This is a genomic window from Pseudomonas sp. 05N36 (genome assembly GCF_056397385.1).
In genome coordinates this window covers 1-56,764 of sequence record NZ_JBFTNH010000004.1, presented here as the reverse complement: position 1 = coordinate 56,764, position 56,764 = coordinate 1, and the positions used below count along the sequence as shown (strand labels likewise).

Genomic DNA, 56,764 nt, shown 5'->3' with positions numbered 1-56,764 from the left:
GCTACCAGCATGAAGGTAATGGCGATGCTGATCTTGATGTCCGAAACGCCGAGGATGCCGTAACGGAAAGCGTTGACCATGTGCAGCACCGGGTTGGCCAGCGACACGGTCTGCCAGAACGGTGGCAGCAGGCTGATCGAGTAGAACACCCCGCCCAGGTAGGTCAACGGCGTCAGCACGAACGTCGGGATAATCGAAATGTCATCGAAGTTGCGCGCAAACACCGCGTTGATGAAACCCAGTAGCGAAAAGATCGTTGCCGTCAGCAGCACCACCAGCAGGGTAATCCCCAAATGGTGCACTTGCAGGTGAGTGAAGAACAGCGAAAGCAGCGTCACGATCACCCCCACCGCCAGGCCACGCAGCACCCCGCCCACGGTGTAGCCGATCAGAATGGTGTGTGGCGAAACCGGTGAAACCATCAGTTCTTCGATGGAACGCTGGAATTTGCTGCCGAAGAAGCTCGAGACCACGTTGCCGTAGGCGTTGGTGATCACCGACATCATGATCAAGCCCGGCACGATGTATTCCATATAGGTGAAGCCACCCATATCACCGATTTGCCGGCCAATCAGATTACCGAAGATCACAAAGTACAGAACCATGGTGATGGCTGGCGGCAGCAGGGTCTGCGGCCAGATCCGGGTAAAACGCCGGACCTCACGGTAAACAATGGTATTGAGCGCAACGAGGTTGGGTTTCAGTTCGGAACTCATACGGCCACCTTCGCCAGATTTTTCTCCACCAGAGACACGAACAACTCCTCGAGGCGATTGGTTTTGTTGCGCAGGCTCAGCACTTCGATGTTCTGCATGGCCAACTGACCGAACAACGCGGTGATCCCAACGGACTTGTCGACCTGGACTTCCAGGGTGTGACTGTCGACCAGACGAGTCGGATAGCCGTTCAACTGCGGCGCGACCATCAAGGCGTTCTTCAGGTCCAGCAGGAACGTCTCGACATGCAGMTGGCTGAGCAGGTTACGCATGCTGGTGTTTTCGACGATGGTGCCGTGGTCGATGATGCCGATGTTGCGGCACAGCTGCTCAGCCTCTTCCAGGTAATGTGTGGTGAGGATGATGGTGATGCCTTTCTGGTTCAGCTCGGTGAGGAAGGTCCACATCGAGCGACGCAGTTCGATATCCACGCCGGCAGTCGGTTCGTCGAGAATCAGCAGGCGCGGTTCATGCACCAATGCGCGCGCAATCATCAGTCGCCGCTTCATGCCGCCCGACAGTGAGCGTGACGGCACATCGCGCTTGTCCCACAGGCCGAGCTGAGTCAGGTATTGCTCAGCGCGTTCCTTGGCGACTTTGGGCGGGATACCGTAGTAACCGGCCTGGGTCACGACAATGTCGAAGGTCTTTTCGAACTGGTTGAAATTGAATTCCTGCGGCACCACACCGATGCAGCGCTTAAGCGCAGCCGGTTCGCGGTCCAGGTCGTGGCCAAAGATATTCACCGTTCCGCTGGTCTTGTTCACCAGGGTCGAGAGAATGCCGATGGTCGTGGATTTGCCGGCGCCGTTGGGGCCGAGCAAGGCGAAAAAGTCACCTTCGGCGACATCCAGATCGATACCACTCAAGGCCTGGAAACCGTTGCCGTAGGTTTTGGTTAGCTGCCGGATGGACAGAGCAGAACTCATATCGGATTTACGCACCAAGAAGGGAAGTCAGGAATAAATAAGAGCGGGCGGCGACCCATGCAACCGCGGCGCATAAACGCAATGGTGCTTGGCGACGCCGCACAAGTACAGTCAAGTGTGTTGATAGTCAGTATTAAGTCAACGCGGTCATGACGGCTTTTTGATAAGCCGGACGTTGCTTCAGGCGCGCATACCAGGCTTGCAGATGGGGCATTGGCGCTCGCTCGATGGGCATCTCGAACCAGGCATAGATAAAGCTGCCCAACGGAATATCGCCCGCGCCGATCTCGTCGCCGGACAAATAAGGCTTCTGCGCCAATGCCTGGTCGACCATCGACAGCAATTGCTCGCAGGTTTTCTGCGCCGCGTTGATCGCGACCCAATCCTGCTGATCGGCCGGGGTGCGCAATACGCCCCAGAACACCTGGCGAAAAGGTTCGGCAAAGGACGAAGTGGTCCAGTCCATCCACTTTTCTGCGCTCGCCCGGGCCTGCACATCGGCCGGGAACCAGTTCGAACCCGCCGCGTGACGGGCAGCCAGGTAACGCACGATGGCGTTGGATTCCCACAACACAAAACCGTCGTCTTCAATCACCGGTATGCGGCCATTGGGGTTCATCGCGCGATATTCCGGTGTGTCGACCACACCAAAAGCCCCGCCCGCATCCTGCGTTTCGTAGGTCAGCCCAAGTTCCTCGGCGCACCACAGTGCCTTTCTGACATTCGACGAATTTTTCCGACCCCAGATCTTCAGCATGACCGCTCCTCAATGGATTCATTGGATGAATGCCGGGGCAGTCTACGCCCCGGATCAGCCGCGACTCAAATCGCTCTGCATGTCACCCAGCAGGGCTGGCGACTGCTCGCCGAACAAATGCGGGTAGAGCTTTTCCAGGTACTCGAAGAAGAATGCTTCGGGCACATCGGCGAACTGGCCATGGTCGACCAGGTACTCCATCGACTGCTGCCCCTGGCGATTGAACGGATGGAAGATGCTGTCATTGATCCCGTCGAATTCCAGCGCTGGTACATCGAACAGCTCACAGAGCTTCTGGTTGAACGCCGGTGTGGCCTTGACCCAGCGGCCCTGCAAATACAACTCGGTGTAACCGTGCATGGCGAACACGTCGCTCTTGAGCAACTCGATCAAGCGCGGGGTCGACAGGTGATTGCGCACATCTGCCAGACCAATCCGCGCCGCTATTCCACAGTGCCGCGCGCAACCGGCCAGCAAGGTGGCTTTGGGCACGCAGTAGCTCTCGCCGGCGGCCAGTGCATAACTGCCGCACAAGGTCGCGGGATCACGGCTGAAGGTGTAGGGGTTGTAGCGCACCGCTTCACGCACGGCGTAATACAGGTTCATCGCCTGCTCGACCGGGTCACGGCTGTTGCCGCGATACCGTTCAGCGAACTCCACCACCGCGGGGTGGTCACTATCGATGAAGCGGCCGGGGCTCAGGTACTCGTGCATGAGAACAATCTCCTGGAGAAGCCATGAGTCTATCGGCAGACCTGGCACAGAGATAACGACGTTTCGGCCAAATACGCGAGCTTGTCGTACGTGCAACAAAGCTTTTTTTGCAGCGTCCGCTAGCGCTGTCGCTCACGAAATTCACCGCTGTTTCCCACGATTTCAAACACATCGCTCTGACCACCCCGTTTTGCAGATGCCGTCTAAGCTCTGAAGGTGGTTTTGACCCTGGCTTCACGGAGGATTGAATATGCTGTTGTTGTGGATACTGGTTCTGGTGGTCGGGATTGCCTGGCTGGCTCACCGCCGCATCGCGCCCCTGCCCGCCCTGTGTATCGTGGCGGTCTATCTGCTGGCGATGGGAATCTTCAGCCACACTCGAGGCTGGCTGCTGCTGATTTTCTGGATCGTGCTGGCCGTCGTCGCGGCGCCCCTGCTGCTGCCCGACCTGCGGCGCAAATATTTCAGTGCCCCATTGTTCAACTGGTTCCAGAAAACCCTGCCGCCGATGTCGCAAACCGAACGCGACGCCATCGATGCCGGCACCGTCTGGTGGGATGGCGAGCTGTTCAGCGGGCGTCCGGACTGGAACAAACTGCTGTCCTATCCCAAAGCGCAGTTGAGCGAAGAAGAACAGGCGTTCATCGATGGCCCGACCGAAGAGCTCTGCGCCATGGTCAGCGACTGGCAGATCGGCCAGACGATGGACCTGCCGGCCGAGGCCTGGGCGCACATCAAGCAGAATGGTTTTTTTGCCCTGATCATCCCCAAGGAATTCGGTGGCAAGGGATTCTCCGCCTACGCCCACTCGCAAGTGGCGATGAAACTGGCCACCCGCAGCGGCGACCTGGCATCGACAGTGATGGTGCCCAACTCCCTCGGCCCGGCCGAACTGTTGCTGCATTACGGCACCGATGAACAACGCAACCATTACCTGCCTCGCCTGGCGCGTGGCGACGACATCCCGTGTTTCGCGTTGACCGGCCCACTGGCCGGCTCCGATGCGGGCGCCATGCCTGACACCGGGGTGATCTGCAAAGGTGAATGGGAAGGCCAGGAAGTCCTGGGTCTGCGGCTGAACTGGGAAAAACGCTACATCACCCTCGGCCCGGTCGCCACCCTGCTCGGCCTGGCGTTCAAGGCCTATGACCCCGACCATCTGCTGGGTGACGAGGAAGACCTTGGCATCAGCCTCGCGTTGATCCCGACCGACACCGCCGGTGTGGACATCGGTCGACGCCACCTGCCCCTCGGCGCCGCGTTCATGAACGGCCCGAACTCCGGCAAGGATGTATTCGTGCCGTTGGACTTCCTCATCGGCGGCCAGGAGATGCTCGGCAAAGGCTGGATGATGCTGATGAATTGCCTGTCGGTCGGGCGTTCCATTTCGCTGCCGGCAGTCGGCACCGGGGCGGCCAAGTTCACCAGCCTGGTGACCGGTCAATACGCTCAGGTTCGCGAGCAGTTCAACGTGCCGCTGTCGGCCTTCGAAGGAATTCAGGAAGCGCTGGCACGTATCGGCGGCAACGCCTGGATGATGGACGCCGCGCGGATGCTCACCGCCAACGCGGTGGATCTCGGCGAGAAACCTTCGGTGCTCTCGGCGATTCTCAAGTATCACCTCACCGAACGTGGTCGCGAATGCATCAGTCACGCCATGGACGTGCATGGCGGCAAGGCGATCATCATGGGGCCCAATAATTACCTCGGGCGCAGCTGGCAAGGCGCGCCGATCTTCATCACGGTGGAAGGCGCGAACATCCTTTCGCGCAACCTGATGATCTTTGGTCAAGGCGCGATCCGCTGCCATCCGTTCGTGCTCAAGGAAATGGCCCTCGCCAGCCGTGAAGACAAGGACCAGGCACTGAAGGAGTTCGACGGCCTGCTGCTCAAGCACATCGGGTTCGCCGTGAGCAACGCCGCCAGCACGTTGGTACTGAACCTCGGCTTCGGGCATTTCGAACAGGTACCTGGAGACAAACTCAGCCAGGGTTACTTCCGCGCCCTCAACCGTCAGGCCGCGGCATTCGCCCTGCTCGCTGACCTGAGCATGATGCTGCTGGGCGGAGAACTGAAACGTCGCGAGCGCCTGTCGGCCCGGCTCGGTGATGTACTGAGCAACCTGTACCTGGCCTCCGCCGCCCTCAAGCGTTACCACGACCTTGATTCACCTGAACACATGGCGCCGCTGTTTACCTGGGCCATGGAAGAGAGTCTCGGCCAGTCGGAACGGGCGCTGGATGAACTGCTGAGCAACTTCCCGAGCAAGGTGCTGGGTTGCCTGTTGCGAGTCATCGTGTTCCCGTTCGGCCGTTGTCACAAAGGGCCGTCAGACACACTCGGTGCCGAAGTGGCTGCAGTGATTGGCCGGGCCAAGGGCGACCCGACACTCGAAGAGTTGCTGGGAGGGTGTTACCGGCCACAGTCGGTCGAGGACCCGGTCGGTGCCCTGCAACATGCCTGCAACTTGCTGAGCGCCGCCCAACCGCTGCAGAAAAAAATGCACTTTGCGCTCAAGAGCGGGCAGTTCAAACCGGGTGCCGGGGAGCATGTCATCGACGCCGCCCTGGAGGCTGGTGTGCTGCAAGCCGCAGAAGCGCATACCCTGCATGAAGCCGAGGCGGCACGGCGCAAAGTGATCGACGTCGATGACTTTTCCAAGGAGCAACTTGAGCTGGCGAAGGGCAAGACCCGCTGACGCGGTGGCTCGTCCGGCGGGTCAATGATGAAAAGCGGGCGCTGGGGCTATATACTCCGGCGCCCGTTTTGCTTTTGATCTAGAGGACTCCCGTTATGCTCGACCAAATTCTCGTCCAGCTCGACCTCCTGCGCAGTATCCTGGTCGCTGTCGGTGAAGCCGAGCAGGTTCCAGACGAAAGTCATGCCTTGTTCCTGGAGCGCTTTGACGAACTGCGTGCGTCGCTGCCAATCGATCCGATCGAAAGCCAATACCTGGGTCAGGACATTATTTGTCAGGTCATCACCCGTTATCCGCAAATTGCCCACATGGTCCCTCGCGACCTGTTGTGGTATTTCGCCGGCGACTGCCTGCACTACATGCCTGATGATGAAATCGCCCTGTATCAGGCGCTGGAAGAACGTCGTTACGAAGCCGAACAGAACGACGAACCGTTCGACTGGAATCAGGAAAAACAACTGCTGGCCCTGTCGAACCAGGACAGCAAGCACTGATCCCAATCCACAAAGTAACTACACAACTTTGAAATACGGCCCCGGGCTGCACTCGTAGCAGCTGTCGAGCCTGCGAGGCTGCGTTCGAGGACGAAGTCCTCGCAAACTCGACAACGGAGGCAGTGCTTACTTCAGGTTGCCGCTGAGGAACTGCTTCAGCCGTTCGCTCTTCGGATTGCCCAGCACGTCTTCAGGCGCGCCCTCTTCCTCTACCCGCCCCTGGTGCAAGAACAGCACCTGATTCGAGACTTTGCGGGCGAAGCTCATTTCGTGAGTCACCATGATCATGGTCCGGCCTTCTTCGGCCAGGCCCTGGATCACCTTGAGCACTTCGCCCACCAGTTCCGGGTCCAGCGCCGAGGTCGGCTCGTCGAACAGCATGACTTCCGGCTCCATCGCCAGTGCGCGGGCAATCGCTACCCGCTGCTGCTGACCACCCGAGAGGAACGCCGGGTACTGCTCCGCCACGCGGGCCGGCAGGCCGACCTTGTCCAGATAACGACGGGCGCGATCTTCGGCGTCTTTCTTGCTGACACCCAGCACCCGGCGCGGAGCCATGGTGATGTTTTCCAGCACGGTCATGTGGCCCCACAGGTTGAAGTGCTGGAACACCATCGCCAGCCGGGTGCGCAGTCGTTGCAGCTCGGCATCGTCGGCCACATGCATGCCATGGTGGTCTTTGACCATCCGGATCTGCTTGCCGTCCAGGCTCATCGCGCCGTCGTTGGGCGTTTCGAGAAAGTTGATGCAGCGCAAAAAGGTGCTTTTGCCCGAGCCGCTGGCGCCGATCAGGCTGATCACGTCACCGGTCTTGGCTTTCAGGGAAACGCCCTTGAGCACTTCGTGGCTACCGTAGCTCTTGTGTAGTTCTTCAACAGTCAATTTGTACATGTGCGCAAGCATCCTCTAAGGGAAAATGGGTCGCCGCTGCGTAGACGTCGCAAGCGGCGACAAAGCCCGTGGCCTGATGAGCGGCCGTACAGAGCGCTAAGTCCTAGTGAGCCGGGCCCAGAAAAGCCAGCCAGCGACGTTCGGCAATGCGGAACAGTCCGACCAGCGCAAAGGTCACCAACAGGTAGATCAGCGCGGTAATGCCGAACGATTGAAAGGTCAAAAAGGTCGCCGAGTTGGCGTCGCGAGCCACTTTCAAAATGTCCGGGACGGTGGCAGTGAAGGCCACGGTGGTCGAGTGCAGCATCAGGATCACTTCGTTGCTGTAGTACGGCAACGAGCGACGCAGGGCCGACGGCATGATCACGTAGGCATACAACTTCCAGCCCGTCAGACCGTAGGCTTTGGCGGCTTCGACTTCGCCGTGGTTCATGCTGCGAATCGCCCCGGCGAAAATCTCCGTGGTGTAGGCGCAGGTGTTCAGGGCAAAGGCGAGGATGGTGCAGTTCATCGCATCGCGAAAGAACGCATCGAGCAGCGGTTGCGCGCGGACTGCGGCCAGGCTGTAGATCCCGGTGTAGCAAATCAGCAACTGGATATACAGCGGCGTACCGCGAAACAGGTAGGTGTAGAACTGCACCGGCCAGCGCACGTAGAGCTTGTTGGAAACCCGGGCAATCGACAGTGGAACCGACACCAGGAAACCGATGAAGATCGAGGCGCTGAGCAGCCACAGGGTCATGGCCAGGCCGGTGATGTGGTAACCGTCGCTGTAGAGGAAAGGCTTCCAGTAGTCCTGCAGTAATTCGATCATCGTACCGCCTCCCGGGAACCTGCCGCGTAATGCCGTTCGAGCCAGCGCAGGACATAGTTCGATGCGCTAGTGATCACCAGGTAGATCAGCGCCGCCAACACCAGAAAAAAGAACAGTTGATAGGAGCTTTTACCGGCGTCCTGAGCGGCCTTGACCAGGTCCGCCAGGCCGATGATCGACACCAGTGCGGTGGCCTTGAGGATCACCATCCAGTTATTGCCGATGCCCGGCAGGGCGAAGCGCATCATTTGCGGGAACACCACGAAGCGAAAGCGCTGGGCACGGCTCAAGCCGTAGGCCGTGGCGGCTTCCATCTGTCCGCGGGGCACAGCGAGGATCGCGCCGCGAAAGGTTTCGGTGAAGTACGCGCCGTAGATGAAACCCAGGGTGATGATCCCGGCGGCGAACGGATTGATTTCGATGTATTCCCAGCCCAGCACCTCGGTGAAACTGGTCAACCAGGTTTGCAGGCTGTAGAAAATCAGCAGCATCAGCACCAGGTCCGGCACGCCGCGAATCAGCGTGGTGTAGAGCTGGGCGGGAATCCGCAACAGTTTGACGCTGGACAGTTTGGCACTGGCGCCGATCAGGCCGAGCAAAACGCTCAACAGCAGCGACAGTATCGATAGCTTGACGGTCATCCAGGAGCCTTCCAGCAACAGAGGGCCGAACCCCTTCAAGCTGAATCCGGAGAGCCCGAGTGTCTGCAAAAGTGCTTCGAACATAATTCAGGACCTATAGCGATAAAAAAGCGCCCGTCCCGAGGACGGGCACCGGGGCCTTACTTGCCGCTGTAGAGACTCAGATCACCGAAGTGTTTCTTCTGGATCGAGTCGTAGGTGCCGTCATCGTGGATCGCCTTGATGCCTTTATCGAGAAGGGCCTTGAGTTCGGTGTTGCCTTTGGCGATACCCACCGCTGTTTTAGCGGGTAACAACTCGCTGTCGATCGGCTGGCTGACCTCGTAATCAGCCCCTTGCGGCGACTTCAAAAAGCTCAGCTTGGCTTGCAGCATGTCCTGGATCGTGGCGTCGAGGCGACCGGACATCAAGTCCGCGTAAACCTGGTCCTGGTTGGCGTAGGCTTTGGTTTCTACCCCGGCTTTGTCCAGTACGGCCTTGGCGTAGGCTTCCTGAATCGTGCCTTGTTCGTAGCCGACTTTTTTACCCTTGAGCGAGGCTACGTCAGAAACGCTGGAGCCTTTCTTGTAGACCAGAGCAGTCGGGCCGGAGAACAGCTCGCTGGAGAAGTCGATGACTTTCTCACGGGCCGGGGTCACGGTCATGGAAGAGATCACGCCGTCGAACTTGTTGGCTTTCAGGCCTGGAATCGTGCCGTCGAAATCGCTCTCGACCCATTTGCACTTGACCTTCAGCTCGGCGCAGATCGCGTTACCCAGATCGATGTCGAAGCCCACCAGGCTGCCGTCAGCCGCTTTGGACTCGAACGGTGCGTAGGAAGGATCAACGCCAAAACGCAGCTCTTTGTACTCTTTGGCCGTGGCTACGCCGGCGGCCATGCACAGTGTCAAAGCAGAAAGGGTCAGCAATGTTCTTTTCATTATTATCAATTCCTAAAACCACTACGGGCGCTTGTGGCGCATGGGTGCTGTTACTGGAATGCGGGTGACGCTGTGAACCTGAACCTCAAGTACGTGCTTTAAAGCCATCTTGTGCGTCAGCACCTTCAGGTGCCTCTTATACACACACACTTACTTGTACATACAAGCATATGCAATCAACCAGCCAACTCGCTGAACGGCAGTTGAAGAAAGCTTTTAATGCAGCAGGAAGGTGTCTGGAACGGGGCTTTTGGAATGATCAAAAAAATCTTGAGGGTGACCGAGCTGCTTTCGCGGATGTTACCGGAGCCACGTTTTTGCGCCGTGTTGGTGCATCCGGTAACAATTTGAAAGGACACATTACGTGTGGAAATACCCCGTCGCGGGGCCAGTTCGCGGGTGAACGCACAGCTCGAAAAACAGCAGCGCACCCACATTTGCACAGAAGTTTTTCTTCTAAACAATGGCGCTTTGCCTCGGTTGAACTACCTTCAAGCAAAGAGCAAATCATAGGGTTTTGAGTTGTCCACGTTTTGTTCAGCGATCAGATAGCGAATTGGCAGAAGGAGATACCTCACTATGATCCTGGCTGGCGTTTTTCTGTTTTGTGGCCTGATTGCCAGTTGTTTTTTGGGGGAACCACATCGGCTGACAGCACTGTTTATAGCCACTGTTGCTGTCGAGCCTGTGCATATCACTCCGGTCGGTAGCCTGTGCGAACCAAACAAGGTTGGCAAAAAACCTCGTGTGCCCCGAGACCAGGTATCTGGATCACTAACGACAGTTTTAGCGCAGGTCGCTCGCAGGTCAGTCAGACCCGCGTATTGCACCTGCTAGCACGCAGCACCCAGCAATATTGCCAGGACCACTAATGGTTAGTGGTCTGGTGAAGTGGAGGGCCGGCCCGGGCGCCTTGAAGCGATCCAGGGTAACCAGGTTAGCCCGCAGATGGCCTATTCAGCGAGGATGCACTTAATGAGCTATCGTACCGTGCCCGCTTTCAAACAGATTATCCATGGCCTGTTGTGGATGGGCCTTGGTGTGGATGCGGCTCAGGCCGCGGCGAACAATTGCTCGCAACTGGCCAGTCTGCCCTCAGTGTTCGAGGTCGGCCAAGGGCTTCAGGATGAGTTGCGCATGCCAGTCCCGATCAAGCAACTGGCAGTGGGTGACCCGAAGGTTGCCGACGTGCAAACCAGCAGCAGCAATTCCTTCATCCTCACGGGTGTAGCGCCCGGCTACACCAGCCTGATGGTCTGGACCGCCTGCTCGCCCACACCACGCCAAAGCATGGTGTTCGTCAAGGGCAAGGCCACCGCAGCGCTGACCAGCGTGACGATGCCTTCTGCAGACCCACTGTTGCCGAGCCAGGTGCAGACCGATATTCGCTTCGTCGAAGTCAGCCGCACCAAATTGAAAGAGGCCAGCACGTCGATCTTCGGCAAGAGCGGCAATTTTCTGTTCGGCTCGCCGGGCACGGTGCCCGGGGTGACGGTGACTCCCGGCCACATAGGTAGCCTGGCACCAAACGTCCCGCTGAATAACGGCACGTTCAATATCGGCTTTGGCGGCGGCAATGTGCTGGGAATGATCAATGCGCTGGAAGGCAGTGGCTTTGCCTACACCCTGGCGCGGCCGAGCCTGGTGGCCCTCAGCGGCCAGAGTGCAAGCTTCCTGGCCGGTGGTGAAGTGCCGATTCCGGTGCCCAGTTCAGGCAGCGACAACATCTCCATCGAGTACAAGGAGTTCGGTGTCCGCCTGACCCTGACCCCGACCATCATCGACAAAGGACGCATTGCCCTGAAGGTGGCACCCGAGGTCAGCGAGCTGGACTTCACCAAGGCCATACAGATCGCCGGCACTATCGTCCCGGCATTTACCGTGCGCCGTACCGACACCAGCATTTCCCTGGCCGATGGCGAAAGCTTTGTCATCAGTGGCCTGATCAGCACCAGCAACAGCTCCCAGGTGAACAAGTTTCCAGGGCTGGGTGATATCCCGATTCTCGGCGCGTTCTTTCGCAATAACAGCATCAACCGTGAAGAGCGCGAGCTGCTGATGATCGTCACTCCGCACCTGGTTCAACCGTTGGCGGTCAACGCACAACTGCCGTCATTGCCGGGTGAACAACTGCGCAATTACGACCCGAACTTCTACCGCATGTACTTCCTCGACAACGGTGACTTCGACAGCCGCATGGGGCTCTCGCAATGAGCCCGGTTCAAGGTGTTGTAGCCAGAGGACACTCAATGAAAGCGGTCATAGCAATAGCGGCGTCGGTGATGCTCGCAGGGTGTGCCACCAATGGCCTGTCTTCGCGACCGAGTAGTTGCTCGGCGCCTGGTTCGGATCAGCAGTTGTCGCTGAACCTGGCCGACGACATGACCAACGATGGCCGTTTGTATGCCAGCCTGGCGAATCTGGAAGGGCTGTCTGATGACCTGCCGCAGGTTCGCCTGCGCAAGGCTCGAGTACTGCGTCTGCTGGGCCGTAACGACGCCGAACCGTTGTACAAGAGCCTGCTCGGCACGTGCCTGGCCGCTGAAGGCGAGCATGGTCTGGGCCAGATGGCCGTGGCCAGAAATGATAACGCAGCCGCGGCCGATCACATGGAACGTGCAATGAGGATGGCCCCTACCGACGACAAAATCCGCAATGACCTGGGGGTCGTCTACCTCAACCAGCATCGGCCCAACGAGGCACGCTTTCAGTTTATGACCGCCATGGAACTCAAGCCGTCGGATTCGCTGGCGGCACTCAATCTGGTGACGCTGCTGATCTATCAGGACAACTGGAAGCAGGCTGCCGAACTCGCAAACCGCGCCAGCCTGAGCTCCAAGCAAGTCTCGGATGCTCAAGCTCGCGCGGAAAGACTCAAGGCCCCGGCCAAAAAAGTGGTGGCTACCGAGGGTAAAGGCATGACAGAGGTAGTCGATGCCTCAGCCAATGCGATCAAGTAGACAAGACGAGGAGTCGCAAATGAATACCAAGAGGCTGTTGATAGTGTGCATGGCTTGCCTGTCCACGACCGCCTGGGCTATTGAGCCGGGCCCCTCTTCGGTGCCGCAACAAGGCACCGAGCAATGGATGCAACTACAGATTCGCGGCGTAGTGGCGTCCCCTCGACTGCAGAGCGTTTCGGCCACCGAACGTGACCTGTCCATGCAACGCTGGCTGGATAGCTTCACCCACCCGATTCCTGAACATTTTGACCAGAAGGCATCGGGAAGTATGAGCAACGGTGGCAAATGAGCCACGTCTGTGGGCGTTCAGCCTCTGGCGTAGTCCAGCGTTACCTGGCAAGAACGCCGGGGCCAATAACGTACGTGGGTAAACGAATAAAAGGATAAAAGTGGATCAGGCGCCGGGCCTGATCCACTTTATATTTGCTCCACCCAGTGCTCCGACAGGAGCCGCCGTCCTGCTTGGCAGCCCCCCCGTTTATATCATCCGAATGCTTTGAGTACTCCAAGCATGGCTGGCCCAATGGCGACCAGGAAGAAGCTCGGCCACAGACAGAAGATCAGTGGGAATATCAGCTTGGTACCAATTTTCGCCCCCATCTCCTCGGCTGCCTGCGTACGCCGGTCGCGGAACTCATCGGCATAGATGCGCAGGGTATCGGCCACGCTGGTACCGAAGCGGATGCTCTGCCCCAACAGGCTGACCAACCCTTGCACGTCTTCCAACCCGGTGCGCACAGCCAGTTGCTTGAGCGCCGCAGTACTGGTGATGCCGGCACGGATTTGCGCATTGACCAGCGCCAGCTCCTCCGCCAGTTCGACCTGGCTGACCGCCATCTCCTCAGCCACCCGCTCGATGGTCGTGGGCAAGGCCAGACCCGATTCCACGCAGACCACCATCAGATCCAGGGCATCCGGAAACGCCGCACGCAGCCGGGCCTGACGCAGTTGTTTGCGCTTGCCGACATACATCGCTGGCAGCAGCCAACCGACAGCGGCCGCCATGAGCACCAACAGCAGGCCCAGGGCCAAAGAAAGCCGGGGAATCAGCGGCAAAATCAGCAGCGAAATACCGACCAATATCAGCGGCAACAACAAGCGCACCGCCCAGTACATCTGCACCGCCGAAGACGAGCGGTACCCCGCATGCATCAACAGCAGCTGGGTTTCGGACGTCTGAGCAGTTTCGGCCGAGCCAAAACGCTGACCAACGCGCTCCAGTAACAGTTGCAGATTACCTGGTGCGTCCGGTCCCGCGGCACTCCCGTAATGCCCCCGCTTGATCAGCGCAAGGCGACGCTGCATCGGGTCCTGAAGCCCCAACACCAGTAACGTCACGGTAACGACCGCGAGCACCGTACTCACCCCTATCGCACTGACGAACAACAGGCGCGCCAGCACCTCATTACCCGTCACCCGACCCAACAACCCGAGCAAATAGTCCATGACCTGCACCTCCACGTAGCGAATACTGCTTAAACCTGAATCCGGATAATTTTGCGGATCCAGACAATCCCGACCAACATCGCGCAGAAAGCCCCGATGATCAGCTTGTGGCCGATCGGATCATTGATCAGCACAGGCAAGTAGGTGGGCGTTGTGATCAAGATCAGCGCCGCCAGTATGAAAGGAATGGCCACCAGCACCCAGGCCGACATTCGCCCTTCGGCCGACAGAGTCTTGACCTTGCGCTGAAAGCGGAAGCGCCCCCGAATCAAGCGACTCAAACGTTCGAGCACCTCGGTCAGATTGCCGCCGGTCTCGCGATGGATGAGGATCGACGTCACCAGCATCATTACCGTCATGCTCGGCATACGTTCCAACAGGCCGAGCATGGCCCGGCGTACATCATTGCCATAGTTGATATCGGCGAAGGTCAGGCCGAACTCATGTGCCACCGGTCCCTTGTGCTCTTCGGCCACCAGACGCAGGGTTTCGTTGAATGGATGCCCGGCGCGCAGGGCCCGGCACATGGCATCCAGCGCATCCGGCAAGCCCTCTTCGAACGCAGCAAAGCGTTTGTTGCGGTCACGGAGGATTTTCAGCAACGGCAGCCAGGCCACCGCAAAACCTGCTGCCAACGCCATCCACCAGGGTGACGAAAGCAACAACACCAACGCTCCTGCACCACCTCCCATGGCGAGCCCGAGGAACAGCACCCGATAGGCCCGATATTCATGTCCGGACTGCTCGATCAGCTGTGTCAGGTCCGCCATGAACGGCAGTTGCTCAAGCCAGGCCTCCAGTGGCGACAACCGTGTCAGGTATTTCTGTCTCAATACCGTCTGCATATTGGGCAGATTGTTGGCTTTCTCCATGACATGCAGGCGGCCGCGAATGCGCTTGCGCATCTTGCCCGCCTCGCCGAACACCGGCACCACCACGCCCTGGGACAGGAGGAAGACGGCGATAAACACCATGCCGAGAAAGATCAGAATGAATTCACCAGGAATATTGCTCATGACTGCCGTGCCTCCATCCATTCAGGCCTGAACAGGTTCAGTGGCAACTCGATGCCACGTTTGGCCAACACGTCGCGAAAGGCCGGGATCATGCCGCTGGGCCGATAATCGCCGAGCACTTCACCGTGTTCGCCAATGCCGCTGCGTGCAAACGAGAAAATCTCGGTCATGGTGATGATCTCGCCTTCCATGCCGTTGATCTCCTGCACGCTGACCAGACGCCGCTTGCCGTCCTCCTGACGCTCCAGCTGGATCACCACGTCAATGGCCGAAGCGATCTGCTGACGCATGGCCTTGATCGGGAAAGTCGCACCGGTCATCGACACCATGTTCTCGATTCGCCCCAACGCATCACGCGCGGTATTGGCGTGGATCGTGGTCAACGAACCGTCGTGGCCGGTGTTCATCGCCGTCAGCATGTCCAGCGCCTCGGCGCCGCGCACTTCGCCGATCACAATACGGTCGGGGCGCATCCGCAAACTGTTGCGCACCAATTCGCGCTGGCTCACCTCGCCACGCCCCTCGATGTTCGAAGGACGGGTTTCCAGGCGCACTACATGGGGCTGCTGCAGTTGCAGTTCGGCCGAGTCTTCGATGGTGACGATCCGTTCGTTTTGCGGAATGAAACTGGACAGCACATTGAGCATGGTGGTCTTGCCGCTGCCGGTACCGCCGGAAATCAATACGTTCAAGCGTCCGCGAACAATCGCCTTGAGCAGCAAAGCAATGGCCGGGGTCAAGGTACCCACCTGGATCAGGCTATCGGTATTGAGCAGGTCCACTGCAAAACGGCGGATCGACACGCTCGGCCCGTCGATGGCCAGCGGCGGAATAATCGCGTTGACTCGAGAACCGTCCTTGAGCCGGGCGTCCACCAACGGTGAGGACTCATCGATGCGCCGCCCCAGACTGGAAACGATGCGGTCGATGATGTTCAGCAAATGCTGATCGTCACGAAAGCGCACATCGGTCCTTTGCAGCTTGCCAAAGCGTTCGACATACACCGAGGCAGAGCCGTTGACCAGAATGTCGGACACGGTGTGATCCGCCAGTAACGGCTCCAGTGGGCCAAGGCCCAGCACCTCATCGGTGATCTGCTTGATGATCAACTGACGGCTGACCGAACTCACGGGAGCTGAATGCTCATCCAGCAAGCGCTGGCAAATATCGCGAATCTGCCGTGTGGCTTCGGCCGGCTCAAGTGAGTCGAGCAAGGACAGGTCCATGACCTTGAGCAACTGCTGGTAGATTTTTTCCCGCCACTCGGCCTCCACCGGGGTGACCTGGCTCCGGGTTTCGTAAATAACGTCCGGCACCGAACGTTCCCACGCCATCAATTCCTCTGCCGGGTCCAGCAGGTCGTCGCCCGGCTGACCAGACAACGATGCGGCAGGTTTGCCGGACTGTTTGCGCAAGCGGTTACGAAAGTCGCTGATCATGGGTTATCCCCCGAAAAAACGGTTGAAGGCGCGTTTGAACAAGCCTTTGTTCCCGGTCATCTGCTTACCGACCAACGCCTCGGACATCTGCCGTACAGCGACAGTGATCGGAGCCCGCGGTGCTTGCACCCCCAACGGCACGCCAGAGTTCTGACTCTGGCTGACCAGGTTGAAGTCGTTGGGTAATTTCATCAGGTTCGCGCAGCGCAGCGCCTCGCCGATATCCTTGAGGCTGATAGCCGCCGCCTTGTCATAGCGGTTGACCACCACCTGCAATTGATCCCCGCGCACGCCCAGGTCTTCGCGAAGCATCCGCGTCAGGGAGCTGGCATCGCGCAGATGGCTGACACTTTGCTGCACCACGACGTACACCCGATCCGCCTGCTCCAGCACGGAGCCTGTGAGGTGGTCGATTTGCCGTGGCAGGTCGACCACCACCCAGTCATAGCTGGCACGGGCCAGCTGCAACAGGGCATCGAGTTGCTCGGGCTGGGCATCCTGCGGCAGACACAACTCGCCGGCCCGGCCACCCAGCACATGCAAGGTCGGGCTGAAGTGGCTGCAAAAACCGCGTAGTGCGACGCTGTCCATGTCCTCGACCTGTTGCAGCACTTCCAGGTGGCTGTGCGACTGCGCCACATCGAGGTAATGCGTCACGCTGCCAAATTGCAGGTCCATGTCCAAAAGCAGGGTATTGCCGCCCTTGACGCTAAGCTGGTGAGCCAGGTTGCAGGCCAGCAAGGTGCTGCCGGAGCCGCCCTTGGCGCCAATCACCGCGATCAGCTTCCCTTCTGCCCCACTGTTGACCCGGACCTCTGTGACCAGACGACTCAAGGCTGAAACCAGTTCTGTCTCGGCTATAGGTTCCGGCAAGACATCACGGGCGCCGGCCTGCATCGCCAGGCGCATGGCGTCCTGCTCGTTCAACAGGCCACACACCAACAGCGGCGGGCGCTCATGGGCCGGATGCTGTAACAGTGCAGCCAGCTCCTCACGCCACAGATGGCTGACACGCACCAACAACAGATCGGGCATCCGCTCCAGACCATAGAGTGGGTCGACATGCCCGTTACTCACCAGGCGCGTGCTCACCTCCAGGCTCGGCATCCGTTGGCAAACGCTTTGCAGATCACGCAACGCCGTGGCGTCACGGCTACTGATCAGCAATCGCAGCCCGGGCTTGCCGGTCGCAGTGCTTAGTGGTGTTTCCTTGATATTCAGCATGGGGTGACCTCCCCTGATTCGGAATGATGCCCAAGGGCTTCGCGTGGCAAGGTTGCCCTGATGGTGGGCAACGTGATGGGCACGCCAAACCCGGGGATAAACAGATTGAATACGTAGCTTTGCAGGCTCACCTGGACATAACGGATAGCACGGAATCCGGTGGCGTTAACGGTGTCGGTGGGGTTGGTCACCACAGCACCGTTCACGTCCAGGTAGGTCAGCGTCAGGTTGCCAGTGCCCAGATTGGTGATCAGCTGGCTGGTGCCGGTGTTGCCCGCGGGATTGAAGATCGCCCGCTGCAACACGATCGGATCGCTGATGTTGCACACCGCCGCCAGACGCGCACCGCGGCGCGCGGATTCATCGAGGGCATTGACCGTGAAGTACAGGCGGCCCATTTCCAGCACGCCGAACAACAGAATGAACACCAGCAAGCCTACGACGGCGAACTCCACCACATAGACGCCACGCATGTGTTTGCGATTCATCACAGCACCCTCATGACAGTTGTGGCGACCAGCGGAATGCTCAGCGCAATCGTATTGGCAAAGAGCCCGGTAATCGAACCGGTACAAGCACCCGCGCCAATCACCGGGCAGAAGGTATAGGTGATGGTGACCCGTACATGGTCGGTGCCCACGGCGGCGACCGCCACGTTGCCGGTCGTCAACCCTGACACTACCGGCGTCCCGGTGTTGGCAGGCACGCCATAGACCGCCACGTTTTGTGTATTGGTCAGCAGCGTGCTGCTCAGTGAGACAGTACCGAGCGTCGAGTTCCAGGCCTGACTGGCGACGTAACGGCCGGCATCACGGCTGGCCTGCAACAGCGTGTTGTACTGAAAGAGCATGCGGCCAAACTCGCCGAGGGCCAGCAACAGCAGTAGCATCAGCGGCAAGACTAGGGTGAATTCCACCATTGCCATTCCGCGCTGCCCCTGCGGTTTTTTGAATGCGTGAAGTCTCATGACGCCTCCTAAGAGTCTGTGCTCGGAGTGCCGCTATTGCTGATATAGGTTTTGTAGAGCTGAATGATCTGCGGGCCGGAATCACCCGAAGGATTGGGGCCAGGCACGTTGTCGCCTTGGCACTCCTTCACGAACTGGCCGTAGATCTCCGAGGTACTCCCCGTGCTACCGGCCGGCTGCACCACGAAATAGCAGCCAAAACCCAGGACCGGAATCGAGGTCGCACCATTATTTTTCCCGGTACAGTCGCCAATGACGATTTTCAGCATCCGTCGTTCGTAGACCCCGTTGTTCAGGCAACCCGTGCCTGAACCGGCAATACACGCCGCGGAACTCGCCAGCCAGTCGTTGTAGCCAAGCACCGCGTTGCCACCCGCGGTGAGCGTGCCATTGTTCGAAACAATGGTCTGGCCCTTGTATTGCAGTGTGCCTGAGCTGTTGGTGATCACTGGCGTGCTGTAGCTGACGATCAGGTCTGGCGGATAATCCGAGGATTTGACCCCTCCACTGTACTGATTGAAACGGGTATTCAAACCTTGGGACACCGGGCCGACGTTGTTGCCCGGTTTGGTCGTGACATTTTGCCCGACGCTGCGACATACCGAGCCGCCTCCGGCCAAGTCATCCCTGACCGTGCTGCCGCCCGAGCCAAAATCGAGGAGTTGAAAATTGCCTGGGCCAATGGCGGATGTAGTGCCTGAGCCTGTTTTCAAATCCTGCAAATCGCCAAATTTATAGCCCCAGAACACACCAGTGCTCGGACTGTATTTGGTCGGGTCACCACAGACCATCAATGGCGCGAGATCGCACGGGCTGGTGGGGCTGGGGCCGGCAGTGGCCATCGCCGCCACTGACTTTCCGCCCAGACCGCCACCGCCCACTGCCTGGACGAAGCTCCAGAAAAAACCGGTCAAGCCATAGTTCGGTACCGTTACCCGAACATACGTAGCATTCGCCGGCCCAGGGTAGGAGAACGGTCCGTAAACACTGTTGGCCAGTTCTACCACCGCGAAAGTGCCCGCATTGTTGCCAATGGCCGTGTTCAATTCAGCGTTGCCCGTGGCACTGGCATTCAGCGTCAGCGTATTCAGCGCGGCAGTGCGCGTTGTACTGGCAATGTTGGTACCGCCAGTAACCTGACTCAGGGTTTTGGCGCCGCTCAGGGCGGCGGCGTCCACCGCATTTTGCAGGCGGGTCTTGTTCAGCAGCAGGTGGCCGCCGTCCAGCGCCAATGCCGCCATCATGCCGATCGCGGCCAACGCGATCACCATCATTACGGTCACCGATCCCCGCTGGCGCCTTGGCGTTACCGGAAACGGCCGTTGAATTCGAGAATTCATCATCAAGCCCTCATTTGCCGATACGGACCCGGATCGGCTCCGCCACTACCTTGCTACCCATTGCACCTTGTCAGCGCACATTGACTACATGGGCTTCGATGCCACGAATCACGGTGACAGCCCCACCAACACTGCTACTGCGGTGCACCACACGTCTTGGCGCTGTTTCGGTGGCCATGGCGATGGCTTGCGTAACCGGCGCAGGAGGTACTACAGGCGCGGGGGCCGGCTTTTTCGTGAGGTTCAGCGGGTTGCGCAGAGTCAGTTGCAACTTCCCTTCCGTCTGCGCCGTAACCAGGGTTTCCGCCTCAGTGGTCGTCATCTCCAGCGTCACTGCACGCACCACCACCGGTTGGGTCTTGTCGGTACCCGCTGTCTGATCCACCGCCAACACGCGCAGGTTTTCGAGGATGGTCCTGGACACGGCGTTGTTGCTGCTGCCATCGGTATGCTTGGTTGCCAGCACATCGACCCGGTTACCCGGCAACAGGAACCCGCCGACCCCGACCACGTCGTCCACCCGTACCGAAATGGCGCGTTTGTCGGGAGCAATCAAAGAGGCCAGGGTGCTACCACCCAAGTGTTCACTGAGGCGTGCGCCGCGTACGATGTCGCCGCGCAGGATGTCGAACGTGGCGATCTTGCCCACTGCCTTGTCGCTGGAATCGAAGGCATCGTCCGGGATCGTATCCATGGGCATGCGCACGGTCGTGACCTGCTGGGCCTCGACCATCTGCCCGAAAGGAATCTCGACCGTGGCGACTACCACGCTTCGAAGGTGATCATCGGGGCTGGCATTGAGCCGTGCGCTCAACCAGGAGTTGGCCATCCATGCGGCGCCGAGGCCCATGACCAACGAAATACCAATCAGCGTTGCAGTACGAGAGCTCATGTCTGTATCTCCTACTCAAAGAAAGTCGAGCTGGACGAAGTAGTTGCTCCACGCCCATTCAAGCTCCTGCGGCGACAGTGGCCCGGAACCGCCCAGGTAACGCTGGCGATCGAGCGCCATGTTCAGGAGATCGCGGGGATGGCAAGGCACCAACGGCATGCCTTCGACGGCGTAAAGTTTCTGTAGTGCAAAGCGCACCAGCAGCGGGTCATGACGAATGCCCAAACGCTCGGACTCCTGCTGCCAGATCCGTTCGTACTCTTCGGGCTTCAGGTAGCCGAATTGCAGCTTGTAGCCAATCCGACGGAGGAAGGCCTCATCGGCCAACTCCAGGGGATTGAGGTTGGTGGAAAACACCAGAATCAGATCGAACGGCAGCTCGCAATGCCGTCCACCGCCCAGGTTGAGGAAGTCGCGCTTCTCTTCCATCGGGACGATCCAGCGATTCAAAAGTTCTGCGGGCGGCATGCGCTGGCGCCCCATGTCGTCGATGATGAACAGGCCATTGCTGGCCTTGAGCTGCAAGGCGGCCTGGTATTGACGCGTGAAAGGGTCATAACGAATGTCCAGCTGTTCCATGCTCAATTCGCCGCCGGTGATGACGATCGGGCGTTTGCAGCACAGCAGCCGACGGTCGATCCCTTCGTTGAGCATCAGATTGTTCTGTGGGTTGCCATCATCCAGCCGCTGGTGTACCTGCGGGTCATAGATCTCGATCACCGACTCGTTGATCACAATGGCATGGGGCACCCAGATGGCCTCGGCGAACAGGCGGATCAACCGACTGCTGACATAGGTCTTACCGGTTCCCGCTGGGCCATAAATCATGATCGCGCGCCCTGAGTTCAGCGCCACGCCCAACTGATCGAGCATCCCCTCCGTGAGCACTACGCCGTTCAGCGCCGTGCGCATGTCGTGAGCACTGATGCGTCCGTGGTGAATGGTCTGCACCTTGATCAGGGAACGGTAGGCACTCACCGGGAACGGCGCCGCTCCGATATAGCCGCTACGCGACAGGGCATCGCGGGCGGCGCTGCGTCCACGGTCAGTCAGGCCATAGCGCAGCGAGCCACCTCCCGATTGCGCGCCCATCTGCCCAAGCACTTCGACACGACCATCCTTGCGCAGAAACGCCAGGACCTCTTCCATCACGGCGCCGGTCAGCGCCAGGCGTTCTACCAGCCGCGACATGTCCAGCACACCGGCGTCATACAAATGTTTGCACACCAACTCACCGAGAAAACTGTCTGTCAGACCTGTCTCGCTGATAGTGCATGGCTGGGGAGCCAGTCGCTGCACCGCTTCTCGCTCATTGCGATAGGCATCACTCTCGACAATGACGTGCATGACTAACCTCCCAACCCACTGGCAAAGAGCTGCCAGTGAATGGTGTTTAAAGTGCCGAGCAAAATGGCAATCGAATAAGGGAAAGGCTTGCCGGCCACCTCCTCTGAAGTCGGCGCCAGATAGGCCTGCGCCCTCAGAATCAGCCAATAGCGCCCCAGGGTCTGTAACAACTGACCGCGAACCAGCACTATCAGGAAACCGCACACGCCACCGGCTATCAGGCTGAATAAGGCAGCCCATAATGCGTAATGGAACGGTAGAAAACTGCCGACCATGGCCATCAACTTGACGTCACCGGCGGCCATGCCACCCAAGGCGTACATGGGCAGAAACAGTGCAAAACAGATCAGGATGCCCAACAGGCCGTCTCCCAATCCGCTGACTCCCCCCAAGTACGTCTGAGCGACCAATCCCAAGGCAAGTCCCAGCAGAATCAGCAAGTTGGGAATACGGTGGCGAAGCAGATCGCTCACCACCGCCACGCCCAAAAGTCCTATCAGTAAAACAGTCGATACCATCAGTTCCGTGGACATGGCGCGTCTCCCGACTGGGTATTATCGTTATCAGCAAGCAGCACCATTAACCGCAGCGCAGAGTGCTGTGATCCTGGTGTTCACTGCGCCGCCAAGTAGAGTGAACGCAACGACAACAGCGATCGTAATCAACCCACCTGCCACTGCGTATTCCACAATGGTCAGGCCATCCTCGTCTTTGGCGAACTTTTGCACCGAAGTTCTTATTAATTGCAGAGTCATTTTGCGTACCTCACTACTGCAGTCATGAAGATCAGTACCTACCTTGGTAGAGACGGCACGATGTCCATTGAGTTATCCGGCAGTTCTATCAGCAAAACAGTAACAACCGGTTGCTCCATGGACGTCGCGCGTCCCCCCCACGGCAAGTTGTCATTATCAGCAGGCAGCACCTTTGACCGCGGCGCACAGCGCTGTGATCCTGGTATTCACTGCGCCGCCCAAAAGAGTAAACATGGCGGCAACTGCGACGGTGATCAGCCCACCCGCTACCGCATACTCCACGATGGTCAGGCCGTCTTCGTCTTTGGCGAACTTCAGTACCGAAGCCTTGATAGTTTGAAGAGTCATTTTGCACACCTCATTTTTGAATGTTGTTCTTCCGGGGGAGCAGCACTTTTTGCACTGCTTGTAGCTACCTTAGTCAGGGCACCCCCAAGGGGGTTAGGAGGATTTTGCGCATCGCTAGGACTTTTTTGCGGGCACTACCAATCACTGGATAATTGGCGTCTGCAGAAGGAAAAGAAGGGAAAGGAAAGGCTCTAAACAAGGAACGGCGGGCAAAGACCATTACCCTTGATTCACAAGCGACGAACGGTTGCACCCATATCCGCCGCCAACACGCCAATAAATAACCGCCCGACACTGACTGACAGGCAAACCATAGAGCGCATAGAACTAAATTCGGGTTTTCTTATAAGGATTTAGTCTGCAAAGCGATATCACATTGACAATACTACTCAGCGGATAGAGGCACGAAGAACCTCAGAAGCCAGAGCCAAACACATGACGTCAAACGTGATCAGGAAACCATCACTACTCTGGTTCGATCGGACCCACGATCGGTCCACCCCCGAACTCATGGCGCAGTTCGAGCAAGCCTGCGACTGCAAACTGGCGAAAGGCTCCGCATTTTCCAGCGGGATGCAGGCCGACATGATCTGCATCCATTTTGATCGCCCCGACACACCTGGCCTGAGGATGCTGCTGGAGATCAAACGCACCGCACCGGCCATTCCGATCACCATGTTCACCGTGCAGCACTCCGAAGAGCTGGCCGTATGGGCGATGCGCTCCTGCGTATGGGAATACATGGTGCTGCCCCTTTCAGCCGCCGAAAAGAAACGCTACCTGACGGCTGTCGTTCAGTTGCACGAGCTACGCCGCAATGTTCGCGACCAACGCAAGACGATGCAGATCGACCACTCCCCGACCCTTCCGGGCAGTATCCGGATGACGCCGGAACACCAAAAACACCAGGCGCTGAGCAATGTGCTGCTGTACATCGATCAGCACTTTCGGGACAACATCGATCAGCGGGATGTGGCCAAACGCTGCGGCATGACCACCTTTCGCTTCAGCCGCCTGTTCAAGGAAGCCTACGGTCTTGGCTTCATGGATTACATCTTGAACAAGCGCATGAATTTTGCGAAGGAATTGCTCGGCAACAGCCAGATGCCTATCACCAGCATTGGCTATGAAGCCGGTTTCAAGGACCCTTCCTACTTCGCTCGTGCCTTCAAGCATTCCGCCAACTGCACACCCAGCGAATACCGCCTGGCGCACCAGCTTAGAGCGTCAGTAGTCGCTGAGCTGGATGAAACAACCGCCGAAGTGCTGGATAACCTGATCCATAGCCTGGGAGGCTGAGGGACTTTTATAACGCGCACACAAAAACGCCGCTCAGTGAGCGGCGTTTTTGTTAAATATGGAGCGGGAAACGAGACTCGAACTCGCGACCCCGACCTTGGCAAGGTCGTGCTCTACCAACTGAGCTATTCCCGCAAATGGCGTCCCCTAGGGGACTCGAACCCCTGTTACCGCCGTGAAAGGGCGGTGTCCTAGGCCACTAGACGAAGGGGACACGCTACCCGGAACACATGGTGTGTGTTTCGGTGTCCAGACCCGCATCCGAAGACTTGGTTCTGGTTTCACTCAGCCTTACCCGAAAGCAAAGCCGTTTAAAATTGGAGCGGGAAACGAGACTCGAACTCGCGACCCCGACCTTGGCAAGGTCGTGCTCTACCAACTGAGCTATTCCCGCATTGGCGTCCCCTAGGGGACTCGAACCCCTGTTACCGCCGTGAAAGGGCGGTGTCCTAGGCCACTAGACGAAGGGGACACACGTACAACATTCACTTCCTACCGCGTTTCGCTGTGTGCTTTCCGCTGTAAGTGGCGCGCATTCTATGGATGGATTGAGGGGTCGTCAACCCCCAACTATAAATTTATTTAAATCAATGACTTCGCCACCCTTTGAGGGGCAATTCCGGGTTTTCGCCCGACCGGGGTTTGACGCCTATATTCTGTCACTCGCCAAGGCGCTATAGTCCCCTCCAGCAGATGATGGCAATGTGCACCTACCCACACATTGCCTATATAGGCAGCGCAAAGGCTCGATCCAACTCGTCGCGCCACCCTATGCGCTCTCAGGCTTAGCCACTACACTCGCATGCAAACCCTACAAAGAGGTCTTCACGGTGACACCACTCATGATCACCCTGCTAGTAATAGTCGGGATCGCAATATTGATCGCCATTGGCTACATGAACCATGTGGTGGAAAACAATAAACTGGAAAAGGCCCGCACCAAGGTCGAACTCAATGATCGACTGCGCCGCTGTGGCGAAATCACCGAGACCTTCCCTGGCCAACTGATGACTCCGGCGCTCAAGCTGCTGCTGACGCGACTGGAGCTCAATGTGTGCCAACGCCTGCTTAACCTGGATAAAACCAATTCGGCGGCCAAGGCCCGCATCGAGGAACTGAGTGCACTGGTCGCACGAGGTGAATCGATTCCGGTCAACAACCCACCGGCACCGATCCAGACTGAAGCCAAGGCCAAGGACGTACGCTTTTTGCTTGAAGCCTTGCATGGCCAGATCACTCGCGCAGCACAGGACGGTTTCCTGCCAACCAACGAAGCCAAGCGCTGGATTCGTGAAGTTCGCCACATCCTGGTATTGCTGCACATCGAGTTCTTCAACAACCTCGGCCAACATGCACTGCAGCAGGAACAACCCGGGCAAGCCCGCCTGGCGTTCGAACGTGGCGTGCAGTACTTGCGTAAACAGCAAGACCCGCAGGTTTACAGCGAGCAGTTGCAGTACCTGGAAAAACTGCTGGCGCGCGCCAACTCCATGGTGCTGACCAACATTGCACCGGTGGAAGGCGAAGTTAACGAGTTGACCGAAGGCCTCAAGGAAGTGGAAGCCGACGCAGACTGGAAGAAGAAAGTTATCTACGACTGAGGGTGGTGATGTGCAAAGCCGCACAACACCCGTGGTGAGGGAGCTTGCTCCCGCTGGGTCGCGAAGCGACCCTCCCCCTTCGCTCAGTTCAGTCAGACCGCAAGTACCGCTCTACGACTACTGCACCCGAGCACTGACCGCGCTGACGGGAGCAAAGCGCCCTCGCCACACACGCTTACAACCTGAAATGCCCCACCATCCCCTTCAGCTCAACCCCCAACTGTGCCAGCTCGATACTCGACGCGGCATTGCCTTGCATGGCGACTGAAGATTGATCGGCACTGGCACGGATGCTGGTCACGCTGCGATTGATCTCTTCGGCAACCGAACTCTGTTGTTCGGCCGCAGCAGCGATCTGCTGGTTCATCTGCTGAATCAGCGAGACCGCCGCAGCGATACTGCCCAGCGCACTCTCGGTCTGTAGCGCATCACTGACGGCAAGCTTGACCAACTCACCGCTGCTCTGGATTTGCTGCACCGAAGCCTGCGCAGCTGAACGCAAGGCACTCACCAGACGCTCGATTTCCTCTGTGGATTGCTGGGTACGCTTGGCCAGGGCGCGGACTTCATCGGCCACCACGGCAAAGCCCCTGCCCTGCTCACCCGCTCGCGCGGCCTCGATGGCCGCATTGAGTGCCAGCAGGTTGGTTTGCTCGGCGACGCTCTTGATCACGCTGAGGACAGTGCCAATGTTCTGGATTTCCGCACTGAGGCTTTCGATGCTGGAACTGGCCGACGTCGCCGAGTCAGCCAGTTGCTCGATGCGCTGCATGCTCTGACGCACGACCTGCTGACCGGTTTCGACCTTGCCGTCTGCGGTCTGCGCGGCCTGTGCCGCTTCCTCGGCGTTGCGCGCAACGTCGTGCACGGTCGCGGTCATCTGATTCATCGCGGTGGCGACTTGTTCGGTTTCTTCCTTCTGGCTGCTGACTTCCAGATTGGTCTGCTCGGTCACCGCCGAGAGCGATTGCGCGGAATTCGCAAGCTGCTCGATACCCGCCTGCAAGCCGCTGACAATACTGCTCAACCCCGCGCCCATTTGCTGCATGGCCTGCATCAACTGGCCGATTTCATCACGCCGTGTCACCTGCACGGTCGCGCTCAGATCGCCCGCGGCAATTTGCTGGGCGACGAGAATCACACTGCGCAGTGGCGCAACGATCAAGCGGGTAATCACCCACGCGGCAATCAACCCGACCAGCAGCGCAAGCGCCGAGGACGCAATGATCAGCGCCGAATTCTTCTTCAGCTCTGCCTGCATCGACCGGTCCTCGGCCGCGTAAGCCTGGTCGACCCGCTGCACCACTTCGGCGGCGCGCTCATGCAACTGCTGATAGACTTTTTTCTCCTGAGTCAGCAGCCCTGTGTACTCGGCAAGTTTTTCGCTGAAACTGGCGATATGCCCGGCCACTTCGTTGAGCACCGTCTGGTAGCCCGCGTCCTTGACCGCGCTCTTCAATGCCTCAACCTGGGTCAATGCCTGGTCGGCCTGTTCAATCTTGCCCTGCTCGGCACTTTCGTCACTGGCCTTGCGGCTTTGATCCAGGCGCACTCGCGCCTCATTCATGGCCTGCAACATCAGCCTCGACACCTGACTGACCTGGTTGGCTTGCTCGATAACCTCCGCGCCCTCCTTGCCTTGCGTATCCTTGAGCGAATAAGCGCCATCGTCGGCAAGGCCGGCCTGCAGCACATCGAGGTTATTGGCCACGCTGGATACCGACCAACTGGCCATTTCCAGCGCCAGTTCCTTGGACTGGGTCAGCTCGACGAACTCATCGAAGGCTTTGCGGTACGCCCCCAGTGACTGCTCGACATCATTCATCATCGGGACGTTAGCCGCCGACTGAGCCTTGAGTTGCGTTGCGAGGGCGACCAACGCGTCAACACCCTTGTGCAAGGCATCGACGGTTTTCGGGTCACTGTGCAAGGCGTATTCCTGCTCAAGCAAACGCACCTTGAGCAAACCACTGTTGAGCGACGACATCTGCTTGAGCCCGTCGAAGCGCTGGCTGATGGTTTGCAAGGACCAGACGCCGATAGCGGCCACCACGGCCGTCAACATCAGGACCAGAATAAAACCGACACCCAGTTTTTTTGCCATACCGAGGTTGGCAAAACGTCCTTGCACGGCCGAAATCATTGCTCGTAACCCCCTTCCCGTACTCAATGGCAACACGACCATTTTCTGTTGTTGCAGATTCGCAATGGGGTGCACCCAAGCACAAGTCTTTGGCGCCGCAATAATGGCAAAAAGCTACGCGCGAGTCGTTTTCAGAACGGTCGAAGTCGATCCGATAAGGCGCAGGCCTGAAAAAACGCCTGTGCCCGAGGATCGCTGGCATAGGCCACATTGATGCGCAGCCAGTCGCCGGTTTCACCACTGGGGCTGAAGGCCGTCCTCGAGGACAGCACGATACCGAATGAGTGAGCCAGCGTGCGCACCTGCGCCGGTTCGTGCTCTCGTGGTCGGGCCCAAATGTACAACCCGCCCGCAGGCCTGCCGAACACCTCCCAGTCGGCGTCCTCAAGCACCAGCAATGTCGCCGCCATATCCCGCTTCAATCGCTGACGCTGGCGCTGTACCAGTTTGCGGTAGGCACCATTGGCCAACAGACTGCTCACCACCGACTCGCAAAACCGCGAAGCCCCCAGGCTGGTAATCATCTTCATGTCTGCCAGGCGCGTAATGATTGCGGCACTGGCCACGACATAACCGACCCGCAGCGAACTGCTGAGGGTTTTCGAAAAACTGCCGACATAGACCACGCTCTGACCCGCGTCCAGTGCCGCCAGACGGGTGCCGGCACTGCCCTGAAAGTCAGCGTAGACGTCATCCTCGACGATGATTAACTCATGACGCTTGGCCAATTGCAGAATCCGTTGCGCAACGGCGGGTGCCAGGCTACTGCCGGTCGGATTGTGGAACAGGCTATTGATGAACAACGCACGAGGATTGTTCGCGCTCAACAAGGATTCAAGTACTTCAATGTCCGGGCCGCGAGAGGTCCGTGGTACTTCCAGCAACCTGACGCCATGCAACCTGAGCAGCTGGAACAGATTCGAATACCCCGGACTTTCAACCACCACGCAATYACCCGGCTTGAGCAGCGCCCGTACGATCAGATCAAGCCCGTGAGTGGCCCCCGTCGTGGTGAGAACCTGACTCTCATCGACGGCAATACTCATCTGTTGCAGGCGCTTGAGGATCTGTTGGCGCAAGACCGGCAACCCGTATGAAGGGCTGTAGTTGAACAATCCGGCCATGTCGGTACGCGAAACCTGGCGAATGGCATAACTGAGATCGTCGCTCTCGCGCCAGCTTTCGGGCATACCACCTCGCCCCAGCGGCAACATGCCCAGCGGGTCGTCAACCACCCCGACACTGTTCGCGTCAGCCGCCGCGGGGCCCGATGGGTCAGCGCAACGATGTGTCGCGCCCAAAGGCCCGGCAACGAAAAACCCCGAGCCATGACGCGATGCCAGCACGCCTTGGGCGACCATGCGCTCATACGCCTCGATGACACTGGACTGACTGAGCAGGTTTTCCCGGGCCAGCTGTCGAATGGACGGCAAACGCGTTCCAGGCTCGACGGCACTTTGGCGAATCCAGCCAGCAAGGGCATCAACAATTTGCTGCACGACAGGCACCAGCGCCTGTCGATCGATTCTCAATTCCATGAGAGACCCACTCCAACTGTTTTTCTGGAGCCAGTTAAGCACAGGCGCTCTCATGACGATGTGCGACAACGCCGCTAAAACACCCTCCTCTAACCCTTTGAAACACAATGCCCGGCGCTACGTCGCAGGCAATTCATCAGAACGCCGTCACCCCGCCATCCACTGCCAGCGAGTGACCGGTGGTGAACGCCGCCCCATCGCTGCACAGATACAGCACCGCACTGGCAACTTCCTCGACCTTGCCGATACGTCCCACCGGGTGCATGGCGGCGGCGAAATCGGCTTTTTTCGGATCGGCTTCATAGGCGCGGCGGAACATGTCGGTGTCGATAACCGCCGGACAGACTGCATTCACGCGGATTTTCTTCTTCGCATATTCGATGGCTGCCGATTTGGTCAGGCCGATGACCGCGTGCTTGGACGCCGCGTAGATGCTCATCTTCGGCGCCGCGCCAAGCCCGGCCACCGAAGCGGTATTGACGATCGCGCCGCCACCTTGCGCCAGCATCAACGGCAGTTGGTACTTCATGCACAACCAGACGCCTTTGACGTTGACGCCCATGATCGCGTCGAACTCATCGAGCGTGCCCTCGGCGAGCTTGCCCTTTTCGATTTCGATCCCGGCATTGTTGAAGGCGTAGTCGACGCGGCCATAGGTGCTCACTGCCTTCGCCATCAGATTCTGTACATCGTTCTCCAGGGTCACGTTGCACTGCACGAAAACCGCGTCGCCACCGGCAGCCCGAATCAGCTCGACGGTACCTTCGCCGCCAGCGACATCAAGGTCCGCGACCACCACTTTCAAGCCTTCAGCGGCAAACGCCTGGGCGGTCGCACGGCCAATACCGGCGGCGGCCCCTGTCACCAACGCTACCTGGCCGGAAAACGTCATGCTCATTGTTATGTCCTCGAAAAATTTGGGTGATCTCGTTCTCGCAGTCTAGGCACCCTGCCCCGTCGCACGGCAGCACTATCAGGGGGCCGGTTGATTGCTTATGAGTTGCGGTGATGAATATCCCCGCCCAACTATCACTCTTTTGGATCGGGCTGTATTCGCTGCATCAGCAAACCTTGCGAGAACCACCATGAGGGTCTATCAATCAGACTTCATTCAACCTTGAGTGCCCGCCATGACTGCCCAGATCAACCGTCAATTCCTGCTCGCCAAACGCCCGGTGGGAGCTGCGACCCGCGAGACCTTCACCTATCAGCAAGTCCCTGTCGGCGAGCCGGCGGCGGGCCAGATCCTGGTCAAGAACGAGTACCTGTCGCTGGACCCGGCCATGCGTGGCTGGATGAACGAAGGCAAGTCCTACATTCCGCCCGTGGGCATCGGCGAAGTCATGCGCGCCCTCGGCGTGGGCAAGGTGATTGCCTCGAACAACCCGGGCTTTGCCGTGGGCGACTACGTCAACGGTGCGCTGGGCGTGCAGGATTACTTCCTCGGTGAGCCACGAGGTTTCTACAAGGTCGACCCGACACTGGCGCCATTGCCGCGTTATTTGTCAGCACTGGGCATGACCGGCATGACCGCTTACTTCGCGCTGCTCGACGTCGGTGCGCCGAAGGCCGGGGAGACCGTGGTTCTGTCGGGTGCCGCTGGCGCGGTAGGCAGCATTGCCGGGCAGATTGCCAAGCTCAAAGGCTGCCGCGTGGTGGGCATCGCCGGCGGCGCGGACAAGTGCAGGTTCCTGATTGACGAACTGGGCTTCGACGGCGCCATCGACTACAAGCACGAAGACGTGGTTGCCGGCCTCAAACGCGAATGTCCGAATGGGGTGGACGTGTATTTCGATAACGTCGGCGGGGACATTCTCGACGCCGTGCTCAGCCGCCTGAACATGAAGGCGCGCGTGGTGATCTGCGGCGCCATCAGCCAGTACAACAACAAGGAAGCGGTCAAAGGCCCGGCCAACTACCTATCGCTGCTGGTTAACCGCGCGCGGATGGAAGGCTTTGTGGTGATGGATTACGCCGCACAGTTCGCCGCCGCAGGGCAGGAAATGGCCGGGTGGATGGCCAAGGGGCAGCTCAAGAGCAAGGAAGATATCGTCGAAGGACTGGAGACATTCCCGGAAACGCTGATGAAGCTGTTCAGCGGTGAGAACTTTGGCAAGCTGGTTCTGAAGGTTTAACGCAAACCAATGTGGGAGCGAGCCTGCTCGCGATGCCGGACTGACATTCAACATCAATGCTGACTGTTATGGCCCCATCGCGAGCAGGCTCGCTCCCACATTTGGACCTTCAGTGTTTGATCAGGCCAGTTCGGCTACCACTGCCGCCAAGGCCTTGGCCGGATCGGCTGCCTGGCTGATCGGACGGCCGATTACCAGATAGTCGGAACCGGCATCCAGTGCCTGGCGCGGGGTCAGGATGCGACGCTGATCGTCCTGGGCGCTGCCCGCCGGACGAATCCCCGGCGTTACCAGTTGCAGCGACGGATGCGCCGCTTTCAACGCCGAGGCTTCCAGTGCCGAGCACACCAGGCCATCCATCCCGGCTTTTTCTGCCAGTGCCGCCAGACGCAATACCTGCTCTTGCGGCTCGATGTCCAGGCCAATCCCGGCCAGATCCTCACGCTCCATGCTGGTCAGCACGGTCACGCCGATCAACAGCGGTTTTGGACCGCTGCGCTGGTCGAGCACTTCGCGACAGGCCGCCATCATGCGCAGGCCGCCGGAGCAATGCACGTTGACCATCCACACGCCCATTTCCGCAGCCGCCTTGACGGCCATCGCGGTGGTGTTCGGAATGTCATGGAATTTAAGGTCGAGAAACACCTCGAAGCCCTTGTCGCGCAAGGTCCCGACGATTTCCGAAGCGCAACTGGTGAACAGTTCCTTACCGACTTTGACCCGGCACAGTTTCGGGTCCAACTGGTCGGCCAGCTTCAGTGCGGCGTCACGGGTAGGGAAATCCAGGGCGACGATGATAGGAGTCTGGCAGGCGGACATGAGTGGGCTCTCAGGCAAGTCGAAATCGGCGCGCATTGTAGCGGAACGCGAGCCCGTCCGGGACCCGATGATCGGTAAATCATCGTCAACAGTGCCGGTTGCCGGATGATAAACCCCGCGCGCCCGGCAATTGTGTCGAAACAGATACACTCACGACACGCCCTCAACACCGCCCAAGACTACCCTCGCCAACCGCAAGACTTCCTACAGCACTTCCCGCCTCACGGCCGGACGCCTATGCTGAAGCCACAACCTCGCAGCCCATCTTTTGTGGTTGGCAGCCTCTCTGGCAGATGAACGTACGCATGCATAACAGCCCTGCTCCCCTGAACGACGATCAAAAAGCCCCCGCAGCCGGCGAAGACAAACGCTGGAACACCCGCGCGCTGATCGTTGACGATGACGTTCCGATCCGCGAACTGCTGATCGACTACCTGGCCCGCTTCAATATCCACGCCAGCGGCGTTACCGACGGCGCCGCCATGCGCCTGGCGCTGCAAGCAGAGCATTACGATGTGGTGGTGCTGGACCTGATGCTGCCCGGCGAAGACGGTCTGTCGCTGTGCCGCTGGTTGCGCGCCGAATCGGACATTCCGATCCTGATGCTCACCGCCCGCTGCGAACCCACCGACCGCATCATCGGCCTGGAACTGGGGGCCGACGATTACATGGCCAAGCCATTCGAGCCACGAGAGCTGGTCGCACGGATTCAAACCATCCTGCGCCGCGTACGCGATGACCGTACCGAACAACGCGCCAACATTCGCTTCGACAGCTGGCGCCTCAACAGCGTGCTCCGCCAGTTGATCTCCGTCGACGGTCTGGTAGTACCGCTGTCGAACGCCGAATTCCGTTTGCTCTGGGTGTTCATCGAACGCCCGCGACGGGTGCTCAGCCGCGAGCAATTGCTCGACGCCGCCCGTGGACGCTCGATCGAAGCGTTCGATCGCAGTATCGATCTGCTGGTCTCGCGCCTGCGACAAAAGCTCGGTGACGATCCCAAATCGCCTCAGTTGATCAAAACCGTTCGCGGCGAAGGCTACCTGTTCGACGCCCGAGACATCGGCTGATGCGTACGCGCTTCGATACGCTGTTCGGCCGCCTGTTCGGCGTGCTGTTGCTGGCGATTATCCTGGCGCACCTTCTGGCGTTCTTCTGGTTCCACCATTACGGCCATCCCCCGCCCCCTCCACCGCCGGAGTTTTCCGCCGGGTTCAACGGGCAACCGCCTCCGCCCTTCAAACACAGGCCACCGCGGCCCTGGTTTGGCGGGCCGATCGTACCGCTGACCTTTCAGCTTATCTCGCTGGTGATTGCCGCCTGGTACGGCGCAAAACTGCTGTCCCGGCCGATTCAACGCCTGAGCGCGGCCGCCGAAAGCCTCAGCGAAAACCTCGACAGCCCACCGCTTGATGAGTCCGGCCCGCGGGAGGCACGGCAGGCGGCGCACACTTTCAACCTGATGCAGAAGCGCATCCGTGAACAGGTGCAGCAGCGCTCGCGGATGCTCGGTGCCGTCTCCCATGACCTGCGTACGCCACTGTCGCGGCTCAAGTTGCGCCTGGAACAGATCGACGACATCAAGCTGCAAGGGCAGATGCGGCAGGACCTCGACGACATGATTCGCATGCTCGACGCGACCCTCAGCTACCTGCACGAACAACGCACCAGCGAAGCCCTGCAATGGATGGACGTGCAGGCGCTGATCGAATCGCTCTGCGAAAACGCCCAGGATCAGGGCGCTGACGTGCAGGCCAGTGGGCACTGCGCACCGTTGCAGGTTCAACCGATGGYCCTGCGGTCGTGCATCAACAACTTGCTCGACAATGCCTTGCGGTACGCCGGCCAGGCACTGATCACCCTCGAAGACAGCCGTGAACAGTTGATCATTCGAGTGATCGACCATGGCCCGGGGATCAACGCCGACAAACGCGAAGCGGTGTTCGAGCCGTTCTTTCGCCTGGAAGGTTCGCGCAATCGCAACTCCGGCGGCGTAGGCCTGGGCATGACCATCGCACGCGAAGCCGCTCAACGGCTTGGCGGCGCGCTAAGCCTGGAAGAAACCCCGGGCGGCGGCCTGACTGCCGTGGTATGCCTGCCACGGGCCTGAACAGATTCTGTGTGCTGATTCGTACAAACTCCACATACCCACGACAACTGCTCCCCCGAGGCTGCATGGACCGGTGCCCTCACCGGTTTTATCCATCCAGGGAGTGAGCCCATGATCGGCAGCGTCAGCAGTAACTCCAGCTATACCAGCGCCACCAGTGCGGCGTACACGGCACGACTTCAGCAGCGTCAGAAAGAGTTGTTCGCCAAGCTCGACACCAATGGCGACGGAACCGTTTCCAAGGATGAGCTGAACAGCGCCCTGGCGAAGAAAAGCGACAGCCGCGTACTGAACAGCCTGAGCCAGCAATTCAGCAGCCTGGACGCCGATAACAGTGGAGGTCTGAGCAGCCAGGAAATGGCCGCCATGACGCCATCGTCCTGCCAAGCCCATAATGATCAGCCGCCGAGCACCGAACTGGCCGACAGCATGCTCAGTCTTCTGGACAGCAACAGTAATGGCAGTATCAGCAGCGATGAGCTGAGCGCGGGGCTGACGAAAGCCGGCAGTACCGCCGACAGCAAGAGCCTGTTCGCAGCGCTGGACACGAACAACGACGGGAGCGTGAGCAAGGACGAACTGGTTGCCGCCCTCACTCCCCCTCAGCCGCCGCAGCAGCTGTCCAGCCAGTCCCTGTTTGGCCAGCTCGACACGAATGGTGATGACAGCATCAGCAGCAGCGAACTGAGCAGCGCCCTGGCCGCAACCTCGTCCACCAGCAGCACCGACAATGGTGCGGCCCTGCTCAAGATGCTCGACACGGACAACAGCGGTGGCGTCAGCAGCGACGAGTTGAAAGCGGCTCTGCGGACGGGCAGCAGCCAGAACAGCGGGACCATCGATCAAGGCGCAGTCGCCGAGGCCTTGAGCAAGTTGATCGTCAGCATGAATCAGCAGTACTCGCAGGCTAATGCCCTGAGTTCAAGCAAGAACCTGAGTGCCGCGGCCTGAGATCAGGCGGATGGTCCCTGTGACAAGTCAGCATCCTTGCTCGCCACAGGGACCTAAGTATCTACACGTCTTTTCGTTCTAACCCTTGTAGCAGCTGCCGAGCCTGCGAGGCTGCGTTCGAGGACGAAGTCCTCGCAAATCCTGAATCGACGTTTTACCGGAAAGATCGCGTAACCTGACTCACGACTGCTTCGCAGCCGAACGCAGCCTCGCAGGCTCGGCAGCTGCTACAGGAGCAATCCTGCGCCACATTTCAACGCTGTGTAGATATCTATGCTCAGAGGGATTCACGGCAGCAACAAATCAACGCTTTTCTTCAACCCGCGCCTGACTGTTGCTCCAGTCAGTCAACAGGCTGTACGCCACGGCCAACAAGGTCGGACCGATGAACAAGCCGATAAAGCCAAAGGCAATCAACCCGCCAAACACCCCAAGCAGCACGATCACCAACGGCAAGTTGCCGCCACGGCTGATCAGGTAGGGCTTGAGTACGTTGTCGACGCCGCTGATGATGAACGTGCCCCAAATGCCGAGGAACACCGCCATGCCGTACTCGCCCTTCCAGGCCAGCCAGGCCGTCGCCGGAATCCACACCAGCGGCGGGCCCATGGGAATCAGGCTGAGCAGGAAGGTGACGATACCCAGCACCAGTGCGCCCGGAATACCGGCAATCAGGAAGCCGATCAACGCCAGGATCGCCTGGGCGGCGGCAGTGCCGATGACCCCGTTGACCACCCGCTGCACCGTTCCGGCGACCAGCTCGATGTAATAACCGGCACGCTCGCCGATCAGCCGTTCCAGCAGACGGTGAGCAAACATCGCCAAGCGCGGGCCGTCGCGATAGAAAAAGAACACGAAAACGATGCTCAAGGTCAGCTCGAGGATCCCTCCGCCGATCTGCGCACTGCGTGCCAGCAACCAGTTGCCGACCTGTCCCAGATAGGGTTTGACCGCCAACAACAGCGCCGCGCCTTGCTGATCGAGGCTGTTCCAGAGCCCGACCAGCCGCTCGCCAACCAGCGGAATCCCGGCCAGCCACAGCGGTGCCGCCGGCAAGCCGTCAACCTGAACGTCCTTGATGAACACCGTGACGTCGCGCACATGATCGGCCAGGTTAAAACCGAGCCACACCAACGGCACCGCCACCAGCACCATCCAGCCCAGCGTCAGCAACGCCGCGGCGAGGGATTCGCGCCCGTGGAGCCAGCGGGTCAACAAACGCATCAGCGGCCAACTGGCGAATGCCAACACCGCGCCCCAGAACAGCGCCGACCAAAAGGGCGCCATCACCCAGAAGCTGGCACCGAACAACACCAGGAGCAGGATCTGCACCAACAGGCGATCGTTATTGATCATGAAAAATCTCGAGCAAGGTCAATCAACAAAGAGTAGGCGAACGGCCAATGGCACGTTCGCCGAAGGAAAAGCTTATCGCAGGAACTCGATGTGCAGGCCGGTTGCCGGCACGTTGCCGAGTTCCATCCGCGCCGCACGCACGCCCTGCCCGACCAGCGCCTGACGCCAGACTTCGGCATTGGCTCCGGAAACACTGACGCGCAAAGTCGTATCGAGGTTCAAGCCGCGCGACAGCAATGTCAGCCACACCGGTTGCGGATCGCCCGTCAGCCGCGGCAGGTCCAGCACACCGGTGTCCTTGAGCTGACGTAACAGGGTCGCCGAGGTCGGCAACAACTCGCCCAATGGCGTGCTGGCGTCGAACTGCTCGACATGCAGATAGGCTTTTCGATTGCCGCGAGTGATGCTGTAAAGCGCCAACAACGAGTTGTCCTGCGGTGCCGCAAGTCGCAACAGCAGATAAGCCTGTTGATCGTCGGCACCATAGAGTTTGGCGTTGCCGAACACTTGATTGGCCCACAGGCTGCTTTCGCCGCAATCGCGGGCCTGGCACCAGAACAACAGTTCGGCACCCTGTTTCTGCAAGGCTTCGCGAGCTAGGGTGAAGGCCTCGGTGGACGAATGCTCCGGCGGCAACTCGTAGGTCACCGAGGTCACTTTTCCACGGGCACTGACCTGGCCATCGAAACGCAATTGGCCGCTGATTTTGCGGATCGAACCCATGGGATAGATCCGTTCAAGCTCCGCAAGCGGGCGATAGTCGACGATCTGCGCATCGGCCAGACGTGGCACCAGCGGCAAATCGTGACTTCCCGGTACATCGGCGGCAAACACCAGCGAACTGAAACACCCCAGCCCCAACCAACAGATCAAGCGCATGCTGTTCAACCTTGAAGGTACTCTCATCGGATCAGCATGGCCTGAGCGCCTTTGACGACATTGGCGTCGTCGTTACGCGGTGGAATCTGCAAGCCACGCTGCACCGCCGGGCGAGCCTCCATCGCTGCCATCCAGCGTTGCAAGGCGGGCAAACCGTCTACCGAAACACCCGACCATTCATGGCCACGGACCCACGGATAAGTGGCGATGTCGGCAATACTGTAGTCATCGGCCAGGTACTCGACAGTTTCCAGGCGCGTGTTCAGCACTTCATACAAACGCCGGGTTTCATGCTGATAGCGGTCGATGGCGCCCTGGAGCTTTTCCGGGAAATAACGGAAAAACACGTTGGCCTGCCCCTGCATCGGGCCAATACCGCCCATCTGGAACATCAGCCACTGGATCACCACCGAACGCCCTTTCGGATCCTTGGGCAGCAGTTTTCCGCTCAGTTCAGCCAGGTAGATGAGAATCGCACCAGACTCGAACACGGCGAAATCACCGTTGTCCCGGTCGACAATCGCCGGAATCCGGCCATTGGGATTGATCTTGAGAAACGCTGGAGCCTTTTGTTCCTTTTTGTCGAAACTCAGGACATGCACCGTGTAGGGCATGCCGAGTTCCTCGAGCACGATAGAGACCTTGTGGCCATTCGGAGTCGCAGCGGTGTAGAGATCTATCATGGTTGTCTCCCCTTTCAACCCGCCCAGCCTCGACAGTTGCCCGCTGCAAGTCAAGGAACGGCGAAGAACCGATTGAAACAGTCTGCAACAAGGGCGGCGCCGGGCTCGTCATTCAGGTGCAAATGATGGCCGCCGGGCAGCTGTTCACGGCTAAAGGGTAGACGCTCCAGCAATTCCGGATGTTTGGCGAGCATGCCGTCAGCAGCGACCACCAGTTGCGCAGGACAACTGATTCGCTGAACGAAGGACATCGCCTGCTCATCGGTCAGGCGCAGTGGCGACGCCAGCGTCAGGCGACTGTCGGTGCGCCAGGTGTAGCCGCCCGGCACGGGCATCAACCCCCGCTGAGCGAGTAATTCGGCGGCTTCACGACTGACTGCAACCAGGCCTTTCATGCGCGCTTCGATGGCTCGATCCAGGGTGGTGTAGACCGGTTTGCGCTTTTCTTGCAGGTCCAGCTGTGCTTGCAGGGCCATGCCCATGCGTTCGGCGGCGTTGTCGTGAGCGGCGGTGGGCGGAATCACCCCGTCGATCAGCGCCAGATGCGTCACGCGCTCGGGCAAGGCACCGGCGAGTACCACCGAAACGATTGCGCCCAAGGAATGGCCCAGCAGCGCAAACCGCTTCCAGCCCAACTGTTCGGCGACTCGCAACACGTCGTGAGCGTAATCCCACAGCGCGTAACCGGCACCCAATGGCCGATGCCCGGAATGCCCGTGGCCGGCCATGTCCAGCGCGACAATGCGCAGGCCTTCAAGCTTCGGCGCCAGGCGCGCAAAGCTGTTGGCGTTGTCGAGCCAGCCGTGCAAGGCAATCACCGGCAGGCCATCTTCAGGGCCGAACAGGTGCGCGGCCAACTCGATGTGCGGCAGGCTCAGGCGGACTTCTTCGACGCTGCTCATGCGCAACTCCGCTCGCTGTGCCCATCCCAACGGCTGAACAGGTTTTTCAGCAACGTCGCGGTGTCTTGCGGGCGTTCAAGGGGAAACATGTGGCCGCCGGGCATCGTCAGCGACTCGCCTTGTGGCAGACGGCCCACAAAGCTTGCGTGATGGCGCATGACCACCCGGCTCTGCCGGCCACGAACCACCGCCAGCGGTACTTTCAACTGGCGAGGACGACCTGGGCTGGTGTGCGGAACACCGCGGTAGATGCTGATCTCGGTGGCCGGATCAAAGCGCAAACGCAGGCGATCACCGACCTTGTGCAAGCCGTGTTGCAGGTACGCATCGAGGCAGTCCGGATCAAAACCGCGAAACAGGGTTTTACCGGCAAAATAGCTGCGCGCCGATTCCAGGTCGGCGAACTCCTCGCGACGCCCCAATGTGCGGCCGGCCGGGGTCAAGCGGTCGATAAAGCCAAAACGCTTGGCGGCGCGGATAACCCATTGATCGGGGCGGGTCAGCACCGGCGAATCCAGCATCACCACGCCGCGATACAGCTCGGGGCAACGCAGGGCCGCGTGCAGGTGCAAGACGCCCCCAAAGGAATGGCCAACGCCCCACACTGGCTCGGGTTGCTGTTTCAAGTGGTGGATCAGCTCGTCCACCAGGTTGTGCCAGTTATCGTCGGCTGGAAACCGCGGGTCATGGGCGTGCTGCTGCAGATGCGCGACCTGGTACTCCGGCGCCAGCGCGGCAAACAACTTGCCGTAGGTGCCTGAAGGAAAGCCATTGGCATGGGCGAAAAAGATCTGCTGCGGCATAACGGCGCGTCCATAAACGAAATCAGGTGTTGATTGTCCGTAAGACGCAAGCTCACAGCAATGACCGTAACTGCCAGGAATGATGACAGTCCTGCCGTGGTGATGGGCCTACCTATTACTTCTGACAGTTGACAGTGGGCCCGATTAGCTCGAAAAAGACCTGTCCCCAAACGTCGTTGATACGGGTAGTCCGTGACTCACGCCAACACACCGACCATTGCTGCAATCGACTCGCGCGGGCTAGCGGTGCGGGCAGTGGCCTATCATCGGCGCAAGGCGGGCAACACGGCGGATTCACACGTCACTGCGCAGGTCTACGATGCGGCTGGGCGCACCATCCATAGCCGTGACCCGCGCCTGTTCCAGCTATTTGAGGACAGCTCCAGCGTGGCGACCAATCAGTCCACCGTGTTCAGCCTCTCGGGCACGGTGCTGCTCTCCGAAAACTGCGACGCCGGGTGGCGCTTGGGGTTGCTCGGTGCCGCCGGGCAACGGTTGCAAGGCTGGGACCAAAAATACAACCAACGCCGCACGATCCATGACGACCTGTTACGCCCGAGTGCCGTTTTCGAACAGGCTCAAGGTGAATCGGAACGCTGTACTGAACGCTTTTCCTACGCCGATGCCACAGCAGAAGCCGCCGCCCACAACCGTTGTGGTCGGTTGATCCGTCTTGACGACACCGCCGGCACTCAGCATTTCAGCGAATTCAGCCTCGCAGGCGCCATTCTTGAGCAATCTCGACAATTCATCGCTGACCCGCAGTGGCCAGTGAACTGGCCCGAAGTCGAAACCGAACGCGACGCCGTGCTGGAACCCGAGCCAGCCATCACCCACATCCGCTACAACACCATTGGCGAACTGTGCGAGCAGACCGACGCCGAGGGAAACCGCCAGATCTTCAGTCAGACCCGCGCCGGGGAACTGAAAGAGGTACGCCTGCAACTCGACGATGTCGCCGAAGAAACGATAGTGGTCAGTGCCATCCACTACAACGCCTTTGGCCAGATTGAACAGCAACGTGCAGGCAATGGGGTGGTGTCCTACGCGACCTATGCCATCGAGGACGGCCGACTGCTTCAGCTCAAGGTGCAGGTTCAGGGAAAAGCACCGTTACAAGATCTGACTTATGACTATGATCCCCTGAGCAATATTCGCAGCATCGGCGACGCTGCCCAGTCCATTCGTTACTTTCGTAATCAGCGGGTCGCTGCGATCAATACCTACGAGTACGACAGCCTCAACCGATTGATCTTTGCCAGTGGCCGGCAAATCCGTAACGTTTCGGGCGGCCCGCAGTTGCCGGCCTTTCAGTCACCCGCCGATCCCGGCCAACTGGAAAACTACCAGCAGACCTACCATTACGACCCGGCAGGCAATCTGGAACTGCTGCAACACACAGCCAACAGTGGCAGCCGCACCGAACACACCGCGATCGCCTCACTCAACAACCGCAGTCTGCCGTACAGCGATGATGGTAAACGTMCCGACGAAGATGAAATTCGCGCCGGCTACGACCGCAATGGCAACCTGAAAACATTGCAGCCCGGCCAACCCCTGCTCTGGGATCTGCACAACCGGTTGCGTCAGGCCGATCAGGTGGAACGTGAAGAAGAGCCCAACGACGCCGAGCTCTACCTTTACGACAGCAACGGCCAACGCCAGTGGAAAATCCGCACGGCTTACACCGGCACGCTGACCCATACCCATGAAACCCGCTACCTGCCAGGCCTGGAGATTCGCACAGGCCCCAAGGAAACCCTGCACGTGATCACCGTGCAGGCCGGACGCTGTACGGTGCAGGTGCTGCACTGGAAAAAAGGCCAACGAGTGGACATTCCCGAAAACCAGCACCGTTACACCTTCACCGACCACCTGGGCTCCAGCACGATGGAGCTCGATGAGCAGGCCGAACTCATCAGCCAGGAATGTTATTACCCCTATGGCGGAACGTGTTGGTGGGCCGGGCGGGACAAGGTCGAGGCGAGCTACAGGACCCTTCGCTATTCAGGCAAGGAACGCGATGCAACGGGGTTGTGTTACTACGGCCACCGGTACTACCTGCCCTGGCGACAGCGCTGGTTGAATGCCGACCCGGCAGGGACAGCGGATGGATTGAATTTGTATGCCATGGTGCACGGCAACCCGATCAGGTTCGTCGATACTCAGGGTCTTTTCGGGATGGACACGGTGTATGCGGCAGGAACGACGGCGGGTCGTGAAGGCGCCAGTGCAGTGATTGCTTCGGCTGCGCAGTATGGAATGGGCCTGGCGATCGGCGCGGTCAACCTGCCCAACGTGGCACTGACCGTGACGGGCGCCCTTCTCGGCGGGGCATCGGGGGCTGTCACCGGGTATGGCGCAGCTAATTGGGCGCAATCCACTCGCTCGACGAGCAACCAGGCAGTGCCGTTTTCGGCGAAGCTCACTGGTGCTGTTGTCGGTGCCTTCTTCGGGGCCGCGCCTTCAATAGTCGGCCACTTCACGACGCCTCTGGTCAATACCGCTGCTGCTTCACAGATCGCCAGCGTATTGGGAGCCGGGTTTCGAGAAATCACCGCGCAACACCTTGCCCATGTCGGTCCGAGCAATCCAGTAGATCGCTTTCCTGACATGGCGACAGCGGGCACCAGCTTCGGAGCCGCGGCGGGTGTCGGCGCAGCCTTTGGGTATGCCGGCGGCGCACTTTTAGCTGCCGTACCGGGTGAGGCAGGCAAGGCTTTGGAGTCGATCATTGTGGGTTCTGCGACGACTGCGGTGAGCTCTGCTGGCGGTTCGCTTGCCCGCGATCTCGTAGGTAATGCCGCTATCAAACCGGCTAAAGGAGGAGAGCCGGCCTTCGCCCCTCAAAAAGCCGTTACTGGCGTCGCAACGCGCCACTTTTTCTCATCGGCCGGACAATTGGCCAACCAAGGCGTTGCACTGCTGGTACCAGGTTATGAGCAATGGGGCGCTGTTACGCAAAACGTGGTCAAAAGAGCAATCGGCAGCGCCATTGGCGACCCACGTTCGATCATTGCCACCGCCGTTACCACAGGTTTGGCGGCTGAACTTGGAGGAAACACCTGGAGTTTGGGTCAGGCCAGCCCAGGTATTCCCTCCCCAGATATTCCCACAACTAGTGCGGTGCTCACGGTAACGCCAGATACCCCCCTCTCACCGAATCTATTTGAGCTCAGCGAGCCCTCATCCGGACAACGCAAGTACTCAAGCTCTCGATTCCAGTTTTGAACCGGCCTTTTTGCCAGAGGCCGGTTAAACCTCAACGAGCCGGCGGCGTTTCACCCAACGGTACTACTGCCATGGTCAACCGCGACACACAGCTGGCCTTGCCTTCATCACTGCTCAAGCGAATATCCCAGACGTGCGTGGTGCGGCCGATGTGGATCGGTTTGGCCACCGCCGTTACCCGACCGCTGCGCAGGCCGCGCAAGTGGTTGGCGTTGATTTCCAGGCCCACGCAATAGAATTTGCCGGGGTCGATGCACAGGAAGCTGGCCATGGAGCCGACGGTTTCGGCCAGTACCACCGAGGCGCCGCCATGCAGCAAACCGTAGGGCTGGTGGGTGCGATGGTCTATGACCATGCTGGCGGTCAGCGACTCGTCATCAAACGCCTCGAAGCGTATATCCAGCACTTCGCCGATGGTGTTTTTCTGAATCGCGTTCAACTGTTCAATGTTGGGAACGGTACGCCACAGACTCATCGCTACTTCCTCTCCTGGTTTTATTTCGGGTCAATCCTGCCACAGCACGGCTTCGCTGCGTGCACTCCATTCTTCAAACCGTGCGCCATACACGGCCTCGATCACGTTGCGCTTGATCTTCAGTGTCGGCGTGAGAAAGCCGTTTTCCACCGCCCAGCTGTCCTTGACCACCACCAGTTGGCGCAGGCGTTCGTGTTTATCAAGGGCACCGTTGACCTCGTCGAGCAAGCTTTCCAGGCTCGACTGCAAGGCATTGCGCGCCACGCTGGCGGCGTCCTGCAGGCCCACTGCCGAGAGCACGCACAGACCAAGTGGCGCACTCAGGCCGTCACCGACCACGCACACCTGCTCGATGCGCGAATGTACCGCCAGACGGTTTTCAATCGGCGCCGGTGCGACGTACTTGCCCTTGCTGGTCTTGAAGATTTCCTTGAGCCGCCCGGTCAGGCGCAAGTTGCCTTCGGCGTCTTGCTCGCCCTTGTCACCGGTGCGCAGAAAGCCGTCCTCGGTGATCGTCTCGGCGGTTTTCTGCGGCTCCTTGAAATAGCCGAGCATGGTTGCACCACTGCGCACCAGCACCTCGCCCGATTCCTCGATCCGCACCTCCACCTCCGGACACGGTTGGCCAATCCAGCCAGATTTATTCTGGCCCCGCCGACAAATATGGGAATAGCCGCAGTTTTCGGTCATGCCATAGACCTCAAGCACCTCCAGTCCAAGGCGCTGGTACCAGTGCAGCAACGCCGGCGGCACCGGCGCGGCGCCCGACAAGGCGATGCGCAAGGCATCCAGCCCCAGACCTGCGAGCACCTTGTGCCCGACCCGCTTGCCGATGATCGGTAAGCCAAGGAGGAAATCCAGGCGCTTCGCCGGAATTCGGCTGTACACGCCCATCTGGAATTTGCTCCAGATGCGCGGCACGCCGAACAGCGCCGTGGGTCGCGCGCGCTGCAAATCGGTGAGAAACGTGTCGAGGCTTTCAGCAAAAAATACCGTTTGCCCGGTATAGATCGACGCCAGCTCGACAAACATCCGCTCGGCGACGTGGCACAGCGGCAGGTACGACAGCAACCGGTCCGACTCATTCAGACCAAACAACTGCGTGCCGTAAGTCGTGGCGAAACCCAGGTTGCCGAAGCTGTGCATCACGCCTTTGGGCAAGCCAGTGGTGCCGGAGGTGTAGATGATCGTCGCCAACTGGTCGGCGTCGGGCGTTGGGTCGTCCTGTATCGGTGAGCTGCGTTGCAGGTCGGCCCAACTGAAATCAAAGTCACCCGCTGGACACAACGGCAGGCTGATGGTCGGCAAATCGGCGCTGACGCCTCTGGACATGCCCGGCCAATCGTCCAGCTTGCCAATGAACGCCAGCGCGGCTTCGGAATGTTCGAGCACTTGGGCCAGCGAATCGGCGGTGAGGTTGGGGTACAACGGAACGGAGACATGCCCGGCCATCCAGATCGCCAGGTCGGCAATTATCCAGTGCGCGCAGTTTTTCGAGATCAGTGCAATGTGGCTGCCTTGAGGCAGTTCCCGGGCGCGTAGCCAGTGAGCGGCGCACCGCGCCTGGTGGCCGACGTCGGCCCAGGTCAACGTCTCGACCTGACCACCGCCCACCGGCTGGACCAGAAAACGCTGGCGGGGATGGCGAGCTTCACGCTCGTAGAACACTTGCAGCGGCAAACGAAAAGCGGCGGACATGCGATGCGCTCCTTTTTGTTCGGTATGGCGGCAAGCGTAGCCAACCAAGCAGTTGCTTGGTTGGCTATTTCAAAACAAAATCCAGCCAGGAGCACGCATTCCCGTAGCAGCTGGCGCAGCCTGCGTTCGGCAGCTGCTACAGATTATCCATGCCCCCCGCAGATTACGGGTTCTTGACGCTATTGAGCGTCATGCCCCCGGCCAACGGCAAATCAGCTTCCAGCTCGGCCAGGCTGGCCGTGCTCATCGGCTGCGGCGCACGCAAATGCCCGTGCTGCAAGTAGCCGATCAGGCTCCCCACCAGCGGGTTATGGCTGACCAGCAGGAGGTTATCCGCCGTGTCGAGCTGATCGACGACGGTCAACGGATTGCTGTCTGGCGCCAGCCAGCCCTCGGTGCGGATCTCCGGCTCAAAACCCAGCACTTCACGCACCAACTGTGCGGTTTGCTGCGCCCGCATGTACGGGCTGGCGATGATCGCCTGAATCGGCTGGCCGATCAGTTGCGCGGCACTGCGCAGCACTTCTTCGCGGCCATGTGCAGTCAACTCCCGCTCAGCATCGCTGCGGGCGTGAGACTCGGCTTCACCGTGACGCAACACCCAGAGTTTCATAGCTTTGGCTCCTCATCACGGGCCGGATGCGGCGCTGGCGGTACAGCGTGCGGGGCCTCGCCTTCCGGTGCACGCGGAGTCGGCCAATCGGCGAATGGCCACGGTTTCTGGTCGCTGTGGAAACTGCCGAAGCGACCGATCTGCGCCAGGAACTGGCTGAGGCTGTCACCGAAATTCATCAGGCCGGCGTTTGGTGCCCCATAGATCAACCGATAGATGAGCTGCACCAGCACCACGGCGCCGAGGATCAATTGCGCGACTTGCCAGACCAGCACATACACCAGCATCCACAGCACGCGCAGCAGGATGGATTCGTACTTGGCTGCTACTTTTGGATCGTTCATGTCTCGCTCCCTGCCCCTGTCAATGGGGGACTCAGTTGAAACCGCTGGTGGAGATAAAATCGACATCGGTTTTCGGCTCGCCGCGCATCAACAGCTCGATCACCTGATTGAGCGTGCGTCCTTCAAACAGGATCGCATGCAAACCGGCGACCAACGGCATGTAAACCCCGACTTCCTGGGACTTGGCCTTGAGTACCTTGAGGGTGTTGACCCCTTCGGCGACTTCACCAAGGCTCGTCACCGCCTCTTCCAGGCTCATGCCCTGGCCAAGGGCAAAACCGACCTGATAGTTGCGGCTTTTCGGTGACGAGCAGGTGACGATCAGATCGCCCACCCCGGCCAGCCCCAGGAACGTCATCGGGTTGGCCCCCTGATTCACCGCAAAGCGGGTCATTTCCGCCAATGCCCGGGTGATCAGCATGCTCTTGGTGTTTTCGCCCATGCCCAGCGCCACCGCCATGCCGGCGATGATCGCGTAGACGTTTTTCAGTGCCCCGCCCAGTTCCACACCATAACGGTCGGCACTGGCGTACACGCGAAAGGTCCGACCGTGCAATGCCGCCTGGACCCGCTGGCAGAGTTCTTCGTCTTCACTGGCGACCACTGTGGCGGTCAGCGCGTGCTCGGCCACTTCACGGGCCAGGTTCGGCCCGGACAGCACGCCGATGCGCGCTTGTGGTGCGATTTCCTGAAGAATTTCGCTCATCAGCTTGAAGGTGTGGGCCTCGATGCCTTTGGTCAGGCTCACCAGCAACTTGCCGCTCAGGCGCTCGGCAAAGGGTGCGAGTACCGAGCGCAGGGCGTTGGAGGGCAATGCGACGAAACACAGGTCGCACTCATTGAGGGTGGCAAGCAAGTCGGTGACCGGCTCCACCGCAGGGTGAACCTTGATGCCCTTGAGGTAGCGTGGATTCTCGCGGTTGACCCGAATGGCCTCGGCCTGTTCAGGATCGCGCATCCACTGCCGGACCTGATGACCGTTCTCGGCCAACAAATTAGCCACGGCGGTACCAAAACTTCCGCCTCCCAGGACCGCAATCGGGCGCTGTTCAGTCATATGCAATCCGTTAATCCATACCAGTGGCGATAGCCGCATTATACGGGGCGGTCCAGCGTCGGCCAGCCCCTCTATCAATTAGCGGCACTTGTAGGAAGCAGACCTCCAAAACCTGGGAAAATGCCGGTAACGTGACTGGAAAACTCGATCAGCTCGGTTAACATGCGCGGCAATCAACTGCGATCAAGGCTGTACCGTGTCTGCTGGCCCTCCTCACCTTCGCTCCTCGCTGGTTCTGGCGCTGATGCTCAGCGACCCGCTGTTGGCCGATGACCTGTTTCTCGACAACACCACGCTGCCCCAGGTATTGACTGCCACCCGACTCAAACAGTCGGCGGCCGCCGTGCCGGGGAGCATGACGGTGATCGACAGCGAATTGATCAAGGCCAGCGGTGCCCGCGACATCAGCGAATTGCTGCGGCTGGTGCCGGGGATGATGGTCGGGAACGTCAGCGGCAACCAGGCCGCGGTGAACTATCACGGCACCAACGCCAGCGAAGCGCGACGCATGCAAGTGTTGATCGACGGCCGTTCGGTGTACCGCGCAGGTCTGGCGACCGTGGACTGGAGCGACATTCCGGTGGCCATGGAAGACATCGAGCGCATCGAGGTATTCCGTGGTCCGAACACCGTCAGCTATGGCGCCAACGCGCTGATGGCGGTGGTCAACATCATCACCCGCGCACCGGCCAACAGCCACGGCACGCGGCTGAAAGTCACTCGCGGTGAACGTGGGATCAACGACTGGTACGCCAGCCAGGGCACCGGTTGGGAGACCGGCGACCTGCGCTTGTCGCTGTCCGGCCAGGAAGACGACGGTTTCGACTCGAACCGCCTGGGAGCGGACTACCGCGACAGTCGTCGCTTGAACCGCGTCAACCTGGCCGTCAGCCAGACGCTCAACGAGCAGCAAAGCATCGATTGGCAACTGAATGCCAAAGACGGTACCAACCAGCGGCCTTATACCTACCGCCCGGTGTTTTCCGGGATTACCTCGGCTGGCGACAACTCTGACGTGATCGCCAAGGATTACGCCGGTTCGTTGCGCTGGAACCTGGAGATCAATCCGGATCACAGCCTTTACGTCCAGGGTTCGGCGCAGCACTGGGATCGTCAGCAAGTCTGGCGCGCCTGCGACGCCGAAGTGTCGTTCAGCCCGGAGCTCACCCAACTCTGGCAGCTCAACCCCAACTATGCCGAGCGCCTGGCGCGGCACATGGAAAGCTATACCGGCACCGGTGCACCGCACGGCACGCCGGCCGAGCAGGCACTGGCCAACCAGGTGCTCGATCAATGGAAAGGTGGCGCCAACCGCACGGTCTGCGGTGATATCGACCAGAGCGCCCGCGAGTCGCGCTACGACCTTGAACTGCAGGACACCCTGAGCCTCTCCGACAGCCTGCGGCTGGTCAGCGGCATGAACTATCGATACGACCGGGCCGACTCCGAAACGTACTTCAATGGCACCCTCGACGACTCGATCTGGCGGTTGTTCGGCCAACTGGAGTGGCGTGCCACCGAGCACTGGCTGCTGCAAGGCGGCGCGATGTACGAAAAGACCCAATTGATCGGTGACTCGCTGACTCCACGAGTCGCGATCAATTACCTGATCAACCCGCGCCACGGCCTGCGTGCGGTGTATTCGGAGGCCATTCGCTCACCCGACATGTTCGAGAACAACGTCAACTGGAGCTATCAGGTGACCAACCTCAGCCCCGGTGCCTACGGTCAGTCCAGTGCCCGTTACTTCGTCAAGACCCGTGGTCCCGGCAACCTCGATCAAGAACACATGCGTTCGCGCGAACTGGGGTATAACGGCTTCTTCGCTGACCTTGGGCTGAACGTCGACGTGAAACTGTTCTACGACGAAATCACCGACATGATCAGCGAGCCGCTGCGCAACAATCAGTACATCGCCAGCAACAGCAATGCCTCGCGCTTCAGTGGCACTGAAACCCAGCTTGACTGGCGCGTCAGCGACGCCGACCGGCTGCGCCTGACCTACGCCTATGTCGATGCCACGGCCAGTAACCCTCTGGACGAACAATTCAGCGCACGCAACAGCGGCTCCGCCGGTTGGCTGCGCGATTGGGGCAATGGCTGGAACAGCGCACTGTTCTACTATGGTGACGATGCACTCAACGGCTACCGTTTCGAACGTGTCGACACACGCATCGCCAAACGCATCGCATTGGGCAAGGCCAACCTCGAACTGGCCGGCATCCTGCAACAACGTCTCGACAACCAGCCGACCACCTTCGTCGACAACAACTATGACTCGCGCCATGCGCTCTACTTCAGTGCCGAGTTAGAGTTCTGACATGGGCCTCATCCAGACACGCAGCCGCTCCCCCCGAAGCCGCCGGCCTTGGGTTTGGGGACTGTTGCTTGTCTGCCTGGGCAGTCTGCCCGTGCGCGCTGCCGACGTGTTGCTGACCGGCGCCGAAGACAGCCCCGGCGTGCGGGCCTTTACCCGCGCCCTGGCCGAGCAGCGCCCTGAAGACACGGTGCGCTTCGCACGCTTGGCCGACCTCCCCGCGCCGTCCCGGCTACCCGACACGACCCGGCTGATCCTGCTTGACCTGCCGAGCCTCGACTGGCGCCTGCAAGACAGCGAGGGACCGGCGACGCTGGTGCTGCGCATCAGCCGCCTGCAAGCCAGTCAGCGCTTGGGTGATGCCCTGCCCCTGCACCTGAGCCTGCTGTGGAGTGATCCACCGCCAGGCCGCCAACTTCAGCTGATCCAGGCCCTGTTGCCGCAAGTCCGACGGGTCGGCGTGCTGTACGGGACGAACAGCGAATTTCTGCTCAAGGAGCTGCACCATGCCGCGCACCGGCTCGGGCTGGAGATCGTCGCCGAACGCTGGGACAACACCAATGACAGCCGGCCTTTGCAGGCGCTGCTGAAAAATAGCGACGTGCTGTTGGGACTCGACGACCCTGACCTGTACAACCCCAAAACTGCCAAGAACCTGCTGCTCAGCAGCTATGGCCGACAACTTGCATTGATCGGCCCCAACGCAGGGTTCGTCAAGGCCGGCAGCCTGGCCAGCACCTACAGCGATCAGGGCGATTGGTTGGCCATTCTTGGCAACTTGCTTGACCGTCCGCCGGCCAGTTGGCCGCGCACCCTCTATCCGCAGCGCTTCAAGGTATTAAGTAACCCGCAAGTCGCTCGTTCCTTAGGCATCGAACAGATTGACCCCACGGCTGTTGCAACGCAGTTGGCCGAAGGAGAAAACCGCCCATGAACCTGCGCCACCATTGGGGCATCAATACCCGCACCCAGATCATCAGCCTCGGCCCGGCGCTGCTGCTGACGTTGCTGCTGATCAGTTTCTTTACCGTCGTGCGAATTCAGGATTTACGCCAGGAGCTCAACCACACCGGCCAACTGATCGCCAATCAACTGGCCCCGGCCACCGAATACGGGGTGATCTCCGGCAACAATGAGGTGCTCGAGAGCCTGATGAAAGCCTCACTGACAACGCCGCACGTGCGTTTTCTCGAGGTACAGGACAACGCCAACAAGGTGTTGGTGCACGTCGAGCAGCCCTCGGAAAACCACCAGCGCTCGCAACAGGTCGAAGTGTTTCAAGCACCGGTGCGCTTGCAACGGATCAGGCTCAGCGACGATTTCCTGCAGGGGCCGCCACCCGCCATCGGCCCTTCCGAAGACTATCTGGGGCGCGTCGTCGTCGGCATGTCCAACGATGCCTTCAGCCAGCGGCAACAGGAGATCCTGCTCAAGGCCGCGATCCTCGCACTGTTCGCCCTGCTCTTTACCTTCCTGCTGGCGCGGCGCCTGGCCGCCAGCCTGTCGGAGCCCATCAGCGCCATGGGCAATGCGGTGAAGGCGATTCAGCAAGGCAACTACAAAACACCGCTGCCGATCGTCGACGATTCCGAACTGGGCGACCTGTCGCGCCACATCAACAACCTTGCCGATGGCCTTGAGCTCGCCAGCCGCGAGCAGCATCAGGCCATGGCGCAACTGATCCAGACCCGCGAAGAAGCGGAAAAGGCCAACAGCGCCAAGTCCGACTTCCTGGCGATGATGAGCCATGAATTGCGCACACCGATGAATGGCGTGCTGGGCATGCTGCAATTGCTCGAAACCACCGACATGACCGAGGAACAGATCGAGTACGCCGCGCTGGCCTCGGAGTCCACCGAGCACTTGCTCAAGGTCATCAACGACATTCTCGACTTCTCGCGCATCGAACGCTCGGCCCTGGAGCTGGAGCACATCCCGTTCAACCTCGCCGAGCTGATCAACAGCTGCGCCCAGGCTTTCCAGCACAGCGCAATGCAACGCGGCCTGAGCCTGGAGCTGCAGATCCCGGACGACATGCAAGCCTTGCAGGTACAAGGCGACCCGACGCGGATCCGGCAGATCCTGGTCAACCTGATTGGCAATGCCTTGAAGTTCACCGAAAAAGGCCGGGTAACGATCGAGCCGCAATGGCAATCGCTGGACCACGAATTGCTGTGGTTCACCTGCACCGTGCGCGACAGCGGGATAGGCATTTCGGCGCAAAGCCTGGAGTTGATGTTCAACGCCTTCCAGCAGGCCGACAGCTCGATATCGCGACGTTACGGCGGCACCGGCCTGGGCCTGCCGATTGCGCGCACGCTGGCCGAGCGAATGGGCGGCACACTGCGCGCCCAGAGCGAGGAAGGCCGAGGCTCGGTATTCACCCTGGAAATTCCGCTGGCGCTGTCCAGGCAGACGCTACCGGCCCTGGCACCGCGCACACCTGCCGGCAACGACCACGGCGAGGGGCGCAATGTGTTGCTGGTGGAGGACAATCCGGTGAATCAGACCGTCATCGAAGCGATGCTGCGCAGTCTGGGCTTTACTGTCAGCGTTGCGACCGATGGAGCACAGGCGGTACGCAGTGCCGAGAGCCTGATTTTCGAGGCGATTCTGATGGATTGCCGGCTGCCGGTCATCGATGGTTACGAAGCCACCCGGCAGATCCGTCAACTGCCCGGCTGCACCGACCTGCCTATCATCGCCCTGACCGCCAACGCGTTGCAGGGTGACCGCGAGGCCTGCCTGTCGGCGGGGATGAACGATTATCTGGCCAAACCTTTCAAACGCACTGATCTGCAGCAAATTCTGCAACGTTGGGTACGGTAGTGGAGAGCGATCGACCATCTGCGACTGGCGTGAAAGGCGAAAGTGCGGCAGTCTTAGGCACCTTGACAGCTCGGAATCGGGCTTGAAAAATAATTTCAGTGCACAAGTGTACATTCATGTCCCTTGTGCTGTGACTTTCACCACAACGCAATAGTCTATGAGTAGGCTGCCGGTTCGAAGCATGAACGCTTCGATCGGCCGGGAAGATTTGCCCCACCTGCCGCATGGGACTATTGAGGAGCTCGCATGACCAAACAAAACGCCTTTACCCGGGAAGACCTGCTGCGCTGCAGTCGCGGTGAGCTGTTCGGCCCTGGTAACGCGCAACTGCCCGCCCCGAACATGCTGATGGTGGATCGCATCACTCATATCAGCGAAGAGGGTGGCAAGTACGGCAAAGGTGAATTGGTCGCCGAGCTGGATATCACTCCGGACCTGTGGTTCTTCGCCTGCCACTTCGAAGGTGACCCGGTGATGCCGGGCTGCCTGGGCCTCGACGCCATGTGGCAGCTGGTCGGCTTCTTCCTCGGCTGGCAAGGCCTGCCGGGCCGCGGTCGCGCCCTGGGTTCGGGCGAAGTGAAATTCTTTGGCCAGGTTCTGCCGACCGCCAAAAAAGTTACCTATAACATCCAGATCAAACGCGTCCTGAAGGGCAAGCTGAACCTGGCCATCGCCGATGGTTCGGTCACCGTCGACGGCCGCGAGATCTACACCGCCGAAGGCCTTCGGGTCGGCGTATTCACATCCACTGACAACTTCTAAGGGTTATCCGCATGCGCCGCGTCGTTATCACTGGTCTGGGCATCGTTTCGTGCCTGGGCAATGACAAAGAGACCGTCTCCGCTAACCTGCGTGCAAGCCGCCCTGGCATCCGGTTCAACCCGGAATATGCCGAAATGGGTCTGCGTAGCCAGGTTTCCGGCTCCATTGACCTGCCACTCGAAGAGTTGATCGATCGCAAGATCTATCGCTTCGTCGGCCACGCGGCGGCTTACGCCTACCTGGCCATGAAAGACGCCATTGCTGACTCCGGCCTGACCGAAGAGCAGGTTTCCAACCCGCGCACCGGCCTGATCGCCGGTTCCGGTGGCGCATCGACCCTGAACCAGATGGAAGCGCTGGACATCCTGCGCGAAAAAGGCGTCAAGCGCGTCGGCCCATACCGCGTAACGCGGACCATGAGCAGCACGGTTTCCGCTTGCCTGGCCACGCCATTCAAGATCAAGGGCCTGAACTACTCCATCGCTTCTGCCTGCGCCACCAGTGCTCACTGCATCGGCAACGCCATGGAACAGATCCAGATGGGCAAGCAGGACGTCGTGTTCGCCGGCGGCGGTGAAGAAGAGCATTGGAGCCAATCGTTCCTGTTCGACGCCATGGGCGCACTGTCCAGCCAGTACAACGAGACACCGGAAAAAGCTTCCCGTGCCTACGACGCCAAGCGTGACGGTTTTGTCATCGCCGGCGGTGGCGGCATGGTCGTGGTCGAAGAGCTGGAACACGCTCTGGCCCGCGGCGCGAAGATCTACGCGGAAATCGTCGGCTACGGCGCGACTTCCGACGGCTACGACATGGTCGCGCCAAGCGGCGAAGGCGCCATCCGCTGCATGCAGATGGCCATGTCCACCGTCGACACGCCGATCGACTACCTGAACACCCACGGCACTTCGACTCCGGTCGGCGACGTCGCGGAAATGAAAGGCGTGCGTGAAGTCTTCGGCGACAAGGCTCCGGCCATCAGCTCCACCAAGAGCCTGTCGGGTCACTCCCTGGGCGCCGCCGGCGTTCACGAAGCGATCTACTGCATGCTGATGATGGAAGGCAACTTCATGGCAGGTTCTGCCAACATCGAAGAACTGGATCCGGAAGTGGCTGACATGCCAATCCTGACCAAGACTCGCGAAGACGCCACCATCAACACCGTGATGAGCAACAGCTTCGGCTTCGGTGGCACCAACGCCACCCTGGTCCTGAAGCGCTGGCAGGGCAAGTAAGCCCCGCTGCTTCGCTGCACATGAAAACGCCCCGACTGGTTCGGGGCGTTTTTATTGGGCGATCGATAAGCCAGTGGAACACCTGAATCGCCAGATGCTCTATAACTGCAAGGTCTTTTCCTGACGCACACTCTTTCTTTCTGCCCATGAGGTTTGTCATGACCATTACCGTCAATACCGAATCCAGCGAAGGTTTTCGTCACAGCATCCAGATCGACGACCATCAACTCTTCGCCGACGTGCCCAAAGCCTTCGGCGGCGAAGGTTCCGCACCAGAACCCCACGACTACTTCGATGCAGCCCTGGGGGCTTGCAAGGCCCTGACCCTCAAGCTCTACGCGCAGAAGAAGGAAATCCCGCTGACCGGCGTCACAGTCGAGGTCAAACACGACAACAGCCAGGAGCAGAAAGGCAAATACGCCCTGCACGTCAAACTGACCCTCAAAGGCGTACTTACCGACGCCCAGCGTGAAGAGCTGCACCGCGTGGCCGACCGCTGCCCGATCCACAAGCTGATGACCACCAGCGAAGTGACCATCGAGACCCACCTGTCTGAAGGCGCCTTCAGCCAATAGCGGCAAACACAGGCTGTGCGGGTTATGCTCGGCAGCATCACTCGTACAGCCTGGAATGCACCATGAACAGCCCGCTCGTGATCCGCCCGCGCACCGAAGATGTCGAAGGCCAACCAATCCTGCGCCCGCTGCCGTCAGCTCAATGCCGCAGTGTCGGGCCATTCGTGTTTTTCGATCACATGCTTGAAACCCGCTATCCGGCAGGCCAGGGCATGAACATCCGCCAGCATCCGCACATCGGCCTGTCCACCCTCACCTATCTGTTCGAAGGCGAACTCCAGCACAAGGACAGCCTGGGCTCCGACCAGATCGTGAAACCGGGTGACGTCAGCTGGATGACCGCAGGCAGTGCGATTGCACACGTTGAGCGCACTCCAAAAGCGCTGTGGGATACCGACTTCAAGATGCACGGCCTGCAAATCTGGCTGGCCTCCCCCAAAGCGCACGAACAAGGTCCCGGCCATTACAGCCATCACCCGGCCGCCAGCCTGCCGGTCAGCGATAACCTCGGGGTGAAGATCAGGATGATTGCCGGCAAAGGCTTTTGCCTGGAGTCACCGGTGCCGGTGCTTTCCCCTACGTTGTACGCAGAGCTTGAGCTGAAAACGGCGACGACCTTGCTGATCCCCACCGAGCATGAAGAACGCGCGCTGTACGTGCTGGACGGTGAGGCCCAGCTCAATGGCGAGCCGATTGAGCCGCACTCGCTGGTAGTGCTGCCTGCCGGGGAAGAAATGGACCTGTTCGCCGAAAGCGACTGCCACGCCATGCTGTTCGGTGGTGCGCCCATGGACGGACCGCGGCGGATCAACTGGAACTTCGTCGCCAGCGATCCCGCGGTGATCGATGAGGCCCGCCGACGCTGGGCGGCCGGAGATTGGCCGACCGTACCGGGCGAGAATGAGCGGATCGAACTGCCCTGAGATCTTCGGCGCCAGTTACACCGCTTTCGCGAGCAAGCCCGCTTGTATGTTTAGACTTGAAGGGGTGGGTGGGACTAAAAGCCCGATTCTGACTCTAGCCAGTACAGACCGTGGGAGACTTCGTCCCACCCCTTCTACCCAAAAGCGCCAATAAGGAATTCATCGGCAAGGCCAGGCC

53 protein-coding genes, 4 tRNA genes and 1 pseudogene (1 of these 58 cut by a window edge) are annotated in these 56,764 nt (G+C 59.7%); 19 read left to right on the top strand and 39 right to left on the bottom strand.

What is annotated here, in order from left to right:
• The 4 genes from AC1DIH_RS06900 to AC1DIH_RS06885 all read right to left on the bottom strand — a co-directional run.
• Positions 1-716, bottom strand: partial view of an ABC transporter permease gene (locus AC1DIH_RS06900; RefSeq protein WP_019689336.1) — the 5' portion only. The gene continues 64 nt to the left of window position 1, outside the view; 716 of the gene's 780 nt are visible here — the first part of the coding sequence; its start codon is at positions 714-716; the stop codon falls past the left edge of the window.
• The gene (locus AC1DIH_RS06895) at positions 713-1,645 is read right to left on the bottom strand and encodes an ABC transporter ATP-binding protein (RefSeq protein WP_477771124.1); all 933 of its coding nucleotides are present in this window, start codon (positions 1,643-1,645) and stop codon (positions 713-715) included. The genes AC1DIH_RS06900 and AC1DIH_RS06895 overlap by 4 nt, the downstream gene beginning before the upstream one ends.
• A gap of 133 nt (positions 1,646-1,778) precedes the next feature.
• Complete coding sequence (locus AC1DIH_RS06890) at positions 1,779-2,402, bottom strand: glutathione S-transferase family protein (RefSeq protein ID WP_054593366.1); 624 nt, start codon at positions 2,400-2,402, stop codon at positions 1,779-1,781.
• Between the two features lie 54 nt (positions 2,403-2,456).
• Positions 2,457-3,116, bottom strand: a complete 660-nt coding sequence (locus AC1DIH_RS06885) for a transglutaminase-like domain-containing protein (protein WP_477771123.1) — start codon at positions 3,114-3,116, stop codon at positions 2,457-2,459.
• A 250-nt stretch (positions 3,117-3,366) separates the two neighbouring features.
• On the opposite strand from AC1DIH_RS06885, the gene AC1DIH_RS06880 reads away from it, so the two are divergent.
• Positions 3,367-5,814, top strand: a complete 2,448-nt coding sequence (locus AC1DIH_RS06880; protein ID WP_477771122.1) for an acyl-CoA dehydrogenase — start codon at positions 3,367-3,369, stop codon at positions 5,812-5,814.
• A 95-nt stretch (positions 5,815-5,909) separates the two neighbouring features.
• Positions 5,910-6,308, top strand: coding sequence for a PA2817 family protein (locus AC1DIH_RS06875; RefSeq protein WP_477768364.1), 399 nt, complete (start codon positions 5,910-5,912; stop codon positions 6,306-6,308).
• 126 nt (positions 6,309-6,434) lie between these two features.
• On the opposite strand, the gene AC1DIH_RS06870 is transcribed toward AC1DIH_RS06875, so the two are convergent.
• The 4 genes from AC1DIH_RS06870 to AC1DIH_RS06855 form a co-directional block, all read right to left on the bottom strand.
• Positions 6,435-7,199, bottom strand: coding sequence for an ABC transporter ATP-binding protein (locus tag AC1DIH_RS06870; RefSeq protein ID WP_103317702.1), 765 nt, complete (start codon positions 7,197-7,199; stop codon positions 6,435-6,437).
• 103 nt (positions 7,200-7,302) lie between these two features.
• Positions 7,303-8,013: an ABC transporter permease gene (locus AC1DIH_RS06865; protein ID WP_054593373.1), complete on the bottom strand. Its 711-nt coding sequence runs from the start codon at positions 8,011-8,013 to the stop codon at positions 7,303-7,305.
• Positions 8,010-8,738, bottom strand: coding sequence for an ABC transporter permease (locus AC1DIH_RS06860; protein ID WP_427532553.1), 729 nt, complete (start codon positions 8,736-8,738; stop codon positions 8,010-8,012). The genes AC1DIH_RS06865 and AC1DIH_RS06860 overlap by 4 nt, the downstream gene beginning before the upstream one ends.
• Before the next feature lie 56 nt (positions 8,739-8,794).
• Positions 8,795-9,574, bottom strand: a complete 780-nt coding sequence (locus AC1DIH_RS06855) for a transporter substrate-binding domain-containing protein (RefSeq protein ID WP_054593375.1) — start codon at positions 9,572-9,574, stop codon at positions 8,795-8,797.
• A gap of 975 nt (positions 9,575-10,549) precedes the next feature.
• On the opposite strand from AC1DIH_RS06855, the gene AC1DIH_RS06850 reads away from it, so the two are divergent.
• From AC1DIH_RS06850 to AC1DIH_RS06840, 3 genes are read left to right on the top strand one after another with little or no spacing between them, the layout of a single operon-like run.
• On the top strand, positions 10,550-11,788 hold the full coding sequence (locus tag AC1DIH_RS06850; RefSeq protein WP_477771121.1) for a type II and III secretion system protein family protein: 1,239 nt from the start codon (positions 10,550-10,552) through the stop codon (positions 11,786-11,788).
• A 35-nt stretch (positions 11,789-11,823) separates the two neighbouring features.
• Positions 11,824-12,534 (top strand): tetratricopeptide repeat protein, encoded by a 711-nt coding sequence (locus tag AC1DIH_RS06845; RefSeq protein WP_477771120.1) that lies wholly within the window; start codon positions 11,824-11,826, stop codon positions 12,532-12,534.
• A gap of 19 nt (positions 12,535-12,553) precedes the next feature.
• The gene (locus tag AC1DIH_RS06840) at positions 12,554-12,826 is read left to right on the top strand and encodes a DUF3613 domain-containing protein (protein ID WP_103317710.1); all 273 of its coding nucleotides are present in this window, start codon (positions 12,554-12,556) and stop codon (positions 12,824-12,826) included.
• A gap of 194 nt (positions 12,827-13,020) precedes the next feature.
• Here the strand turns inward: AC1DIH_RS06840 and AC1DIH_RS06835 are convergent, their stop codons facing one another.
• The 12 genes from AC1DIH_RS06835 to AC1DIH_RS06780 form a co-directional block, all read right to left on the bottom strand.
• Positions 13,021-13,983 (bottom strand): type II secretion system F family protein, encoded by a 963-nt coding sequence (locus tag AC1DIH_RS06835; RefSeq protein ID WP_477771119.1) that lies wholly within the window; start codon positions 13,981-13,983, stop codon positions 13,021-13,023.
• Positions 13,984-14,012: 29 nt separating this feature from the next.
• Positions 14,013-14,999: a type II secretion system F family protein gene (locus AC1DIH_RS06830; RefSeq protein WP_477771118.1), complete on the bottom strand. Its 987-nt coding sequence runs from the start codon at positions 14,997-14,999 to the stop codon at positions 14,013-14,015.
• Positions 14,996-16,438 carry a CpaF family protein gene (locus AC1DIH_RS06825; RefSeq protein ID WP_477771117.1) on the bottom strand — a complete coding sequence of 481 codons (1,443 nt, stop codon included), beginning with the start codon at positions 16,436-16,438 and terminating at the stop codon, positions 14,996-14,998. Before AC1DIH_RS06825 ends, AC1DIH_RS06830 begins: the two co-directional genes overlap by 4 nt.
• Before the next feature lie 3 nt (positions 16,439-16,441).
• Positions 16,442-17,662 (bottom strand): AAA family ATPase, encoded by a 1,221-nt coding sequence (locus AC1DIH_RS06820; RefSeq protein ID WP_477771116.1) that lies wholly within the window; start codon positions 17,660-17,662, stop codon positions 16,442-16,444.
• The gene (locus AC1DIH_RS06815; protein WP_477771115.1) at positions 17,656-18,150 is read right to left on the bottom strand and encodes a TadE/TadG family type IV pilus assembly protein; all 495 of its coding nucleotides are present in this window, start codon (positions 18,148-18,150) and stop codon (positions 17,656-17,658) included. Before AC1DIH_RS06815 ends, AC1DIH_RS06820 begins: the two co-directional genes overlap by 7 nt.
• The gene (locus tag AC1DIH_RS06810) at positions 18,150-18,629 is read right to left on the bottom strand and encodes a TadE/TadG family type IV pilus assembly protein (protein WP_477771114.1); all 480 of its coding nucleotides are present in this window, start codon (positions 18,627-18,629) and stop codon (positions 18,150-18,152) included. Before AC1DIH_RS06810 ends, AC1DIH_RS06815 begins: the two co-directional genes overlap by 1 nt.
• An 8-nt stretch (positions 18,630-18,637) precedes the next feature.
• A complete protein-coding gene (locus tag AC1DIH_RS06805) occupies positions 18,638-19,972 on the bottom strand; it encodes a pilus assembly protein TadG-related protein (protein ID WP_477771113.1) in 1,335 nt (444 codons plus the stop codon).
• Positions 19,973-20,039: 67 nt separating this feature from the next.
• The gene (gene cpaB / locus AC1DIH_RS06800) at positions 20,040-20,861 is read right to left on the bottom strand and encodes a Flp pilus assembly protein CpaB (protein WP_477771112.1); all 822 of its coding nucleotides are present in this window, start codon (positions 20,859-20,861) and stop codon (positions 20,040-20,042) included.
• Between the two features lie 15 nt (positions 20,862-20,876).
• A complete protein-coding gene (locus AC1DIH_RS06795; protein ID WP_477771111.1) occupies positions 20,877-22,208 on the bottom strand; it encodes a P-loop NTPase family protein in 1,332 nt (443 codons plus the stop codon).
• A gap of 2 nt (positions 22,209-22,210) precedes the next feature.
• A complete protein-coding gene (locus tag AC1DIH_RS06790; RefSeq protein ID WP_477771110.1) occupies positions 22,211-22,741 on the bottom strand; it encodes an A24 family peptidase in 531 nt (176 codons plus the stop codon).
• Positions 22,742-22,771: 30 nt separating this feature from the next.
• Entirely contained in the window at positions 22,772-22,963 is a 192-nt protein-coding gene (locus AC1DIH_RS06785) for a Flp family type IVb pilin (protein WP_477768377.1), read from the bottom strand.
• Between the two features lie 156 nt (positions 22,964-23,119).
• The gene (locus AC1DIH_RS06780) at positions 23,120-23,311 is read right to left on the bottom strand and encodes a Flp family type IVb pilin (RefSeq protein WP_123585187.1); all 192 of its coding nucleotides are present in this window, start codon (positions 23,309-23,311) and stop codon (positions 23,120-23,122) included.
• A gap of 435 nt (positions 23,312-23,746) precedes the next feature.
• On the opposite strand from AC1DIH_RS06780, the gene AC1DIH_RS06775 reads away from it, so the two are divergent.
• On the top strand, positions 23,747-24,610 hold the full coding sequence (locus AC1DIH_RS06775; protein WP_477771109.1) for a helix-turn-helix transcriptional regulator: 864 nt from the start codon (positions 23,747-23,749) through the stop codon (positions 24,608-24,610).
• Between the two features lie 59 nt (positions 24,611-24,669).
• On the opposite strand, the gene AC1DIH_RS06770 is transcribed toward AC1DIH_RS06775, so the two are convergent.
• The 4 genes from AC1DIH_RS06770 to AC1DIH_RS06755 form a co-directional block, all read right to left on the bottom strand.
• A tRNA-Gly gene (locus tag AC1DIH_RS06770) sits at positions 24,670-24,745 on the bottom strand.
• Positions 24,746-24,748: 3 nt separating this feature from the next.
• Positions 24,749-24,824, bottom strand: a tRNA-Glu gene (locus tag AC1DIH_RS06765).
• Positions 24,825-24,928: 104 nt separating this feature from the next.
• Positions 24,929-25,004: transfer RNA gene (locus AC1DIH_RS06760), tRNA-Gly, on the bottom strand.
• 2 nt (positions 25,005-25,006) lie between these two features.
• Positions 25,007-25,082: transfer RNA gene (locus tag AC1DIH_RS06755), tRNA-Glu, on the bottom strand.
• Positions 25,083-25,452: 370 nt separating this feature from the next.
• On the opposite strand from AC1DIH_RS06755, the gene AC1DIH_RS06750 reads away from it, so the two are divergent.
• Entirely contained in the window at positions 25,453-26,211 is a 759-nt protein-coding gene (locus AC1DIH_RS06750; RefSeq protein WP_477771108.1) for a hypothetical protein, read from the top strand.
• Between the two features lie 175 nt (positions 26,212-26,386).
• Here AC1DIH_RS06750 and AC1DIH_RS06745 read toward each other — a convergent pair whose 3' ends face one another.
• The 4 genes and pseudogenes from AC1DIH_RS06745 to AC1DIH_RS06730 all read right to left on the bottom strand — a co-directional run bounded on the left by AC1DIH_RS06745 (position 26,387) and on the right by AC1DIH_RS06730 (position 30,790).
• Positions 26,387-27,250 (bottom strand): methyl-accepting chemotaxis protein, encoded by an 864-nt coding sequence (locus tag AC1DIH_RS06745; protein WP_477771339.1) that lies wholly within the window; start codon positions 27,248-27,250, stop codon positions 26,387-26,389.
• A pseudogene (locus AC1DIH_RS06740) lies at positions 27,248-28,276 on the bottom strand (HAMP domain-containing protein); the annotation flags it as partial. The pseudogene AC1DIH_RS06740 and the gene AC1DIH_RS06745, both read right to left, overlap by 3 nt.
• Before the next feature lie 209 nt (positions 28,277-28,485).
• Entirely contained in the window at positions 28,486-29,892 is a 1,407-nt protein-coding gene (locus tag AC1DIH_RS06735; protein ID WP_477771107.1) for an aminotransferase-like domain-containing protein, read from the bottom strand.
• Between the two features lie 136 nt (positions 29,893-30,028).
• Entirely contained in the window at positions 30,029-30,790 is a 762-nt protein-coding gene (locus AC1DIH_RS06730; RefSeq protein ID WP_477771106.1) for an SDR family oxidoreductase, read from the bottom strand.
• 232 nt (positions 30,791-31,022) lie between these two features.
• Here AC1DIH_RS06730 and AC1DIH_RS06725 point away from each other — a divergent pair, with 232 nt between their 5' ends.
• Positions 31,023-32,027, top strand: a complete 1,005-nt coding sequence (locus AC1DIH_RS06725) for an NADP-dependent oxidoreductase (RefSeq protein ID WP_477771105.1) — start codon at positions 31,023-31,025, stop codon at positions 32,025-32,027.
• A gap of 120 nt (positions 32,028-32,147) precedes the next feature.
• Here AC1DIH_RS06725 and pyrF read toward each other — a convergent pair whose 3' ends face one another.
• On the bottom strand, positions 32,148-32,846 hold the full coding sequence (gene pyrF / locus AC1DIH_RS06720; protein WP_427533968.1) for an orotidine-5'-phosphate decarboxylase: 699 nt from the start codon (positions 32,844-32,846) through the stop codon (positions 32,148-32,150).
• A gap of 305 nt (positions 32,847-33,151) precedes the next feature.
• Here pyrF and AC1DIH_RS06715 point away from each other — a divergent pair, with 305 nt between their 5' ends.
• The 3 genes from AC1DIH_RS06715 to xopAW all read left to right on the top strand — a co-directional run bounded on the left by AC1DIH_RS06715 (position 33,152) and on the right by xopAW (position 35,907).
• The gene (locus tag AC1DIH_RS06715) at positions 33,152-33,916 is read left to right on the top strand and encodes a response regulator (RefSeq protein WP_477771104.1); all 765 of its coding nucleotides are present in this window, start codon (positions 33,152-33,154) and stop codon (positions 33,914-33,916) included.
• A complete protein-coding gene (locus AC1DIH_RS06710; protein WP_477771103.1) occupies positions 33,916-34,956 on the top strand; it encodes a sensor histidine kinase in 1,041 nt (346 codons plus the stop codon). Before AC1DIH_RS06715 ends, AC1DIH_RS06710 begins: the two co-directional genes overlap by 1 nt.
• Positions 34,957-35,067: 111 nt before the next feature.
• On the top strand, positions 35,068-35,907 hold the full coding sequence (gene xopAW / locus AC1DIH_RS06705; RefSeq protein WP_477771102.1) for a XopAW family type III secretion system calcium-binding effector: 840 nt from the start codon (positions 35,068-35,070) through the stop codon (positions 35,905-35,907).
• A gap of 303 nt (positions 35,908-36,210) precedes the next feature.
• Here the strand turns inward: xopAW and AC1DIH_RS06700 are convergent, their stop codons facing one another.
• The 5 genes from AC1DIH_RS06700 to AC1DIH_RS06680 all read right to left on the bottom strand — a co-directional run bounded on the left by AC1DIH_RS06700 (position 36,211) and on the right by AC1DIH_RS06680 (position 40,530).
• On the bottom strand, positions 36,211-37,263 hold the full coding sequence (locus AC1DIH_RS06700; protein ID WP_477771101.1) for an AI-2E family transporter: 1,053 nt from the start codon (positions 37,261-37,263) through the stop codon (positions 36,211-36,213).
• A 72-nt stretch (positions 37,264-37,335) separates the two neighbouring features.
• Positions 37,336-38,142, bottom strand: a complete 807-nt coding sequence (locus AC1DIH_RS06695; RefSeq protein ID WP_477771100.1) for a DUF4892 domain-containing protein — start codon at positions 38,140-38,142, stop codon at positions 37,336-37,338.
• Positions 38,143-38,165: 23 nt separating this feature from the next.
• Positions 38,166-38,825 carry a glutathione S-transferase family protein gene (locus AC1DIH_RS06690; RefSeq protein ID WP_019692294.1) on the bottom strand — a complete coding sequence of 220 codons (660 nt, stop codon included), beginning with the start codon at positions 38,823-38,825 and terminating at the stop codon, positions 38,166-38,168.
• A 50-nt stretch (positions 38,826-38,875) separates the two neighbouring features.
• Positions 38,876-39,727, bottom strand: coding sequence for an alpha/beta hydrolase (locus tag AC1DIH_RS06685; RefSeq protein ID WP_477771099.1), 852 nt, complete (start codon positions 39,725-39,727; stop codon positions 38,876-38,878).
• A complete protein-coding gene (locus tag AC1DIH_RS06680; protein WP_477771098.1) occupies positions 39,724-40,530 on the bottom strand; it encodes an alpha/beta fold hydrolase in 807 nt (268 codons plus the stop codon). Before AC1DIH_RS06680 ends, AC1DIH_RS06685 begins: the two co-directional genes overlap by 4 nt.
• A 192-nt stretch (positions 40,531-40,722) precedes the next feature.
• On the opposite strand from AC1DIH_RS06680, the gene AC1DIH_RS06675 reads away from it, so the two are divergent.
• Positions 40,723-43,761, top strand: coding sequence for an RHS repeat-associated core domain-containing protein (locus AC1DIH_RS06675; RefSeq protein ID WP_477771097.1), 3,039 nt, complete (start codon positions 40,723-40,725; stop codon positions 43,759-43,761).
• Between the two features lie 31 nt (positions 43,762-43,792).
• Here AC1DIH_RS06675 and AC1DIH_RS06670 read toward each other — a convergent pair whose 3' ends face one another.
• The 5 genes from AC1DIH_RS06670 to AC1DIH_RS06650 all read right to left on the bottom strand — a co-directional run bounded on the left by AC1DIH_RS06670 (position 43,793) and on the right by AC1DIH_RS06650 (position 47,948).
• On the bottom strand, positions 43,793-44,236 hold the full coding sequence (locus AC1DIH_RS06670) for a hotdog fold thioesterase (RefSeq protein ID WP_477771096.1): 444 nt from the start codon (positions 44,234-44,236) through the stop codon (positions 43,793-43,795).
• A 30-nt stretch (positions 44,237-44,266) separates the two neighbouring features.
• Positions 44,267-45,934, bottom strand: a complete 1,668-nt coding sequence (locus tag AC1DIH_RS06665) for an AMP-binding protein (RefSeq protein WP_477771095.1) — start codon at positions 45,932-45,934, stop codon at positions 44,267-44,269.
• A gap of 163 nt (positions 45,935-46,097) precedes the next feature.
• Positions 46,098-46,547: a phosphohistidine phosphatase SixA gene (sixA, locus tag AC1DIH_RS06660; RefSeq protein WP_477771094.1), complete on the bottom strand. Its 450-nt coding sequence runs from the start codon at positions 46,545-46,547 to the stop codon at positions 46,098-46,100.
• On the bottom strand, positions 46,544-46,891 hold the full coding sequence (locus tag AC1DIH_RS06655) for a DUF4389 domain-containing protein (RefSeq protein WP_054593407.1): 348 nt from the start codon (positions 46,889-46,891) through the stop codon (positions 46,544-46,546). Before AC1DIH_RS06655 ends, sixA begins: the two co-directional genes overlap by 4 nt.
• Positions 46,892-46,922: 31 nt before the next feature.
• Complete coding sequence (locus tag AC1DIH_RS06650) at positions 46,923-47,948, bottom strand: NAD(P)H-dependent glycerol-3-phosphate dehydrogenase (RefSeq protein ID WP_477768395.1); 1,026 nt, start codon at positions 47,946-47,948, stop codon at positions 46,923-46,925.
• A 196-nt stretch (positions 47,949-48,144) separates the two neighbouring features.
• On the opposite strand from AC1DIH_RS06650, the gene AC1DIH_RS06645 reads away from it, so the two are divergent.
• The 7 genes from AC1DIH_RS06645 (at position 48,145) to AC1DIH_RS06615 (ending at position 56,586) form a co-directional block, all read left to right on the top strand.
• Positions 48,145-50,268: a TonB-dependent receptor plug domain-containing protein gene (locus AC1DIH_RS06645; protein WP_477771093.1), complete on the top strand. Its 2,124-nt coding sequence runs from the start codon at positions 48,145-48,147 to the stop codon at positions 50,266-50,268.
• 1 nt (position 50,269) lies between these two features.
• On the top strand, positions 50,270-51,199 hold the full coding sequence (locus tag AC1DIH_RS06640) for an ABC transporter substrate-binding protein (RefSeq protein ID WP_477771092.1): 930 nt from the start codon (positions 50,270-50,272) through the stop codon (positions 51,197-51,199).
• Entirely contained in the window at positions 51,196-53,094 is a 1,899-nt protein-coding gene (locus tag AC1DIH_RS06635) for an ATP-binding protein (RefSeq protein WP_477771091.1), read from the top strand. The genes AC1DIH_RS06640 and AC1DIH_RS06635 overlap by 4 nt, the downstream gene beginning before the upstream one ends.
• Positions 53,095-53,340: 246 nt before the next feature.
• The gene (gene fabA / locus AC1DIH_RS06630) at positions 53,341-53,856 is read left to right on the top strand and encodes a 3-hydroxyacyl-[acyl-carrier-protein] dehydratase FabA (RefSeq protein WP_017127984.1); all 516 of its coding nucleotides are present in this window, start codon (positions 53,341-53,343) and stop codon (positions 53,854-53,856) included.
• An 11-nt stretch (positions 53,857-53,867) separates the two neighbouring features.
• On the top strand, positions 53,868-55,088 hold the full coding sequence (gene fabB, locus AC1DIH_RS06625; protein WP_019692305.1) for a beta-ketoacyl-ACP synthase I: 1,221 nt from the start codon (positions 53,868-53,870) through the stop codon (positions 55,086-55,088).
• 158 nt (positions 55,089-55,246) lie between these two features.
• Positions 55,247-55,663, top strand: coding sequence for an OsmC family protein (locus tag AC1DIH_RS06620; RefSeq protein ID WP_262111085.1), 417 nt, complete (start codon positions 55,247-55,249; stop codon positions 55,661-55,663).
• Positions 55,664-55,725: 62 nt separating this feature from the next.
• A complete protein-coding gene (locus AC1DIH_RS06615) occupies positions 55,726-56,586 on the top strand; it encodes a pirin family protein (RefSeq protein WP_477771090.1) in 861 nt (286 codons plus the stop codon).
• Positions 56,587-56,764 lie beyond the last annotated feature (178 nt).

Coding starts and splice junctions, on each gene's coding strand:
- AC1DIH_RS06890 (WP_054593366.1), bottom strand. CDS start 2,402: ATGCTGAAGATCTGGGGTCGGAAAAATTCGTCGAATGTCAGAAAGGCA.
- AC1DIH_RS06885 (WP_477771123.1), bottom strand. CDS start 3,116: ATGCACGAGTACCTGAGCCCCGGCCGCTTCATCGATAGTGACCACCCC.
- AC1DIH_RS06880 (WP_477771122.1), top strand. CDS start 3,367: ATGCTGTTGTTGTGGATACTGGTTCTGGTGGTCGGGATTGCCTGGCTG.
- AC1DIH_RS06875 (WP_477768364.1), top strand. CDS start 5,910: ATGCTCGACCAAATTCTCGTCCAGCTCGACCTCCTGCGCAGTATCCTG.
- AC1DIH_RS06870 (WP_103317702.1), bottom strand. CDS start 7,199: ATGTACAAATTGACTGTTGAAGAACTACACAAGAGCTACGGTAGCCAC.
- AC1DIH_RS06865 (WP_054593373.1), bottom strand. CDS start 8,013: ATGATCGAATTACTGCAGGACTACTGGAAGCCTTTCCTCTACAGCGAC.
- AC1DIH_RS06860 (WP_427532553.1), bottom strand. CDS start 8,738: ATGTTCGAAGCACTTTTGCAGACACTCGGGCTCTCCGGATTCAGCTTG.
- AC1DIH_RS06855 (WP_054593375.1), bottom strand. CDS start 9,574: ATGAAAAGAACATTGCTGACCCTTTCTGCTTTGACACTGTGCATGGCC.
- AC1DIH_RS06850 (WP_477771121.1), top strand. CDS start 10,550: ATGAGCTATCGTACCGTGCCCGCTTTCAAACAGATTATCCATGGCCTG.
- AC1DIH_RS06845 (WP_477771120.1), top strand. CDS start 11,824: ATGAAAGCGGTCATAGCAATAGCGGCGTCGGTGATGCTCGCAGGGTGT.
- AC1DIH_RS06840 (WP_103317710.1), top strand. CDS start 12,554: ATGAATACCAAGAGGCTGTTGATAGTGTGCATGGCTTGCCTGTCCACG.
- AC1DIH_RS06835 (WP_477771119.1), bottom strand. CDS start 13,983: ATGGACTATTTGCTCGGGTTGTTGGGTCGGGTGACGGGTAATGAGGTG.
- AC1DIH_RS06830 (WP_477771118.1), bottom strand. CDS start 14,999: ATGAGCAATATTCCTGGTGAATTCATTCTGATCTTTCTCGGCATGGTG.
- AC1DIH_RS06825 (WP_477771117.1), bottom strand. CDS start 16,438: ATGATCAGCGACTTTCGTAACCGCTTGCGCAAACAGTCCGGCAAACCT.
- AC1DIH_RS06820 (WP_477771116.1), bottom strand. CDS start 17,662: ATGCTGAATATCAAGGAAACACCACTAAGCACTGCGACCGGCAAGCCC.
- AC1DIH_RS06815 (WP_477771115.1), bottom strand. CDS start 18,150: ATGAATCGCAAACACATGCGTGGCGTCTATGTGGTGGAGTTCGCCGTC.
- AC1DIH_RS06810 (WP_477771114.1), bottom strand. CDS start 18,629: ATGAGACTTCACGCATTCAAAAAACCGCAGGGGCAGCGCGGAATGGCA.
- AC1DIH_RS06805 (WP_477771113.1), bottom strand. CDS start 19,972: ATGATGAATTCTCGAATTCAACGGCCGTTTCCGGTAACGCCAAGGCGC.
- cpaB (WP_477771112.1), bottom strand. CDS start 20,861: ATGAGCTCTCGTACTGCAACGCTGATTGGTATTTCGTTGGTCATGGGC.
- AC1DIH_RS06795 (WP_477771111.1), bottom strand. CDS start 22,208: ATGCACGTCATTGTCGAGAGTGATGCCTATCGCAATGAGCGAGAAGCG.
- AC1DIH_RS06790 (WP_477771110.1), bottom strand. CDS start 22,741: ATGTCCACGGAACTGATGGTATCGACTGTTTTACTGATAGGACTTTTG.
- AC1DIH_RS06785 (WP_477768377.1), bottom strand. CDS start 22,963: ATGACTCTGCAATTAATAAGAACTTCGGTGCAAAAGTTCGCCAAAGAC.
- AC1DIH_RS06780 (WP_123585187.1), bottom strand. CDS start 23,311: ATGACTCTTCAAACTATCAAGGCTTCGGTACTGAAGTTCGCCAAAGAC.
- AC1DIH_RS06775 (WP_477771109.1), top strand. CDS start 23,747: ATGACGTCAAACGTGATCAGGAAACCATCACTACTCTGGTTCGATCGG.
- AC1DIH_RS06750 (WP_477771108.1), top strand. CDS start 25,453: ATGATCACCCTGCTAGTAATAGTCGGGATCGCAATATTGATCGCCATT.
- AC1DIH_RS06745 (WP_477771339.1), bottom strand. CDS start 27,250: ATGGGCGCGGGGTTGAGCAGTATTGTCAGCGGCTTGCAGGCGGGTATC.
- AC1DIH_RS06730 (WP_477771106.1), bottom strand. CDS start 30,790: ATGAGCATGACGTTTTCCGGCCAGGTAGCGTTGGTGACAGGGGCCGCC.
- AC1DIH_RS06725 (WP_477771105.1), top strand. CDS start 31,023: ATGACTGCCCAGATCAACCGTCAATTCCTGCTCGCCAAACGCCCGGTG.
- pyrF (WP_427533968.1), bottom strand. CDS start 32,846: ATGTCCGCCTGCCAGACTCCTATCATCGTCGCCCTGGATTTCCCTACC.
- AC1DIH_RS06715 (WP_477771104.1), top strand. CDS start 33,152: ATGCATAACAGCCCTGCTCCCCTGAACGACGATCAAAAAGCCCCCGCA.
- xopAW (WP_477771102.1), top strand. CDS start 35,068: ATGATCGGCAGCGTCAGCAGTAACTCCAGCTATACCAGCGCCACCAGT.
- AC1DIH_RS06700 (WP_477771101.1), bottom strand. CDS start 37,263: ATGATCAATAACGATCGCCTGTTGGTGCAGATCCTGCTCCTGGTGTTG.
- AC1DIH_RS06695 (WP_477771100.1), bottom strand. CDS start 38,142: ATGCGCTTGATCTGTTGGTTGGGGCTGGGGTGTTTCAGTTCGCTGGTG.
- AC1DIH_RS06690 (WP_019692294.1), bottom strand. CDS start 38,825: ATGATAGATCTCTACACCGCTGCGACTCCGAATGGCCACAAGGTCTCT.
- AC1DIH_RS06685 (WP_477771099.1), bottom strand. CDS start 39,727: ATGAGCAGCGTCGAAGAAGTCCGCCTGAGCCTGCCGCACATCGAGTTG.
- AC1DIH_RS06680 (WP_477771098.1), bottom strand. CDS start 40,530: ATGCCGCAGCAGATCTTTTTCGCCCATGCCAATGGCTTTCCTTCAGGC.
- AC1DIH_RS06670 (WP_477771096.1), bottom strand. CDS start 44,236: ATGAGTCTGTGGCGTACCGTTCCCAACATTGAACAGTTGAACGCGATT.
- AC1DIH_RS06665 (WP_477771095.1), bottom strand. CDS start 45,934: ATGTCCGCCGCTTTTCGTTTGCCGCTGCAAGTGTTCTACGAGCGTGAA.
- sixA (WP_477771094.1), bottom strand. CDS start 46,547: ATGAAACTCTGGGTGTTGCGTCACGGTGAAGCCGAGTCTCACGCCCGC.
- AC1DIH_RS06655 (WP_054593407.1), bottom strand. CDS start 46,891: ATGAACGATCCAAAAGTAGCAGCCAAGTACGAATCCATCCTGCTGCGC.
- AC1DIH_RS06650 (WP_477768395.1), bottom strand. CDS start 47,948: ATGACTGAACAGCGCCCGATTGCGGTCCTGGGAGGCGGAAGTTTTGGT.
- AC1DIH_RS06640 (WP_477771092.1), top strand. CDS start 50,270: ATGGGCCTCATCCAGACACGCAGCCGCTCCCCCCGAAGCCGCCGGCCT.
- AC1DIH_RS06635 (WP_477771091.1), top strand. CDS start 51,196: ATGAACCTGCGCCACCATTGGGGCATCAATACCCGCACCCAGATCATC.
- fabA (WP_017127984.1), top strand. CDS start 53,341: ATGACCAAACAAAACGCCTTTACCCGGGAAGACCTGCTGCGCTGCAGT.
- fabB (WP_019692305.1), top strand. CDS start 53,868: ATGCGCCGCGTCGTTATCACTGGTCTGGGCATCGTTTCGTGCCTGGGC.
- AC1DIH_RS06620 (WP_262111085.1), top strand. CDS start 55,247: ATGACCATTACCGTCAATACCGAATCCAGCGAAGGTTTTCGTCACAGC.
- AC1DIH_RS06615 (WP_477771090.1), top strand. CDS start 55,726: ATGAACAGCCCGCTCGTGATCCGCCCGCGCACCGAAGATGTCGAAGGC.